Below are 51,179 nucleotides of genomic sequence, written 5' to 3'. Positions count from 1 at the left end.
GGGCGACGAAGCGAAGACGTTCCTCCATAACGGACACCTCTTTCCACGGCATCGACACCTCCCGCAAAAACGAAAAGTGTTACCTATGTGTCCGGAACGTTTTGTCACCTATCTCTCAGGTCGGGCAAAAATCCTGCAATGACTGTCGCACGATTGGATTCCATGCATGCCTGAACGCGCCCGCACCGTGACGGGCGGGCGCGGTCTGGTTGTTACATCTTGCACTCGTCGTGGAAGCTGTCGGCGTAGTCCTTGACGATGGTCCGCTTGGCTGTCGTCCAGAACTTGCCGTCGTCCCGCTTGGCGACCTCAAGCAGATGGAAGTCCTGAACCGGATAGTGGTTGTTGGAGAAGGAGAAGGAGCCGCGCACGGAGGTGAAGTCCGCGGCTTCCAGGGCCTTGCGCATGGCGTCCTTGTCGCTGACGTCACCGCCGGTCTTTTCCAGCGCGCTGGCGATCAGATTGGCCGTGTCGAACGCCTGGGCGGCGTAACCGCCCGGAACGTAGCCGTATTTCTTCTCGAAGGCCGAGACGAAGGCCTGGTTGGCATCGTTCTTCATGTCCGGCGCCCAGTTGCCGGCGGACAGGAAGCCGACGGCGGCGTCCTTCTGACCCGGCAGGGTGGTTTCGTCGGTGGTGAAGACGGACGTGAACTTCATGCTCTTGTTGAGGCCGGTTGCCTCGAACTGCTTGACGAGGCGCACGCCCATGCCGCCGGGCATGAAGGCGAAGAGCGCATCCGCGCCTTCCGTGGAGATCTTCGCAAGCTCGGACGAGAAATCCTGAGTGCCGAGCGGCGTGTAGATCTCGTCCGCAATCTCGCCCTTGAAGGTCTGCTTGTAGCCGGCAACATTGTCGCGACCGGCCTGGTAGTTCGGCACCATCATGACGACCTTCTTGAAGCCTTCCTCGTTGGCGATCATGCCGCTGACTTCGGCGTTCTGGTTGTTCTGGTAGGAGGTGACGAAGAAATAGGGATTGCAGTTCTTTCCGGCGAAGGTCGACGGGCCCGCATTGGGGCTGATCAGGAAGGTGTCGGACTGGATCACCGGCTTGAAGATCGCCTGCAGCATGTTCGAAAACACGGTCCCGACCACGATGTCGACCTTGTCGCGCTCGACCAGTGACTTGGCCTTGAGCAGCGCCACGTCGGGCTTGAGTTCATCGTCTTCCACGATCAGGTTGACGGACTGGCCGCCCAACTTGCCGCCGTTCTGTTCCAGCGCGAGATTGAAACCGTCGACGATCTGCTGGCCGAGGGCTGCCGGCGGGCCGGACAGGGTGACAACCATCCCGATCTTGACGTCCTCCGCCATAGCCGCCGTACAAAGTGCGGTATTCATTGCCAGCACCGCTGCCAGGCTCGCAAAAGTGGTTTTCGACGTTGCTTTCATGATTATTCGTCCTCTTGTACCCCCCTCCGGGGCTGGTTGAATTGCAGTTTCAAATTTATTCGGGACCGGTTTTTGAAGTTTTTGTCTTTCCCGGGTCCCGGGCCGACGCCCGTCCTTTTCGGTCAGGCGTCTTCCTTCGTGGCGAAGCCGGCCATCTTTGCGTAGCCTTTGACGATCGCCTTGCGGTCCTCGTATCCAAGCACATCGTCGACGTTCTCGAAACGGCGCGGACTGAGTTTCTCGACCTCGTCGATCACGCGCTCGGGTCCGCCGATCCGATTGGTGCGCACGACCTCGGCGGTCTTGGGCAGCCGGTCCTGCTCGTAGCGGTAGAGCGCTTCGCGCGGATGTTCCGCTGCTGCCAGTTCGTCGGCAAGGCAGCGCGCATCCAGAATGGCCTGGGCCGCGCCGTTGGAGCCCACCGGATACATCGGATGCGCCGCGTCCCCCAACAACGTGACCCGCCCATGGGTCCAGCGCGGCAGGGGATCCCGGTCGGCCATCGGATATTCGTAGATCGCGCTGCTGGCGCGCACCAGTGCCTCGATGTCCATGCCCGGCACGTGGAACCGTTTGGCATAGGGCAGCACCTTGGACAGCGGCGCCTGTTTCGACCAGCTTTCAGGCGGCGGCGGCGAAACCGAGGCATCGGCCACGCGGACGTTCACAACCCAGTTCATCAGCTGCCGGCCGTCCTTGGCGGGCGCGATCGGGTAAAGCACCAGCTTCGCGCCTAGGCCACCTGCGATGGCCATGGTCTCGCCGTCTTCCCAGACCGGCCATTCCGCAGCACCGCGCCACATGACGACACCGGTCCAGCTCGGTCCGCCCTCGTTCGGATAGAACCGGCGCCGGCCGACGCTGTGAATGCCGTCGGCGCAGACCAGCACTTCGGCGCGCATGGTTGTCGAGCTGAGGCCGTCGATCGTGTTGGTGAAATGACCCGTCACCCCGGCCTCGTCCTGAACGAAGCCGGACAGGCGCTGGCCGGTCAGAACGGCGTCCGGCCCCATGCGCTCGACCACGGCATCGTAGAGCAGCTTTTGCAGCCGGCCGCGATGGATGGAAAACTGCGGGTGGTCGTGGCCGGCGTGCATGCCGCGCGGCTCCCGCCAGACTTCCTGGCCGATGCGTGTGAGGTACCGCAGCTCGCGGGTGCGCAGTCCCACCTCGTCCAGCTTCGGCAGAAGCCCCAGTTCGGCAAGTTCGGCGATGGAATGGGGCAGGGTGTTGATGCCGACCCCGACCTCGCGCACTTCTGATGCCTGTTCCACGACCCGCGCCTTGATGCCGCGCTTGTGCAGCATCAGGGCAGCGGTCAGCCCGCCGATGCCTGCGCCTGCGATCAGGATCGTCATTGCGCGGCCTCTTCTTCCGGCGGCAGGAAGTCGATGGCATGGGCGGCGGAGACGGCGACGATCTCCGCCGGATCCGCGTCGGGACCCATGTTGTGAAGCGCCCAGAACAGATCGTAGAGCTGCGCGGTCGGGGTGACCCAGAACAGCGTCTTGATGGTACTGTCGGACTTGTTGAAGATGCCGTGGGGAATGCCGCGCGGCAGCTTCACCAGATCGCCCGGCTCGCCGACGGTCGGCTTTCCGTCGAGCAGGAAATCGAAGCGGCCTTCCAGGATATAGAGAAACTCGTCCTGATCGGGGTGAATATGCGGCGGCACGAAGGTTCCCGGCGGCAGGGTGGCGTGCCAGGTGAAGCACTCCTCGGTCATCTGCTTGGGCACATAGGTCTGGCCCAGAATGTTCCAGCAAATCTCGTCGAGACCTTCGCGGGACTTGACGATCCCGGGAGCCATGGCGGTCATTTTTGTCCCCTTACTCTGTGTGATGCCTGAAGCTTGGGTTGCCTGCGCCCGGACCGGCGCGACGGTGCCGGCCTCTGGCTGGAACGGGCCGACAAAGGCGGCGGTAATCGGCGATGCCGGATCCTTCAGGCCTTCGATGATGGTGAAATGGTTGTGGTCGCCTTCGACTTCGCAGCGGACCGGTACGTCGAGCCCCGCCCACATGTCTGCCAGAAGACGGTTCTGGCGGATGAATTCGGGCCGTTCGCCGCCTCCGACCCAGCAGGTCAGCGGCGTGGCGGCCGCAGGTTGCGCCAGAACCGCGCTTTCCGCGCGGGCCTCGTCGAGGTCCAGCTTGAGCGTCTGGTTCATCTCGGTGTTCATCAGCGGGCGCAGGTCATGCAGGCCGCTGATCGAGAGGACATGGGTGATGCGTTCGCGAACGCTGTCGGGCAGCGGGCTGTCGGAACAGAGCATGCGCGTTGCCAGATGTCCGCCCGCGGAATGTCCGGACAGGCGGATTGGACCGTCCACCAGCCGGGCGGCGGTCGCGATGGCACGGCCGATCTGGGCGGTGATCTCGTGGATTCGCGCGTCCGGCGTCAGGGTGTAACTGGGCAGGCACACTGCCCACCCTTCAGCCCGGGCGCCTTCGGCGAAATCCGTCCAGTGCCCCTTTTCCAGCCGCATCCAGAAGCCGCCGTGAATGAAGACGGCAAGTCCCTTCGGCGTGTCCTCCGGCCAGACGATGTCGAACTTTTCCCTCGGGTGGCTGCCGTAGGAAATATCCAGGTCGAGCCGGTGTCCGCCCGCCTGCAGCTCCGCCCTGTAGGCCGCGGCCCGCTCGGCCCAGAAACCGGGGAGCTCGGCGGAGTTCTCAACGTGTTTCATGTTCGCGAAGGCGTCGTCCCAGTCGCGCAGCGGTGGCAGTTTCATTTGGACCGTCCTGTTGGATACTCGATACTGTTGGAGGCTGTCGGTCACGTGACCTTTTGAAGGGCGCAGAAGGCGGTTTAAGGCTCCGCGCAGGGTTCGAAGGGCCTTTCCCGGTTCAAGCCGCATCGGGTGGCGGCAGGAAGTTCACTTCGCGCAACGCGGACAGGCGCACCAGTTCTGCCGGATCGGTCACCCCGTCCAGCTCGGTGAACAACTCGTAGAGCTTGCGCGCCGGCGACACGCCGAAGATGCAGACCGCCGTCTTGCCGGAGCGGTTGAAGATGCCGTGGGCGATGCCGCGCGGCATTCTGATCGTGTCGCCGGGCCCGGCCTTGCCGTGCTCGTCGGGAAACTCGATCTCCAGTTCGCCGTCCAGCATGTAGACCCACTCGTCCTGGGTCGGGTGGATATGCGGCGGCACGAAGGTGCCATCGGGAATGGTCGCGTGCCAGACGAAGGCGTCGTCGGTCAGCAGCTTGGGGACATAGGTGTGTCCCACGACGTTCCATGCGAGGCCGTCCATGCCGCCTTCGGCCTTCAACACGCCTTTTTCCATCATCCGGGCTCCTGTCATAGCGGATCGGGAACAAAACTCCCCTTACCTTGCAATGGTTTCTCCGCAACCCGTTATCCAAAAAACGAACTCCTCATTCCGACGTAAATTTTAACCTTGAAGCACATCGGAACTCGTGCGCTAAATTGATCCGTGAAAACCCCTATGTGTTGCGTAAGGGAATAAATGGCCGCACCAGAGGCTTTGCCGACGACTGAATATTTTGCGCAGTACCCGGTGGTTCGTACGCGCGACATGGATGAGGCACGGCACATCGTTGCCCGCAAGCTGTGTGACCACAAGCTGGAGGTGACCGGGCGCCGGTCCAGCCTTTTCGTCCGCCACAATGCGGTGAGCGGGCGCTCCGTTTCCGTCAATTACCTGCATTACGGCGCCGACGTGACGGTGGATCCGGGGCGGCTGGGCTCGTTCTACCTGTTTCAGGTGCCTCTGTCGGGAAGTGCGAATATCCGCCATCGCGGCGAGGAAATGACCGCGACCACGAACATGGGAACCATCCTGAACCCGGATCGCGGCGCGCTCCTGCATTGGGGGCGGGACTGCAGCAAGCTGTTGCTCCAGGTCGACCGGACCCAGTTGGAAACGGTTGCCCGTTCGATCACCGGGGCGCCGCTGCCGGGGCCGATCAGGTTTGAAATGAAGGTCGATCTGACCAACGGGCCGGGACGGCAGCTGAAACGTCTCGTGATGGGCTGCGCCCAGGCGGTCGAAAACGGTGACCTGTTCCGGGGACCGCTGGTGGCGCGGGATCTGCGGGCGGAAGAAGACCTCGCTCATGCGCTGCTGACCCTGCAGCCGAGCAACATCTCGCACATCATCGAGCGCTCGGACCGTCGGGCCAACCCACGCGAAATCCGGATCGCGCTTGAATATATGCACGCCAATCTGGGGGAACCGATCACGCTCGCCGACATTGCCCAGGCGGCGCGCATGAATGTCCGGACGCTTCAAAAGGGCTTCCAGCGCATTTATGGCCAGAGCCCGATGCAGGCCCTGCGCAACGCGCGGCTGGACACGGCCCATTACATGCTGGCGGCGCGCAGCAATCCGCCCAGCGTGAGCGAGGCGGCCTTCCTGTGCGGGTTTTCCCATCTCGGCCGCTTTTCCTACTACTACAGGGAACGCTTCGGGCATTTGCCGAGCGAAAAGCGCTGAAGGTTTCCGTCGAACCGACCTTCGGCATACCGGCATCCATCCCAGCCACTTGGTCGCGTCTTGGCCCCTGGATTTTTACCGGTCGATCGCGGCTTCCGTCGGGATTTCGTCCTACCTACCGGATCATGGTCAACCGGTCCCAGTCGGCATAGTCCGGCGATCCTTCACGGCGGATCTGACCCGCGTAGCCGAACTCGACCATGTGAACCATGGTGCTTTTTTCGTCCGCCAGAATGACCGCATAGGATTCCGGCAGATCGGAACTGCTCAGGTTGGCAACGGCGCCGAAATCCGGCCAGCCGGCATGGTTGGTTCCGCGCGGCGCACTGAAGGGGACGCCGTGCAGGGAGCCCGAAAGCGGCAGGTGGCAATGGCCGTGGAAGATATGGGCGATCTTGCCCGCGTGTCTGGCGATGATGTCGCCGAAAGCCTCGGCGTCCAGCAGCATGATCCGGTCCATGGGGGCAATCCCGATCGGGACCGGGTTGTGATGCATGAACAGCCAGACCTTGCCGTCGCATGCCATCAGCTGGCGGTCGAGCCAAGCCAACCGGGTTTCGCAGTAGAAGCCGGCGTGGCTTTCAGGGCCCCAGGTGTCGAGCGTCAGCCCGGTGCCGACAGGGAGGTCGAAGGCGGATTGGACATAACCGTTTTCATCCGCAAGCTCGGGGAAGACCGACAGGAACACATCCCGCTCGTCGTGATTGCCGATGCACAGGTGAACCGGCATCGGCACCCGTGAAAGCACGTCCTTCAGGCGCTTGTAGTCGTCCGCGTCGCCCCAGTCGGACAGATCGCCGGTGATGATCAGCGCGGCCGCATCCGGATGATGGGTGATGGCATGATCGAGCGCTTTTTTCAGATTTTCGTTCGGTTCGCGGCCCGCGATGGTCTGTCCGGGCGCGGTCAGATGGATGTCGGTGAGTTGCAGGAGCTTCACGCTTTCCCCCTTATCTGTGTCGTTGAGAAAAAAGCGCCGCCCGGAGGTGTCCGGGCGGCGCGGATCCGCAAATCAGTTGCCGGAGGGCAGCAGATCCTGGGTTTCCTCGGCAAGCTGTTCCTGCAACTCTTTCATGTCGTCATATTCGCCGGTCACGATGCCTTCCATGCCGTCATAGATGACCTGCGTGATCGCCAGGCCGTTGTCGCCCGGATAGGCCTGCCAGTCGCGCAGAAGCGGCAACTGGCGGACGGCGGTCTCCTTGTTGGGGTTGTTCTTGTAGAAGTCGGCGAGGATCACCTCGTTGGCGGCCTTGTTCGGCGGCATGTAGCCGGTGGTGCGTGCAACCTCGGCGGCCCCCTGTCCGGAGGTGATGAACTTCAGCCACTTCCAGGCGGCGTCGAGGACTTTCGGATCCTTCGAGGTGGAGACCAGCATGGCCGCGTTGCCGCCGGCTGGCAGGCCCTTCGGTCCGGACGCATCGATCCCCGGGAACTCGTTGGTCTTCATCACGAAATCGCCCTTGGCGCGTTCGACGGCGCCGAGCGCGGAGGTCGACCAGTACATCATGGCGATCTCGCCGGCGGAGAAGGAGGCAAGAGCGGCCTTCCATTCGATGTTCTTCATGTCGCAGCCGCGGAAGATCTTGTGCATGGTCTTCAGGGCGGTCAGGCCTTCCGGGGTGTCGATCTGAATGTCGTTGCCGATCATGGTCGGCTTGTCCTGGGTCCACATGAGGGACTGCAGGAACCAGTTGCCGGTGATATTCCAGCCCCAGAAGACCGGGTTCTTCACACCGGCGTCCTTAAGCTTGCCGCAGGTCTCGACCACCTCGTCCCAGGTCCTGGGCATCTGGTCCGTCGAGGTGATACCGGCCTTGGCCATCAGGTCCATGTTGTAGTAGCCCACCGGCAGGGACACGGAAAACGGCAGACCGTAAACCTGGCCGTCAAACGTGCCGAGCTTCAGCATGGCTTCGTGGTAGCCGTCCCTGGCGAAGTCTTCCTCGCGCACGATGAACGGTTCCAGGGACTTGGCGATACCCTTGTCGACCAGGATCGCCTGACGGTTCAGGCCCTGCATGGTCACGTCCGGCAGTTCGCCGGCAACGGCCTCGCGCAGGATGGTGTTGGACGCGTCTTCGTAGGATTCGTAGGCCGCGCGCATCTTCACTTCGATATTCGGGTACTTTTCGTGGAACAGCGGCAGGATCTTTTCGTAAGTCACGTCGAACAGATGGCTGTAGGGATATGCGAATTCGATCGTGACCGTGTCTTCCGCCTGGGCCGTTCCGGCCGCCAGAAGAAACGCTATTGCAGTCAGGCACTTTTTCATGGAAGTCTCCGTCGTGTTGCCGTGGGAGCGGTCAGGTCGCCAAACGCGCCCGTTCCCTGTTGATCCCCTTTCGGGATTTCGGTAATGGGGCCGCCGTTCCGGCGGCCCTTTTTGCCTCTACTTCATGCCGCTCAGGGTGATGCCTTCGATGAAGCGCCGCTGCGCGATCAGGAAGGCCACGATCAGCGGCGCCACGATGATGGTTGCCGTTGCCATCATCGGCCCGAAGTTGTCGCCGTCCGCGTCGCCCTTGAATTCGCGCAGGCCCAGTGGCGGCGTGAACAGCGAACGGTCGCCGGTGATGACGATCCGCGGCCAGAAATAGTCGTTCCAGTGCGCCACCACGGAAAAGATCGCGAAGGCCAGCAGCGCCGGGACCGCCGTCGGCAGCATCACGTTCCAGATGATCGAGAACTCGCTCATTCCGTCCATGCGGGCCGCATCGATCAGGTCGTCGGGAACCGTCATGAAGAACTGGCGCATGAGAAAGATGCCGAAGACGGATATGGACCAGGGAATGACCAGGGCCGCGTAGGTGTTCGTCAGTCCGAGCTTGGCCAGCATGATGTAGAGCGGCAGGGCGATCGCATGGACCGGGATCAGTAGGCAGAAGAGAACGAGACCGAAGACCGCCTCCCGTCCCCAGAACCGCAGCTTGGCCAGGGCGTAGGCGCAGGGCAGGGCGACCAGCACCTGGATGAAGAAGATCGATGCGGTGACGATCACGCCGTTGAGCAGGTAGCGCAGCAGCGGGGCCTTCTGGAACGCGGTGGTGTAGTTGTAGATCACGGGCGTGACCATGCAGTCGGCCACGTCCTTGCCGAGCTTCACGCAATACTCGTCGCGAAAGGCTTCCTGGGCGCCGAAGAAGCCGCCGGTGTTCTGCATGATCTCCGCGGGGCTCTTCAGGCTGTAGCTGACCATCACGTAGAACGGCAGCAGCACGACGAGCGCGCCCAGGATCAGCACCGCATGCTTGAGGGTCTCGCCAACGGAGAACCGGTAGCCGTCCGCGCGCGCGGTGGACGAAGGTGCGGAGGAGGACAGGGTCATGTCGGTCATGCGTAGTGCACCCTTCTTTCGACCAGCCATCTCTGGATGACGGTCAGCAGCATCACGAAGGCGAGAAAGACGACGGTGATCGCCGCGCCGATGCCCATCAGGTTCTGCTGGATGGCCTTTTCGTAAATGGCGAACATCATCACGTAGACGGATTTCGACGGCCCGCCTCCCTGGGGATAGAAGGCCTCCACCGTGTCGAACACCTGGAACGAGCGGATGAAGGAGATGGTCACCACGAACACAGTCGTCGGTCCGAGCATCGGCCATGTCACCAGCCGGAAGCGGTCCCAGGCGGATCTGGCGCCGTCCATCTCGGCGGCGTGATAGAGCTCTCTCGGCACCGAGGTGAGTCCGGCGAGGTAGAGGACCATGTTGAAGCCGAAGCCCTGCCAGACGCCGATGAAGGCTACCGTCCAGATGGCGTAATGACGGTCGGTCAGCCATGTGGGAAAGCCGTTCGCACAGCCTTCGGCGTACCAGCCCCAGGTCTCCAGAAACGTTCCGCAGCCCTGTTCCAGCGTGCGGTTGACGATGCCGATGGTCGGATGCAGCGCGAACTCCCAGACGATCGCCATGGCGATCAGGGCCGCCATCACGGGCAGAAAGTAGATCGTCTTGTAAAGGTCGGAAAACCGCCTGGTGGAATGGATCAGCAGTGCGGCGCCGAGCCCGAGGCCGACCGACAGGGGCACGACGACGAACACATAGCGGAAGGTGGCGCCGAACATTTTCTCATAGGTCGAGCGGGTCAGGATCTTGCTGTAGTTGTCCAGCCCGACCCAGTGGGCATCGGGATTGCCGAGACTGTATTCGGTGAAGCTGAGCAGCCCCGCGATGCCGATCGGCATGAGCAGGATGACGACCATCAGAAACAGGGCCGGGCCGACGAACCACCAGTGGGCCTGGGTTCGGGCCATCATGCCACCTCCGGCACGGCGGCCGCCGGCGTTTCGGACAGGCGGATCCTTTTGCCGTCCGCTCCGAACACCATCGCCTCGCCGCGCTTGCGAACGAAGCGGACATCGTCGCCAATGGAAACACGGCCGATTTCATGGGGCGCGGTGCGGACCACCATCCGGTGTGCGCCGTCCTGCACTGACAGGTGGAGATAAAGATCGGCGCCGAGATTTTCCCGGTGCACAAGCCGTCCCGTCAGGCTGCCTTTCTCATCGCCGCCGGCAAGCTCCAGATGTTCGGGGCGCAGACCGATGGTCACCTTCTCGGAGGCAGCGCCCACGCCGACCCGGGACAGGACGACGTCGCCGCAGCGCGCCTGTCCGGCACTGTCGATGACACCCGGCAGGAGATTGATCTTCGGTGCACCGACGAATTCCGCCACCCGTATGTCCTGCGGATTGTTGTAGATCTCGTCCGGCGCGCCGAGCTGGAGGATATCCCCGTCCATCATCACCGCCATCCGGTCGGACATGGTCAGGGCTTCCGCCTGATCGTGGGTGACATAGACGAAGGTGGTTTTCAGCGACCGGTGAAGCTCGGCGAGTTCGGAGCGCATGTGGATGCGCAGTGCCGCATCCAGGTTGGACAGCGGCTCGTCCATGAGAAAGGCGACGGGCTTGCGCACCATCGCCCGGCCGAGCGCGGCACGCTGCCGCTGACCGCCGGAAAGCTGGCCGGGTTTGCGCTGAAGCAGGGGTTCTATGCGCAGGACCCGGGCGGTCTCCTCCACCTGCCGGCGCATCTCCCGGTATTTCTCCCGGGCAAGCAGCGGGCCGATCCACGGCAGGCGCCCGGCGGTGGACAGATCCCGCAGCCGCAGCGGCGTCATCATGTTGTCCTCGATGCTCAGGTGCGGGTAAAGCGCGTAGGACTGGAACACCATGGCCAGGTTCCGGTTGGCCGGGCGTACGCCGTTGACCACCCTGTCGCCGATCGACACCGATCCGGCGCTGGGCGCCTCGAGGCCGGCCAGAATCCGGAGCAATGTCGATTTTCCGCAGCCGGAAGGTCCGACAAGCGTCAGAAATTCACCGGCCCTGATCGACAGGTCGATGTTTTTCAGAACCGGCGTCTCGCCGAACGACTTCCGGATCGAATCCAAATGAATTGCAGACATGGCACCGCCTTTTCTGGTCGCTGGAGGCACCCTAGGCAGGCTGATTGAAATGTCTGTGACGTAATATTAGCGTTGCTAATGACGGCTAGAGTCTGCGGCGGAATCCAACATGGAACTGTCATGAACGACCGCCCGAGCCCCTATCAGATCACCGCCTTCACCTATGTCGCCCGCGAGAAAAGCTTCTCGCGCGCCGCGTCGCGGCTGGACGTGACGCAATCCTCGGTCACGCAGCATGTGGCCAAGCTGGAACGGAAAATGGGAACCCAGCTGTTCGTCCGCCGCCGTGACGGGGTGGAGTTGACGCGGGCAGGAGCCGAACTCTTCCGGATCACCGACCGGCTCGCGACACTCGATCAACTGGTCACGGAAAAGGTCAATGACTACAGCTCTTTGACCGACGGCCACATTCGCTTGATCGCGAATGCGCCGCGTCCCGCCATGCCGATCATCGCGCGCTACGGAGAACTGTTCCCGAAGGTTCAGATCGATTTCACGCTTTTTGACTGGACCAGCGCCATGACGCTCCTGTCAGAGCGGCAGGTCGATGTCGCCATCATTACGGAGCCGGAGAGAAGTGATGCGCTCTTTACCCACGAACTGCGCCGGACGGTCTATATGGCTCATGTGCGAAAGGACCATCCATTGGGCGCGCGCAAAAGGATATCCTTGAGCGACTTGCAGCAGGAAACCCTTATTCTTCCGGAAGACGGCTCCCTGACCGAGAAGGTCGCCAAGCGCAAGATCCGCGAACACGGACTGGAGTTCCCGCGTATCATCCGCACCACCACATTTCCGATGGTCAAGGAGGCGATCCTGCATGGTCTCGGCATCGGTCTGCTGCTGAAAAACAGCCTCTATCCTTCCGAGGAACTGGCTGCCATTCCCATCGACGAAATGCCGGAAGAATACAGCGATTGCATCGCCATCCCGGCGGATAAACGGGAACTGAAACTGATCTGCAGCTTCCTGGATGTCGCTGTCGAGACAAAGGCAGACCGGCATTTTTGAACGCCGGAGTGTCTTTGATCCTTGCCCTAGACCACAACCTCCAACGCTTCCTGCTCGCCGACCCCGAACACCCGTTTGTAGCGGGCGATCTCGTCGGCCGGCCCCATGGCCTTGTTCGGGTTGTCGCTGAGTTTCACGGTGGGGTGGCCGTTGGCGGAGATCGCCTTGCAGACCAGGGAGAAGGGGGCAAGGGCATCGCCGGCGGTGAGGCCGCGGAAGTCGTTGGTCAGAAGCGTGCCCCAGCCGAAGGAGGTGCGCACGCGGCCGGCGAACTGCTGGTGCAGTTCGATGATCTTGTCCGTGTCCAGTCCATCGGAGAAGATGACGAGCTTTTTCGTCGGGTCTTCGCCTCTGGATTTCCACCAGTCGATGGCGGTTTCCGCGCCAACGGCCGGATCGCCTGAATCGATGCGGATGCCGGTCCAGCTTGCGAGCCAGTCGGGCGCGCGGTCGAGAAAACCCTTGGAGCCGTAGGTATCGGGCAGGATGATGCGCAGGTTGCCGTCGTGTTCCTCGTGCCAGTCGCGCAGGACGTCATACGGCGCCTCGGCCAGCTCCTCATCCGTCTCCGCCAGGGCGGAATAGATCATCGACAGTTCATGGGCGTTGGTGCCGACGGCCTCCAGATCGCGCTGCATGGCGATGTGACAGTTGGAGGTGCCGGTGAACTTGGCGCCCAGGCCTTCCGTCATCGCCTGGACGCACCAGTCCTGCCAGAGATAGGAGTGGCGGCGGCGGGTGCCGAAGTCGGCGATCCGGAGCCCCTCCAACGGCTGCAGGCGCTCGATCTTTTCCCAGAGCTTGGTCATGGCCCGGGCATAGAGGATCTGCAGCTCGAACTTCTTCATGGAATTGAGCACGGCGCGCGAGCGCAGTTCCATGAGGATCGCCAACGCCGGGATTTCCCACAGCATGACCTCGTGCCATTTGCCCTCGAAAGTAAGCTCGTACTGGCCGTCGTGTTTTTCGAGCGTATAGGGCGGCAGATGCAGGTTCTCGAACCATTCCATGAAGTCGGAGCGGAACATCTGGCGCTTGCCGTAGAACATGTTGCCGCGCATCCACGTGCTTTCGCCGCGTTTGAGAGACAGGGAGCGGACATGGTCGAGCTGTTCGCGCAGCTCCCCCTCATCGATCATCTCCGCCAGGCGGATGTCCTTTGCGCGGTTGATCAGCGAGAAGGTGACGGTCGTGTCCGGCTTGTTGCGGAACACAGACTGGCACATCAGCAGCTTGTAGAAATCCGTGTCGATGAGGGAACGGACGATCGGATCGATCTTCCATTTGTGGTTATAGACACGGGTTGCGATATCGACCATGTGTTTGGTCTCTTTCCAGTAACGGCTTAAGTCAGGTGACGGCGGATCCGCGACCCGTCAGACGAGGGTGACGCCTGCGGCCTTCATGCCGGCAAGTGCAGCTGCGAGCGAACCGTCCATGTCGATGGCACGGCACAAATCGGTGCGCACGGTTACGTTGAAGCCGAGCTTCGCAGCATCGACGGCGGAGTAGTTCACGCAGAAATCGGTTGCAAGGCCGGCGATGGTCAGGTTGCCGACCCCGCGGGTGCGCAGGTAACCGTCCAGTCCGGTGGGCGTGGTCCGGTCGTTTTCGAAAAACGCCGAATAACTGTCGATGGCGGGATTGCAGCCCTTGCGAATGATCAGGTCGCCTTCGGTGCGCAGGCCTTCGTGAAAGGCGGCGCCGACACTGCCCTGAACGCAGTGATCGGGCCAGAGCACCTGGGGTCCGTAAGGCATTTCGATGAACGTGAAGGGGTCTGCCCCATGGGTGCTCGCGAAGGAACCATGCCCCGCCGGATGCCAGTCCTGGGTCAGGACCACGGTGTCGAAATCTTCCATAAGGGCGTTGATGCCCGGCACGACTTCATCGCCGCCTGCGACCGCCAATGCGCCGCCGGGGCAGAAATCGTTTTGAACATCAACAACAATAAGCGCGCTTTCCGACATGGAAACCTCCCAGGCCAGATTGGTAGCGCGGCCCGCCGGGGAGGGCAAGATTGACGATGAGTCCTGGCCTTAGGTTCCGGCCGGAGCCAAGACCTCCGGGAAACCCATTTCCCCAAGCCTCATGTGCCGCAGGACATCCGTACTCCGGCGACGGGTTCAAAGGCGCTTCAATCGATGTCCATCGCGTGGGCCGCCTCATCGACGATGTTGCACAGTTCCCGAGAGGTCTGCGCATGCAGGCCGACCAGCATCCAGGTCTGGGTCCGAACGTTCAGACCCTGCGCGGCAAAGGGGCCGATGACGCCGGCCTTGTCGAAGCGGGCGAGCGCCGCTTCCCGCCGTCCGAGACAGGCGTTGATCCGCTCGCGCCAGTCGGCATAGGCGCCGCCGATCAGATCGAGGTAGTGATTGGCCGTATCGCGCGCCATCGCCTGATACTCGATCCGCGTACGCGAATAGCAGGCCGGGTATCCGGGGCTCATTTCGCTGCCGCACGCATCCAGCGCGCCGATCCGGCGTGCCTCCAGGTCGGTCATGGCAGCCGACACCTGTTCCCTTGCGGACTGCACGATCTGCCAGACTTCCGTTTCGGCATTGAAAGCGCATTCCTGCAGCGAGTAGTCCATCAGTTGTTCGATCGCCTTGCCCTGTTCGTCGGTGACGGCTGCCGGCGTTACCTTGGCGAGCGCCAGTTGAGCATCCGTGAGGGCCCGGGCCGCGGCGTTTTCAATCTTGACGGAAATGCTGTCGCTTTCCCCACATTTCGCCGTTTCGGCGGAATTGGGCAGCGGAGGGATTGAGTTCCAGAGCGTTTGCGGTGTCTCGGCATGAGAACCGGCGGCAAAGGTCATGAAGAGCGCGCACAGCGCGAAAGGTCTAAGCATCGAAAATAGCCTTGATTGTCTGAACGTGTTGCCAGAACGGGTTGTCTGAAGGTCGGAAGAATGTCCGGCCTGCCGGCGAAATATTTTCGGCCGGCAGGTCTGCTTCATTCGCCTATTGAGGCAGGGTCACGCGAAAGAACGGGCCTTGTGCATCTTCGCCATCTTTCGCCGGGGGGAAGGCCGTGGTTCGTGCTGCGGGCATCGCCTGCAGGAAGGTGGCCAGCGTTTCGGCATCTTCGTCCGTAAGGGCGGCATAGGCCGGCCAGGGCATGGCCGGCGACAGCATGCGGCCATCCGGGCGGACGCCGGTCCGGACGGCGTCGACGATCTGTTTTTTGGTCCAGCCCTTCAGACCGGTGTCGTCCGGCGTCAGATTGGCCGGCCAGAAAATGCCCAGGCCCGGGATCTCGAACCCGATGGATCCGCCCGACAGGCCGGCGCCTTCGATCGGAGCGCCGTCAGCGCCGCGCGGCACATGGCAACCGCCGCAATCCATGACGGTGGCAAGATAGGCACCGCGGCTGATTTCCGCTTCGTTTTCTTTTGCGACAGCCATATCCGCTGTGGCCAGGGCAGCAATGCTTGTGAGGGCAAAAAGGGTTGGTTTGAGCATTTCCTGAAGTCTCCAGAACGCGGCCATTCCCGCCGAAGCGGGGCGTGCCGCGATGAACGGCAGTTGGGTATGATGAGAGAGGTGTCGCGTCCGTTGATCGGTTGCCGATTGAAAAGACGGAGGCGCGGTTCTCGGCCGCCGGAGATACAGCGGGCCCGGGCAAATTGCTTGCTAAGTTTTCCTGATCGAAATGCTAAATATTTGCTACAGGGATGCCCGCGCCGCCGGAGCCGGCGAATTCCTCAAGGGTCACAGGGCTTTCGACAACGAGCCGGAATCTGCCGCGGGCAATTTTTTCAATTCTGATGCCGGCCTGCCGTTCCTCGAGCCGCTTGCGCAGCAGGATCAGTCTCGCCTCGAGGTTTTCCGAATGAACCGGCAGCCGCAGGCCCGGATCCAGGCGGAGTTCGCGGTTGGAGAAATCGGTCCGCCCGGTGGAAACGTATTCCCGCAAGAGCTTCCACAAAATGGCACCGGCGACGCCCTTGATGAGATAGTTGTGATCCAGGAAGACGCTCTGGTCGGCCTGATGCAATTGCGCGGCGATAGACGTGCCCGATTGTGTGTCGGCCGGCTGCGCATCCTCGGAAGCGTCGTCTTCGTCCTCCCGCAGCAACTCGATCATGGCGCCGAGATATCCGGCGAGCACCGCCAGCGCGTCCTCGTCGTCGTAACCGAACCGCATCACCTCTTCGGCCTCGGCGAACAGGATGCCGGAAACGGTCTTGCCTATGGCGATCGGCAGGGCAATCTGGCTGCCGGGAGACGCAAGGCCGGGAAAGGCGATCTCGGCCGGGCGCGCGCTCAACAGTCCGGCGCGCTGGGCGGTGTCGGCCAGAGCCGCGCCATAGCGGTAGTCCGACGTCATGTGGCCGATGCGGATCGGTGTGTTTTCCAAGGCGGCGACGCCAATCACGCCTTCCCCGAAAGCCGCTTCGAAACCGACGCCGGACTTTGCATATCCGCGGGAGGCGACGGTGTAGAGCCGGCGCTCTTTCGCATCGACCATCAGGATCATCGAATGGCTGACGCCGAAATGCCGTTCAAGGCATTCCAGGGACAGATCGAGCAACTCGTCCAGGTCGGTGCAGGTGTCCAGTTCGCATATGGACTTGCGAACGGCCGGCAGCAAAGGCGGCTCAAGCGGCGGGGGCTGCAATGCGAGAAAGGGGACTTCCGCTATCGACCGGATCCGGAAGATGTCGGCGCCGAGCAGACGGAACACGCCCTCCATGCCGTGATGGGACGCGATGCCGGCCAGCTTGGCCTTCATCGATTCAAACAGCGGCCCGCTTGTCCGGGTTTCCACGAACTCCAGTTCCAGACGATGCGATGCCATGGTCGCCGGGTCGGAAATCAGGACAGAGGCCGCCTTGGTGAGGAGCAGGTTGCGCCGTGTCTTGTTGAAGAACTGGTAGGACAGCGCCACGTGATCGGCATCCACGTAATGGACCTGCGAAATCATGGAAACGTTCGGCATGCCGTCGCCGTCACACGTTGCCAGGACCGACGCGACGACCCCTTCCAGCGATCGCCGCAGATTTTCGATGCGGATGCCGCTCATGGGGAAAGCGGGCTCCCGGCGCCCGGACCGGGTGTCTGAACAAAGGCCGCTTCGGGTGTGAACTCGATTGCCAGCAGATCGCCCGGATCGTAGGTCGTAAAGCCTTCGGCCACGTGTTTCGGCAGGTTGATCCCGATCAGCTCGTCGCGAAACACCGCGCTTTGCCGGGCAATTTCGGGCGTATCGTCCGGACAGGCCTGCAGGATCGAAGCGCCGTTCGCCTTCACCTGAAAGGAAACGTGATCCCGCGCCCTGCTGAACGTGACGGCGATCGCACGGCCGTCTTCCAGGGCCTTCAGGAGAGGAAGGTTCGCCTGCCGGGTCAGGAAAACCCGGATGGTACCGGCCTCGTCGACCCGCGCGCCGACGCCGATGCCGGCGATCGGTTTTCCCTCTGCGCCGCAACTCGCCAGGATGACGCTGACCCCGCCTTGTGCCAGCGCCACGAGGTCGGCCGTCAGCAGCCCCTGCCGCGGCGGTAAAGCCGGTGATTTACGATCCGCGAGATCCTCCTGCGGAGTCCCGGGGCGTGGAAGGTTGTCCATTGCCGATCCCGATAAAAAGTCAGGCAGCCGATTATTTGATTTACGTCTTTGAAAATGTCTATCCACATTCTGTCTTTGCCGATGTTATCGCGCGGGATTCGCAAGAATTCAGGCCGGCGGGACATCCTGTTGAACAGTTGCTGCCCTTTCGCGCCGCCTTTGTTTGCCGGGAACGATTGCCTATAAACATCTTACTGCAGGGCAGGGGGAACGATGGAAAAAGAGCAGCCGTCCGACGAGATCCCGGTGAAACCGGGTTCGCTCGTCACGCTCGCGTTCCTCGCCATTTTGACCGGCATCGGCGCCGGCGCAGTCGGGGCGGTCTTCCGTCTCGCGCTCCACTACGGAGCGGAGCTGCGGAACTATGCTCTGGAGCAGACCCGGGGATACGAAATCGGCGGACTGGTGCTGGCCATGGTCGTGGCGGCGATGGCCACGGCGCTCGCGGCCACCCTGGTGCGGCGGATCGCACCGGCGGCTTCGGGCAGTGGCATCCCCCACGTGGAGGCCGTGCTCGACGGGGAACTCCGGCCGGCGCCCGTATGGCTGATCCCGATCAAGTTTGTCGGCGGCTGGCTTGCGATTACCGCGGGCCTTGCGCTTGGCCGTGAGGGGCCGAGCGTTCAGATGGGCGCAAGCCTTGCCCATCTTGTGGGGCGTGTCTTCCGGCGGGACAAGGCGGACCAGCGGTCGCTGATTGCCGGCGGCGCGGGCGCGGGGCTGGCCACCGCGTTCAATGCGCCGGCGGCCGGATCGATCTTCGTGCTGGAAGAGCTAGTGGGCCGGTTCGAGCCACGTATGGCGGTGGTCGCGCTAGGGGCCTCGGCGGGTGCGATAGCCGTTTCGCGCCACATCTCCGGAGACGCGCCGGACTTTACCGTCGGCACGTTCGCCGCCGGCGGGCTTGGCGCGTTGCCGCTGTACCTGGCGCTTGGACTGTTCGCGGGGCTGCTGGCGATCCTTTATAATCGCAGCCTCTTGGGGACGCTGGTCGTTGCCGACTGGATCGGCGGACCGGTGGAACTGCGGGCCGCTGTGATCGGAGCGGCAGTCGGTGGGCTTGCCTGGTCCGCGCCGAACCTCGTCGGCGGCGGCGACAACCTTACCCAGATAACGCTGAACGGCCAGTTGCCGCTGACGCTGTTGCCCATGATCTTCCTGATCCGTTTCGTCCTTGGCGCGGTCTCCTATGCGGCTGCCACGCCGGGCGGGCTGTTCGCACCGCTGCTTCTGCTCGGTGCGCTTGCCGGGCTTGCCTTCGGGGTCGGCTGCAACTTCACCTTTCCCGGCATGGAGCTTCAGCTTCAGTCCTTCGCCTTCGTCGGCATGGCCGCCCTTTTCGCCGGTGTGGTGCGTGCGCCGCTGACCGGGATCGTCCTCGTCGTGGAAATGACCGGCAGCTCGGCGCTGCTGCTGCCGCTGCTTTGTGCCTGCTTTGGCGCAATGCTGGTGCCGTCGGTGCTGCGGGACGAGCCGATCTACGAGGCGCTGCGCTTCCGGGCTGCAAGGCGCGTGCGCTAAGGCACACTTCAGGTTTTCAGCTGCGACGTCGTTCATATGGGGGATCGACCCCATGGGATGGGGGCCGTCTGGCAAGCATCATCCTTTCATCGAAACCGCGGTGACACACCGCCCAGAGATGAAGGGAATATCCAATGTTTGCACTCACCGTTTTCAAGAAAGCAGCCAAGGTCTTCACCATGGTCATGGTCGCCGCCACCGTCTCCTACGGCGCCGTCTCGATCGCCCACCCGTCGGTCGCAGAAGCAGGGACCAAGAAGAAGGTTCAGTTCGTCGCCAAGGGCCTCAACAAGTTCGGCCACGCGCTGGAAAAGGCCGGCCGCAGGGCCCAGGCCAAGCGCGGCATCCTGAAGCCGATCGGCGGTATCCTGAAGAACACCGGCAAGGGCGCCAGCAAGGCCGGCAAGGGCGTCAACAAGGGCTTGCGGGCCGTGTCCCGGGGCACCAACAAGGTGCTGGGCAAGTCGAAGGCCGGCAGGGCCGTGCAGAAAGGCTGGCGCAATGCGAAAGGCCGGCAGGATCAGCTGATCAACCGGGCGTTCGCCAACTGTGGCGGCCGGGTCTGCGCGGGAGCCCGCGACGGTGTCCGCCTCTTCGCTCCGTTCTGATCGACCTCTGCCAGGAACCGAAAAAAGCCGGATGTTTCATCCGGCTTTTTTCATGGTTCGGCGGCGGATGGAAGCTGCAAAATGTGATCTAAAGCACTGTGAAAATTTGCCATATGCCGGATTTTATGGATGTTTAAGTGCATTTGAAGCCTAACGGGAAACGTCGGACATTTAATGACAGCCGAAACCGAAAAAGCGTCTGACGATCAGCCGAAGATCTTTCTTTCCTATTCCAGACGAGACAGGGAGCGCGCGCAGATCATCGCGGATGTGCTTCGGCAGCGGGAAATCAGTGTCCTGAAGGACACCGACGATATTCTGCCGACGGAGGAATGGAGGGAGCGGCTGGAGCAGCTCATCGAGGAGGCCGACACCATCGTGTTCCTCCTGAGCCCGCAGTCGGCAATGTCCGAAGTCTGTGCATGGGAGGTCGAATACGCGACTTCGCTGAACAAGCGGATTGCGCCGATCATCATCGAGGATGTCGATCCGAACAATATTCCGCCGCTGATCACGCGGCTCAATTTCATTTTCGCCACCGAGCGCGATCCGTTCGAGGACGCGGTGGATACGCTGATTGCGGCGCTCAACACCGATATCGACTGGATCCGGGAACATACCCGGCTGAATGTCCTGGCACGGCGATGGGATAACGCCGGTCGTCCTTCCCGCCTCCTGCTGCGCGGGGCCGATATTTCCGACGCCGAAGCCTGGCGCGACGGCCGTCCGCCGGAAGCTCCCGAGGTGACCGGGCTTCAGGCCGCGTTCGTAAGCGGCAGCCGCGAGGCCGCGACCCGGCGGCAGCGGATGACGGTTCTCGGGTCGCTGGTCGGGCTGGCAATTGCAATCGGGCTCGCCGGTGCCGCCTACTGGCAGCGCGGGATCGCGCTTGAAAACGAACACCGTGCCACGGTCAATGAAAAGCGGGCCAACGACACCCGCGACGACGCGTGGCGTACGCAAAGCGAAATCCTGACCGACTGGGCGACGAAAGCCGCAGACGAAGGCGACCGGATGACGGCCACGCTCCTGTCGCTTGCGGCATTGCCGGACGAACACGCCGGGCCCGATCGCATTGATGCGGCGAGGCCCCTTCTTCCGGAAGCCGAGCAGCAGCTGTTCCGGGACCACTTTCTGGCGCAGGAGGCGGCGAACCTGGAACTTCCCGGCGAACAGGGCGGCGACAAGCCGGAGATCGCCGAGGCATCCTTCAATCCGGACGGCACCCTTGTTCTGGCGCGGACATCGGACGGCAGCGCCCATCTGTGGAATGCGATGACGGGCCGGACAGTCATGACATTCGACACGCAGGGCGAGGCCGTCACGTCGTTGGCGTTCAGTCCGGACGGAAGCCGTATCGTCACCGCGTTCCAGGGCCATCGCGGCATGGTCTGGGATACGAAGTCCGGGCGGAAACTATCTGAATTGTCCGGCTGTCAGGACAAGGTGAAGGACAGATGGTCGAACATTATCGCCGTCTTCAGTCCGAGCGGAAAGCTGATCGTCACGGCAGGCGCATCCCTGTGTGCCTGGGATGCGGAGACGGGCCGGCTCTCCCAGGCTATTAAGTCCCAGGATGTTGCCTACCGAAATGAAGTCCGCTTCGTGGGGGCTGGCGACCGGCTTGTTTTTTCCAACAAGTTCGATCGCCGCATGATCATCTTGGACGATCTGGAAACGGGGAAGGAGTTCCCCATTTATCGCGGTATCGGCGGTCTCTACCCCCGGATCAGCCCGGACGGATTTCGCGTGGTCATCGGCGATGTGGGCACGTCACTGGACAAGGACGGCAAGCCCTCCACCACATCCCTGTGGGATCTGAGGACCGGAAAACAACTGGCCGTCCTGAGCGCAAACGAGTGTTTCACGGATGTCGCTTTCAGTCCGGACGGAAAGATCCTGGTTGCATCTGCGGACAAAGGCATCCGGATGTGGAACGGTCTTACGGGTGCCCTTCTGCCGAAGGACAATGGACTGATCGGCGATCGGGAATTCCTGGCCCAGAACGATGCCACGATGGGCGAGGTTCAGTTCACGTCCGACGGACGTTTTGTCGTGGGCCACGATTTGAACGACACCATCAAGGTCTGGGACCTTCAGGGCGGCCTCGTTGACAGATTGCGCAAGCCGGAAACACCGGACACCCAATATACAAAATTTGTCCTGGGTCCCGGCCTGGGGCGCATGCTCACCTTCAAGAAAGGACAGGATCCGGCAAAACGGCAGGGTCCGACACTCTGGTCCGTCGGTGCGCCGAAAAACCTGAAACCTCTGAAAGACTACCTCAATCCGGACGGGACCGCGTTTTTCAGTCCGGATGTCCTTGAACGGCTGGCCGGGTATTTTCGAACGCGGGCGGAGCACATTCTCGATGGCGGCGAGTGGCCGTCACGATCAGACGTCTCGAAGACAACGATTGACCATCCGGACCCGGCGGGAGAACTGCGCAAGGAAGGCGTGCGTGCAAGCTGGACAAAGAACCAGGACACGGACGTCCGGATCCAGACAGGAGATGGCAACCGGGAAATTGCCGTCCTGAAGGGACATGAAAATCCGGTCAGGTCCGTGGCGTTCAAGCCGGGGTCGAATGTGGTTGCGACCGTATCGGGAAAGTCCTTACGCGTGTGGCAGGCCGATACTGGAAAACAGATTGCGCTGATCGGTCCGGATGACCTGTCGGGCGCGGACTACCGGGTAAGAACCGTGTTCTTCAGTGGCGACGGGAAACGGCTCCTCGTCGTCAGCGAGGATTTTATCGACGTGTTCGATGGCGAGGATTTCACCAAAATCCTGTCGCTTGTCTCCGAAGACGCCATTCCCAACGCCAACCCGCCGCCGGAGTATTTTGATGTTTCGGAGGGAAAGTTCCTCTCCTATCTTGAAACCTCATGGACCGGGGACAGGTGGTCCTACGGCAAGGACGCCTACCGGCCGAGGTTCTGGCAACTTGCCGAAACCAGGCAGGACCTTGTCGACCTCGAAAAGGCGAATGCCACCCGCTGCCTCAGTCCGCGGCAGATGAAGCAATACTTTCTGGGAGACAGGCCGCCGCGCTGGTGCATCACCGGGCCCGGTCTGGAAACAGAACCGGACCCCGCCAAATGGCGCCCGAAAACACCCTATAACACAAAGGCATGGCGGGACTGGCTGATCTCCCGGAACAAGGGCCAGAATCCGCCGGTTCCTGTCCTCGCGGAAGAAGAGCTCGACTAATCTGAGGGGGGCGTCATTGCGGGCCCGGGGGGCGGCATGCGCAAACCCGCAGAACCCCGCCCAGGTCCGCCCGCAGAGCGCCGGCCTGTCAGTTGGCCGGCAGTTTGATGCAGGGATAGCCGGACTCTTTCGAGTCCGTCATGAAAATCATCCAGTAGTCCTTTCCCGCACCCTGCGCGTGAGCGAATTTCGCGAGGCAGTACTTTTCAATCATTCCAGGAAGGGCATTCGGATCTGCAGTCTCATGAGTCTCGATTATTGCCTCGGCCGCGGCACGCGACTCCTGTATGGTGAAGGAATAGCCGAAATAGGCCTGGTCGCCGAAGACCGCATTGAACTCGGGCTTGTTGCCTTTCATTCTCACGCTGAAGCGGATCGGAGGGCGGAAGTCGTTCATGAATTTCGCGGTAATCCGGTCAAAATCTTTCCTGGATTGCCAGCCGGTCGACTTGGCGAGCACGGGGGAGGCGGACAGTGTCAGGGCGAGGGCAATAATGATTGTCCTGAAACCTGATCGGGCTGTCTGTCTCTCCTTCCGGAGGAATGAGGCAGTCGTGAAAATAGCCGGCGGTTGTTTGTCGTCGGTCGAAAACGGCATTATCGATCACCTTGCTTTAAAAAAATAATTGCCGAGGATAGGCTCGGAAAGGGGCGGGTTCAACCGGCGTGGCGTTGCCGGTGTCCTGCCACATCCCGAACTGCGATCCGCGGAAAAAACGCAGGCCCCTCAACTGGATGGCATTTTCTTGCAGCGATATCCGGACTGTTTGGGATCCACGAGGTAAATGATCCAGTATTCCTTTCCGGCACCCTGCGCCCGGGCGAAATTCGCGAGGCAGAGCTTGTCGATCATTCCGGGACCGGGGTCGCGATGCAGCTCGATTTCGGCTTCGGCCGAGTCGCGCGAGTCGTGGACGGTGAAGGAGTAGGAGAAGAAGGACTTGTTGCTGAACACCGCGTTGAACTCGGGCTTGCTGCCTTTCATCCGCACGCTGAAGCGGGTCGGCGCATAGCCGGTGCTGATCAGTTTTTCGACGCTCTTGCGAAACTCTTTCATCGACTGCCAGCCGGTCGACTTGGCGAATGCCGGGGAGGCCGTCAGCATCAGGGCGATCGCAACACAGATTGTCTTGATCCGCATTCGGGCTGTGAGCCACCCGTTCGAGATCCGTGAGGCAGGCGCGAAAACTGCCTGCGGCTGCTTGTTTTCGGTCGAAAACGGCATGTTCTTTCCCCCCATTTTTCAGTTTTTTGGCAAGGATAGGCTCAGAAAACGGCGGGTTCAACCGACGCACACTTGCGGGCGCCCCTTCCGCACCCGGTGTCTGACGAGACTGTTCCAAACATCCACCGAATGGGGTGTCGCCCCCATGGGACCTGAGCGCATCTTCCGCGATCCTCCTTCCATCGACACAGGAAAGGATCGGATCGATGACAACCAGGACCTTGAAAGCCATTGCCTGCGCCGCCCTGATGGGGGCAGCGTTCATGACCAACGCTTTTGCCGCAGATGCGGCGGACGGCGGTTACAGAAAAATCCGTTCGAATATGGATTTCCGCTGGACGGCCGAAGACCAGACGGTTCGCGTCACCTTTTTTACCGGATGCCGGTCGGGCCACTCAGGTGGAAAGCTGACGGAGTATTTTTCGGTATCCTTCGACAAGGCCGCGCGACGGATCGAGATCAGCGGGAGCTTTCTTTTCAAGCCGCTGAAGAAGACAAGCAAGATCGGTCCCGCCGATTGCATGGGATCCAGAACGCGGACACTCGAGATCAAAAACGTCCCGGAAGGCACTTACGAGGTGACCCGCGACGGCCGGAAGCCGAGGGTCGTGGAGCTTGTCGGTGAGAGCGTCGAATATCGTGTGAGGCTGTTCAGGAACAAGGCCAAGTCCATACGGCTTCAGCCCAATTGACAGCCTGGCAGTAGGGGTAGCCACCAGCGGTCAGGCGGATCCGTTATTTCCCCTTCCGGAAATCGTCGTCCGCCGACCGCATTTCCTGCGGTGTGACGATGCCGTCCTTGTTCTTGTCGACGATGGAAAAGGCATAGCCATAGACCCCGAAGAAGCGGATCTTTTTCGCCGTCGACTGGCCGAAATCCGCCAACGCGCGAATGAAGGTCCTGAATTCGCTTTTCGACAGCACCCTGTCCTTGTTGATATCGGCTTTCAGGAAGGCAGCGACCTCGGAATTGGAAGCTCTCAGGTTCTTCGCAGAGGCTTCGAGAACGGCAAGGCCGGCAAACAGGATCAGGAAAAAATTCAGAACAACAAACCGAGCCAGCATGGTCTTCGCCTCACGTCGTTTTGCGAACTTTAGCTCAAGGATGACGTTGAGGAAACTCGGTTGTCGGCAGGCCCGAACGGTCCCGGGAACGGCCTCGTTCATGCCGCGCGCGGGATGGTCAGGGTGAAGCTGGTTCCCTTTCCCTTTTCGGAGTGGCAGGTGAGGTCCATGCCGTTGTCTTTCGATAGCTCGTAACAGACGGACAGGCCCAGGCCGTGGCCGGTCGAGGTCTCGCCCTTGTTGTAGGCGTGCGAGAAGTCCTCGATCTCGTCGGCGTCCATGCCGGTTCCCGTGTCCAGGACGCAGAGATCGATTGTCTTGCCCCGGTCGCGAACGCCGATAAGGACGCTGCCGGCCCGGGTATATTTCACCGCGTTGGAGACCAGGTTGCTGACGATGCGCATGAGGATGAGCGGCGGCACGGCAATTGTCTTGCTCGACGGAACCCTGCGCAGCCGGAGGCCCTTTGAAATGGCCTCCTCGTTGAACATCTGGTGCACGGTGTCGAGCACGAGGGAGACCTCGTAGACTTCCTGCTCCTCTGCCGGTGTTTCTTCGATCCCGCTTGCTTCCTCCTGACCGTCTTCCGGCTGCTCTGGCGTCGTTTCCCGCAAGTAGTCGTTGGAGAGCGCCTCCATGTAGTCGAAGGCTTCCTTCAGCCTCTGTCTCACCTCCGGCGCGACATGTTCGGCGAGGCTGTCGAAATTCATCCTGAGAGACATGATCGGCTGTTTCAGGTCGTGGGAGGCGGTCGCCAGTTGCCGCTGGCGCAGGCTCGCCAGTTCCCGGGCGCGGGTGTAGTTGCGTTCGGCGACGAGGAGTTCCTGGCTGCGCCTGGCTTCCGCTTCGAGAGCTACCAGTTGGGCCTCCACGGCCTTGGCGTGGTTCCGGCGCAGGTTGATGATATGGGCGGTCAGGCCGGTCATGGTGGACACCATGAGGATGGAGAAGATGCCTTTGACCGCGATGGCCGCCGGAATGAGTTCCGCGCGGCTGCCGATCACAATCGCCGCGATCATCGCAATGATCAGGACCATGCCGAGGGCCGAAATCAGCACCCCCGTCAGATGGATCGGTCCTTCGTGTTTTCGCCAGTCCATGCTGGTGACGAAAACCGCGACGAACATCAGCGCGAGAAGCACGTAGCCGAAGAAGGCGGTGTAGGTGCCCGGCGAATAGAACGAGAGGGCGAACCCGGCGACCGGCAGGATGGCAAGGGCTGCCAGAACCTTTGAAAGCGTCGGTCTCTTGCCGTCGCGGACGAGGGACTGGGCGGAGATCAGGAAGCCGTTGGCGGACAGGGAAAACAGCAGGAAGAAACCCACCGGCGACTGTAGATCCGGATTGTCGGGAAAGAAGAACCGGAACCACAGGCCGTCGATATAGGCGAGGATGCCGAGTCCGACGGCGAACTGAATGGCGTAGAGCAGACCGATCCAGTTCTTCATCGCCAAGTGGAAGCCGAGGAAAAAGATCAGGCAGGAAATTGTGAAGGCGTAAAAGGCCGTCTCGCCGATGCCGGCGGCAAAGGCGGAAGCTTCGAGTTCGACCGGGGTTTCCAGGGCCATGTTGAAGGACTGGAACGGACCGAACTTGAAATTGACCATGAGCGTCACGCGTTCCTGCGGCGCGATGGTGAAAACAGGCGTCCTTAGCCGGGTAACGGAATGCGCCTCGGGAACGAAGGGTTCGAAAATCGAGTAGTCGATCAGGTTCTCGGTCAGGCCGCTGTCCCGGACGACATAGGCATCGACTTCGCTGACCAGCGGCAGGTCGATGGTCAGGACGAACGGATCCGGGTCGCGGCCATCGTCAATGGTCGCATTGTAGATCTCGACCGCGGCCCAGGCTTCCGGCGCGTAGTTCGTCGCCAGCAGGGAGGCTTCCATGTCCGGACCGAATTGGCCGTCCCGGAACCGTTTCAGGATTTCGCCCAGCGATGCCTTGGGATCACTTGTGTAGGTCAGGTGCGGCTTCAGATCGGCGACGCCGTGTCCCGGCTGCAGGTTCACCGTCTCCGCATGCGACATGCCGGACAGGAACAGGCTCACGAAGAGAAACAGGCTCAGGCGCAGAATTCTGGTCATTTCCCCAAAGGCATGTCAGATTTGACGGGACAGCATCGAATGGATCGTGAGCCGTGAACGAACAAAGATACAATGCAATTATTGCCGACGATCATGCAATTGTACGCGCAGGGCTCAAGGATGCACTGGAAAAGCCGGGCCTGATCGAACCGGAAGGAATCAAGGTGCTTGCGGAAGCCGGCGACGGCCTCAGCGCGATTGCCGAAATCAGGAAGCACCGACCCAGCCTCTTGCTGCTCGATGTGTCCATGCCCATGGCCGGCGGGGTCGAGGTACTGGTCGAGGCAAGGCGCTGGTCGAAGGAAACGAAGGTGGTTGTGCTGACCGGCATCTCGGCGGTCGGTCTTGTCTCCGATCTCATCGAAGCCGGTGTCGACGGGCTTTTCTCCAAAGCCTCCGACAACACGGAATTCTATCGGAAACTGCCCGGCATCCTGCGCGGCCAGCGGCATATCTCGGAGTACTTCCTGAAGATCCTGGAGGAAACGCCGCGCCCGCCGGTCCTGACCGACCGGGAGCGGCAGACGCTGAACATGATCCTGGCCGGGCGCTCCAACAAGGAAATCGCCGAGGGGCTCGGAATCAGCATCAAGACGGTCGACAAGCACCGCACCAGCCTGATGCAGAAACTGAACGTTCATTCCGTTCCCCAGCTCATGGCGCGCGCCCTCAAGGAAGGCATGATCGATCCGTCCAAGGAACTCTGATCCTTCTTTCTGATAGGTCGTGACTGATTTACGGAAAACGGCGCACCGGGGGAACGGTGCGCCGTTTTCCGTCGAATGTGCGCTTAGCGGAAGACGATGCGGTAGCTCTGGCCGCGCGAACAGATGGACGTGCCGGAGTCCGCGTACCAGTACTTGGAATGGTCCCACTTGCCGTTGGACTTCAGCTTGCGGAACTGGACCCGGACATAGGTCTTGGCGTTGTTCACGCCTTCCAGGTTGCGGGTCACGCTGAAGGAGCCGCCGTTGCGGATCACCCGGTTCGGGGTGTTCTCAGAACGCCAGCGATTGGAACCGAAATCGCGGTAGTCGAGGTCGAAAAGCTGGATCGGTCCGCCGGTGTTGTTCTGCACCGTGATGTGGACCTTCTTGCAGATGTCGAAGCCGGCGGAAGCCTGGCCCGTCAGGGACAGGGAAGCGGCGCCTGCGACGGCAAGCATGGCGGCGGCGGTTGCGGTTTTTGCAAAGAATTTCATGGGTCTGTTCCTTTCCTGTGTGCTCTCTCGGAGCGGGCGTCATCGGTTTGTCGATGACGGAAAGGTGCCAGACCGGTCGGGCACGCTGTATGGGGCGAACGCCCCAATCGCATCCAGATATCCTTGCAGTAGTGGCATTTGGCTGACCGCAGGTCAGACCTGCTCCGGTCCCTCGGTCGCGATCAGAAGGCAGCGGGCATCCGGACCGGGCTGCATGTTTTTCAACGCGGCAAGCGGCGCCGCTCCGCTGGGCGTGGTGGAAATGCCCTGGGCTGCGTAGAGGCGGGCTGCTTGTTCGGCTTCCGCGTCCGAAACGGTCACGAACATGTCCGCGTCCCGGCGCAGGGCGTCGAAGGCGATCAGGGACGCATCCTTGCAGTCGAGGCGGCCCATGTTCGATGCGGGACCGTCGGCCCGGGTCAGCTTCCCGGCCTCGACGCTTTTCAGGAGGCAGGGGGCTGCCTCCGGTTCGACGACGACGATTTTCGGCTGGACCGCCCAATGGTCGCGAATATGTGCGGCAACGGCACCGGCCAGACCACCGACCCCGGCCTGCAGAAAGACATGGGTCGGCCAGGTGCCGGTTTTTTCGAACTCCTGTCGGCATTCCTCGGCCAGAACCGTATAGCCTTCCATGATCAGTGCCGGGCGTTCGGTGTAGCCCTCCCAGGAGCCGTCGGCCAGGAGCAGCCAGCCGTTTTTCTCCGCCGAGTCGATCGCGTATTGGACGCTGTCCTCGTAGGAGCCGTTGACGCGGATGATGTAGCTTCCGGTGTTTCGTATTCTTTCGGCGAAGCCCTCAGGCACACTGCTGCTGAGCACGATAAACCCGCGGGCGCCGAAGATGCGGGCTCCGGCGGCTACCGACAGTCCGTGATTGCCGGCACTGGCGGTGATGAATGTCATCTCGCCCGCGACCTTGCGCGCCTGTGCGCTCGTCAGATCCGTGGTGCCGCAGGCATCTTCCAGCATCTGGGCGATCGCGAAGACACCGCCAAGGGCCTTGAAGCTGCCGAGGCGCATGCGCTGCGTCTCGTCCTTGACGGTGAGCGCGCCAACTCCGAATTCCTCCGCCAGCGCAGGCAATTGCCGGAGCGGCGTTACCTGGTAGGCGGGGCACTGCCGTAGCATCGCCATCGGACGGTCCGGTTCGGACCGGAACATGCGGAGGGCGGGGGCGGTATCTGTTCGTGCGTTTTCGAGTTTCATAGGTAGCACGATAGGGCAGGTGTTAGATGCCAAGACATCAAATTTCCTAGGTAGATGAAAAAATATCGCAACTTTGATGGCTTTTGCTATCTGTTCAATTCAGTTGAAGACGGCAAACTGGCGAAGCTGTCATTCGCACAAACGGCAAGGCACGTTTATTCATGGGATCTGGAGTTGAACCGGCGCCGTCCGGCAAGAGCGGTCTTGCAGACGACCTGTGCTCCCGGATGCGGGACTGGCGCCAGGACCTTCATCAGCACCCCGAGCTGGGCTTTACCGAAAAGCGCACAGCGCGGCTTGTCGCCGACGAGTTGCGGGCCGCCGGGGTCGAGGTTCACGAAGGCATCGGCGGGACGGGCGTCGTCGGGGTTCTCCGGCGCGGCATCGGTAATCGGGGGATCGGCATTCGGGCGGATATGGATGCCTTGCCGATCACAGAGCAGAATGAATTCGCCTATCGGTCCGTCGAGCCCGGCAAGATGCACGCCTGCGGTCATGACGGCCACACCACGATGCTTCTGGGGGCGGCGGCGCACTTGGCCGCACATGGAAATTTCAACGGGACCGCCGTCTTCATTTTTCAGCCGGACGAGGAAAACGGGCGCGGCGCGCGCGCCATGATCGACGACGGTCTGTTCGACCGCTTCCCCGTGGACGCTGTCTACGGGCTCCACAATCTGCCGGGTCTGGAAGCCGGCCGGATTGCTGTCCGGTCCGGACCGGTCATGGCGTGCGAGGACACGTTCCGGATCGATATCACCGGCAAGGGAACCCATGCGGCCATGCCCCACAAGGGCATCGATCCGATCGTTGCCGGCGCGCAGGTCGTCATGGCCTTGCAGACGATCGTGTCGCGGCAGCTGAATCCGCTCGACGACGCGGTGGTGTCGGTGACCGATTTTGCGACCAACGGCGCCCGCAATGTCATTCCGGGCGAGGTGACGATCACCGGGGATGCACGCTCCTTCACCCCCGAGGTCAGCCGCATGATCGAGGCGACCATGAAGCGCATCGTTGCCGGTCTTTGCGACGCCGGCGGCTGCTTGTCCAAGGTCAGCTACAATCGGGAATTCACCTCCACGATCAACACCGCGCGCGAGGCGGAGATCGTGGCGGGTGTGGCCGCCGATGTCGCCGGTGCCGCGAGCGTCGATGCAGAGTGCGCGCCGCTGATGGCGTCCGACGACTTCGGCGCCATGCTGGAACACAGGCCCGGAGCCTATTTCTTTCTCGGCAATGGAACTAACGGGTCCCATGGCCGCGCGCTGCACAACCCGGCTTACGATTTCAACGATGATATCCTGGCACGGGGAGCCGAAGTCTGGGTGCGGCTGGTGGAAACACAGCTTTCCGCCTGAAGGCTCAGCCCAGGGGGATATTCATCCCGACCTTGGTCCGGTCCATGACCACGGATGTGCGGAACCGCTTCACGTTGGAATCCTCGAAGAACAGCCGGTGGGTCAGCTGTTCGTAGTCCTCCATGTCCTTTGCCAGGACGATGAGGGCGAAATCCGCCTCGCCGGTGATGTAGTAGCACTGCTGCACCTGCGGCTCGCCCTTCGCCTTTCTCCGGAAGGCGTCGATCTGGTCGATCCGCTCGCGCTCCAGCTCCACCATGACGAGGAAGGTCATCGTGTAGCCGACCGCCTTGGGCGAGATCAGCGCCTCCTCGGCGAGGATCACGCCTTCGGCCTTCAGGTTTCGGATGCGCCTTTGGACAGTGGCAACGGAAAGCCCGGTTTCGGCCGCAATGGTCTCGAGACGTTCGCGTGCGTTGTTCTGCAGCAGCCGGAGGATCGTCAGGTCGGAAGCGGACATTTCCATGATGATATTATCCGGTCATTTCTCCGGGCAATTTTGTTTTTGTTTTTCAAATGCCGGAATTCAAACGGGTTTTGAGATCAATTTTCCCTGCTAATCTTAGTGCAAGTACCAAGGGGATGAAAAGCTCAAGCGCCAATGGGACACTCTCCGGCGTCTTTCTGTCCGGGCCGGCGGACCATGGAAAGGATCGGTTGCCGTGGTGCGAATTCCTTATGACGTCGAGAAACGCGACGAGCCGCGTCTGGGGCTGGTCGTCCTGCAGTCGGACGAGACGATCGAGAACGATTTCCGTCGGCTTCTCCCGTCCGAGGCGACCTTGCATGTGTCCCGCGTGCCGAGCGGCGAGGAAGTCACGGCAAGTACCCTGTCGGAAATGGAGCATCATATCGGGCAAAGTGCCGGCCTGCTGCCGCGGCCGGCGCGGTTCGATGCGGTCGGTTACGGCTGCACGTCGGGAACCTCGGTTATCGGGGTGAAGAAGATCGCCGACCTCGTTCATGGCGGAGCCAACACGCGAGCCGTCACGGAACCCGTGTCGGCGCTTATTGCAGCCTGCGGGCACCTGGGCATCAGCCGGCTGGCGTTCCTGTCGCCTTATGTGGCGGAAGTGTCTTCGCGGATGCGCAACGTTCTGGCCGAAAACGGTATCGAAACGCCCGCTTTCGGCTCATTCGAAACTGCCGAGGAGGCGGTTGTCGCGCGGATTACCGGAGCCTCGGCGGCAAAGGCGGCGCAGGACCTCGCCCTGGGCTCCGCCGTGGAAGCCGTCTTCGTTTCCTGCACCAACCTGCGCACGCTGGACGTCATCCCGGACATCGAGGCCCGAACCGGAAAGCCGGTCCTGTCGAGCAATCAGGTGCTGGCCTGGCACATGTGCCGGCTGTGCGGCCTGGAAACCAGGGCGAACGGCGTCGGGACGTTGTTCTCTGCCCGCGGCCGCGCCGTGGCCTAAACGTCCATCGATCAGGCGACTTTTTCCAGGAACCGCTGCAGGACCGCGCGCGTGCCGTCTTTCCAGACCGTTTCCAATTGCCGGGAAAAGGCGGATCTGAACCTTTCGTCCCGGCCGAGATCTCCGAACACCTCCCCGATTTCAAGGAAGACGGCAGGATCGTCACGGGCCGCCAGTGCCGCGGACTGAAGGAGTTCCCGGCGTTCGTCCTCCAGCGGGATATCGTTCGCGACAACCGCGGTTTCGGCGCAATAGCGGCACCAGAAGGCCACTTCCAGCGCCAGGCCCTCGATGGACCGGCCGGAGCGAAGGGCGTCGGCGATGGTCGGCAGGATGAATTTCGGCTGGCGGTTCGACCCGTCCAGGCACAGGCGGGCGACGGTGTCGCCGACGGCCGGATTGGCGAACCGCTCCGCGCAGGTTTGCAGATAGGTCTCAAAAGAGATACCCGGGATCTTCGGCACCACCGGGATGACCTCGCTGCGGATCAGCCGATCCAGCCAGCCGGCGATTTCGGGATCGGCCATGGCCTCGTGGACATAGGTATGGCCGAGCAGTGCCGACGGATAGGCAATGGCCGCATGGCCGCCGTTCAGGATGCGCAGCTTCATCAGTTCGTAAGGCGCCACATCGGCAACGAATTCGACGCCGACTTCCTCCAGGCGCGGCCGCCCGGTCGGGAAGCGGTCTTCCATCACCCATTGGCGGAACGGTTCGCAGGCGACGGGGGCGGCATCCTCGATGCCGAACTTATTCCGGACCAGAGTGCGTTCCCGGTCGGAGGTCGCCGGCGTGATGCAGTCGACCATGCTGTTGGGGAAGGCAACATCCGCCTCGATCCAGCCGGCGAGATCCGGCGCCATGAGCCGGGCAAGGCCGACCAGTGCCTGTCGGGCCACGTAGCCGTTTTCGGGGAGGTTGTCGCACGATAGCACAGTGAAAGGGGCAATACCGTTGTCCTTGCGCAGTCCAAGGGCGGCAATCAGGATGCCGAAGACCGTCTGCGGATCGCCCGGGTTTTCCGCATCATGGGCGATATCCGGATGCGTGCCGTCGAAGCCGCCGGTCTTGGCGTCGACGTAATAACCACCTTCGGTGATGGTCAGCGACACGATCCGGATCTCCGGCCTTATCAGGGTCGCGATCAGGCTGGTCGGGTCGGTTTCCGTGAAGTCGATCATCGCGCCGGTGATGCGGGCATTCAGTCCGCCCGGGTCCAGTTCGACAACGGTCGTGAGCCAGTCCTGGGGCGCCAGACGGTCGCGCATGGCCGCATCATAGGGTTTGATGCCGGCGCCGATCAGGGCCCAGTCATGGTCCAGCCCCTTGTTGAACAGCCGGTCGAGATAGACCGCCTGATGGGCCCGGTGAAAGTTGCCGACACCGATGTGCACGATGCCCGGAGTGAGATCTTCACGAGCATAGGCCGGCTTTTCGACCTTCGCGTCGATTTCCGGCAGGGTGGACAGAGACAAGTTCCTTGCCACGTTCGCCTCTTATGTCTTGGTCCATGCCCCGGCAGCGGTTTGCCGTCGGGACATGGACAGGGAATGCGGGGCCGGAGGGAGGGCCGGACACCCGCTTGTCAACTCATCCAGTTGCCGCCGTCGACGTTGTAGGTCTGGGCGACGATGTAATCGCTTTCCGGGCCGGCCAGGAAAACCGCCATGCCGGTCAGGTCTTCCGCGGTTCCCATGCGCCCAAAGGGCACGGCCTCGCCGACGAGACGTTTCTTCTCGCCGGGTGCTCGGTGTTCGTATTTCGCAAACAGTGCGTCGACGCCGTCCCAATGTTCGCCGTCGACGACGCCGGGCGCGATCGCGTTCACGTTGATGCCGTGTTTGATCAGGTCGAGGCCAGCGGACTGGGTCAGGCTGATGACGGCGGCCTTGGTGGCGCAGTAGACGGCAACCAGGGGCTCGCCGCGGCGTCCGGCCTGGCTCGCCATGTTGATGATCTTGCCGCCCCTGCCGCGCGCGATCATGGTCTTGGCGACCGCCTGCAATGTGAACAGGCAGCCGGCCAGGTTGATCGAAAACAGCCGGTCGTAGCTGTCACGGGTGATCTCGACGATGGGGGCAAGGTCGAACAGGGCGGCATTGTTGATCAGAATGTCGATGCCGCCGAAGTCGCGGACGGTGGCGGCAACCGCGTCGTCGATGGAGGCCTGGCTGGTGACATCCAGCGCACAGGCATGGGCCTTGGGCCCGATATCCGCCGCGGTCTGCTTCGCCCGGCCCAGATCGATATCAGCAATGACGACGGTGGCGCCTTCACGCACGTAAGCTTCCGCGAAAGCCCTGCCGATGCCGCGCGCGGCGCCGGTGATGAGGGCCGTCTTGTCCGCCAGACGCTGCATCAGATCGTCTTTCCGCTCGCATCGAAGCGGTGCAGGTGCTCTGCGTCCGGAGAGATATAGACCGTATCGCCGTGATGGATGCCGGCTTCGCCCTGTGTGCGAACCGTCAGCGGGTCCATGCCGTTGACGTTGACATAAAGGAATGTGTCGGAACCCAGGTGCTCGGCAACAGCGACCTTGCCCTGCCATGCGCCTTCGGTCGTCGACAGGGCCAGGTGCTCGGGGCGGATACCGATGGTGTGGGCGCCGTGCTTGCCTGCTTCCGCGCCGGAGATGAAGTTCATCTTGGGCGAACCGATGAAGCCGGCGACGAACCTGTTCGCCGGCGACCGGTAGAGGTCCAGCGGCGATCCGACCTGTTCGATCCGGCCCGCATGCAACACGACGATCTTGTCGGCCATGGTCATGGCCTCCACCTGGTCGTGGGTCACGTAGATCATGGTGGTCGCAAGCGACTGGTGCAGTTCGGAGATTTCCAGGCGCATGTTGACCCGGAGTGCGGCGTCCAGGTTCGACAGGGGTTCGTCGAACAGGAAGGCGGCCGGTTCGCGCACGATGGCCCGGCCGATGGCGACGCGCTGGCGCTGGCCGCCCGAAAGCTGGCCCGGACGGCGGTCCAGATAGTCGGTCAGGTTCAGGATCTTTGCCGCGGAGGTGACCCGCCGTTCCTGTTCGGCCGCATCCATCTTCGCCATCTTCAGCGGGAAGGCGATGTTCTTGCGCACCGACATGTGCGGATAAAGCGCATAGGACTGGAACACCATGGCGAGACCACGCCTGGCCGGCGGGACCTCGGTGGCGTCGCGGCCGTCGATCTCGATCACGCCCGAGGTGACGTCCTCAAGCCCTGCGATCAGGCGCAGGAGCGTGGACTTGCCGCAGCCGGAGGGGCCGACGAAGACGACGAATTCCCCGTCTTCGATCTCCAGATCCAGCGATGGAATCACCATGGCCTCGCCAAAGGCCTTGGTGACGTTCTTGAGTGAAATCTTTCCCATCGTTCGGCTCCTACTTCACAGCGCCAAAGGTCAGGCCGCGCACCAGCTGTTTCTGGCTGAACCAGCCGAGAACAAGGATCGGAGCGATGGCGAGGGTCGAGGCGGCTGAGAGTTTTGCGTAGAACAGGCCTTCCGGGCTGGAATAGCTGGCGATGAAGGCCGTGAGTGGCGCCGCCTTGGCCGCTGTCAGGTTGAGGGTCCAGAAGGCCTCGTTCCAGGCGAGGATGATGTTGAGCAGAAGGGTCGAGGCAATGCCTGGCACCGCCATGGGGGTGAGCACGTGGACCACTTCCTCCCACAGGCCGGCGCCGTCCATGCGGGCCGCCTCCAGGATCTCGCCCGGGATTTCCTTGAAGTAGGTGAACAGCATCCAGACGATGATCGGCAGGTTGATCAGGGTCAGGACGATCACCAGTCCGAGCCGGGTGTCCAGAAGGCCGCTGTCCCGGAACAGAAGGTAGATCGGGATCAGAACGCCGACCGGCGGCAGCATCTTCGTGGACAGCATCCACATCAGCACGTCCTTCGTCCGCTTGCCGGGCACGAAGGCCATCGACCAGGCGGCGGGGATGGCGATTGCCAGTCCGAGCAGGGTCGAGCCCACGGAGATAATCACCGAGTTCATGAAGTGCAGGAAGTAGTTCGACCTGGAATTTACCTCGGCATAGTTCTCCAGCGTCCAGTCGAAGAACAGGAACTTCGGAGGCGAAGCGATCGCCTCGGCCTCGGTCTTGAAGCTGGTCAGGATTGTCCAGAGAATCGGAAAGAAGATCGCGATGCCGACGGCCCAGGCGACAATCGTCACCAGGGTCTTGCGCCGGTTTGAAACACGCCGTGCCATGCTCAGGCCTCCAGGTTCTTGCCGATCATCCGCATCAGGAAGACAGCAACGATGTTGGCCAGGATGACGGCAACGATGCCGCCGGCGGAACCGCCGCCCACGTCGAACTGAAGGAGCGACTGGGCGTAGACGAGGTAGGTGATGTTGGTGGACGCATAGCCCGGGCCGCCGTTGGTGGTGACCAGGATCTCGGCGAAGACCGACAGCAGGAAAATGGTCTGGATCAGGACCACGACCGTGATGGCGCGGGCCATGTGCGGCAGGACGATATAGATGAACCGGTTGCCGAAATTGGCGCCGTCCATCTCCGATGCTTCCAGTTGCTCCTGGTCGAGTGACTGCAGGGCGGTCAGCAGGATCAGGGTGGCGAACGGGAGCCACTGCCAGGCGACGATCAGGATGATCGATGCGAGCGGGGCATGGGCGAGGAAGTCGAACGGCTCAAGCCCAATCGCCTTGGCCAGATGGGCGAACAGGCCGTTGACCGGGTTCATGAACATGTTCTTCCACACCAGCGCGGAAACCGTCGGCATGACGAAGAACGGGGCAATGACAAGGATCCGGACGATGCCCTGGCCCCAGAACGGCTGATCGAGCAGCAGAGCGAGTGCGGTTCCGCCGACGATGGTGATGACGAGCACGCCGCCGACCAGCAGAAGGGTGTTGGCAAGTGCTGCGAAAAACGCGGGATCGGTCAGGAAGAACCTGTAGTTGGTGAAGCCGATGAACTCTTCCATTCCCGGCATCAGCAGGTTGTAGCTGAGGAACGAGAAATAGATGGTCATGGAGAGCGGAACGATCATCCAGCCAAGCAGTAATAGCACGGCAGGTGAGATCATGAACCGCGCCGCAACGCGGGAATGAGCGGTTGCCATTGGTTCAGCCAATCGAAAAAGATGCGTGAAAAGAACGGGCCGGCTCCGGCTGGAACCGGCCCGAGTTTAGGCATCGCTTATTTGATGTAACCGGCCTTCATCATGGTGCGCTCGGTTATCATCTGTGCGTTCTTCAGCGCCTGGTCCGCGGTCACGGTGCCCGCGAGGGCGGCTGAGAACTGCTGGCCGACGGCCGTGCCGATCCCCTGGAATTCAGGAATGGCGACGAACTGGACGCCGACGTAAGGGACTTCGTCCACGGTCGGGTGCTGCGGGTCGGCCGCATTGATGCTTTCCAGCGTCATCTTGGCGAAAGGCGCAGCCTCCTGGTATTTCGGGTTCTCGTAGAGCGAGGTGCGGGTTCCGGGAGGAACGTTCGCCCAGCCTTCCTTGTCGGCGACCAGTTTAAGGTAGTCCTTGGAGGTCGCCCAGGCGATGAACTTCTTGGCGGCATCCACTTTCTGAGAGCCGGCAGGGATGCCCAGGCTCCAGGCCCACAGCCAGTTGCCGCGCTTGCCGAGCCCCTTGTCCGGCGCCAGGGCGAAGCCGACCTTGTCGGCAACCGTGGAATCCTTCGGGTTGGTCACGAAGGATGCGGCCACCGTGGCGTCGATCCACATGCCGCACTTGCCGGTCTGGAACAGGGACAGGTTCTCGTTGAAGCCGTTGTTGGAGGCGCCTGGAGGACCGTAGTTGTTCATCAGGTCGAGGTAGTCGGTGAGCGTCGCCTTCCAGGCCTCGCTGTCGAACTGGGGCTTCCAGTCCATGTCGAACCAGCGGGCGCCGTAGGAATTGGACATGGCGGTCAGGAACGCCATGTTCTCGCCCCAGCCGGCCTTGCCGCGCAGGCAGATGCCGTAGACCTCGTTGTTCTTGTCGGTCATGGCTGCCGCAGCCTGTTTGATGAAGTCCCAGGTCGGCGCGTCCGGCATTTCCAGGTTGGCCTTCTTCATCAGGTCGGTGCGGTACATGACCATGGAGCTTTCGCCGTAGAACGGGGCCGCATAGAGCTTGCCGTCGACGGTCAGGCCGCCGCGGATCGCCGGCAGCAGGTCATCGATATCGTAGGAAGCGGGCAGGTCATTCAGGTCGACCAGCCAGCCCTGCTTGGCCCAAATCGGAACCTCGTAGGTGCCGATGGTCATGATGTCGTACTGGCCGCCGTTGGTGGCGATATCCGTGGTCACGCGCTGGCGCAGGACGTTTTCCTCAAGCGTCACCCATTCCAGTTCGATGTCCGGGTTCTTCGCGGTGAAATCGTCCGTCAGCTTCTGCATGCGGATCATGTCGCCGTTGTTGACGGTCGCGATGGTGAGTTTTTCGGCGAGCGCGGGCGAAACAGCCAGCGTCAATGCGGTCGCCCCCAAGAGGGCGCGTACGAAAACGGTCATGATTTCCTCCCAAAGCTCATGAGTGAGCATTTGCTAATACAACGGGCAAATTCTCACAAATGTGCGCCGTTACGTCAAGATGGTCCCGACGCAAGCTGGCGGACTTTCGTTGTTGCGGCGCAAAATTCTGTTTTATTTCTGAGGGTTAGTGAACAGGAAAATTGGCTGTCCACCGAAGCGACCGTCTCGGATGCCGGTTTTCCCGCACAAACTGGAAGGTGCCGGGAGCGGTGTCTTTGCAATCTAACCGACGTATCGGGTCGTTTTCACAACCGATTTCGGGCGTGTTCAGCCCGCCAGCAGGCTTTCGGCCGTCGCTTCGTTGGTGATCAGGCCGCTTAGGAGGCGGCCGCGCAGGGCGCCGCCGATGGCCCCGACCTTCCCTTCGCCGGCGGCGATGCCGATCACGGTCCGGGAGGTAGCCGGTTCCAGAGGCGCGCTGGCCACCCGGCTGTTGGTCAGCCCTTCGATGAGCTGGCCGTTGCGGTCATAGACCCAGCTGGTGATTTCGCCGACCGCACCGGCGGCGGTGAGATCGTTCAGCTCGGAAAGATTGATAAAACCGTCGACGTAAAGCGGCGCGGTTTCGTCCATGTTGCCGACGCCGACGAAGGTCACATCGGCCTTAGCGGAGAGTTCCAGGATGTTGTGCACCGGTTCCAGGCCGTGGAGCAGGGTGCGTTCTTCCGTCGAGCGGGCAAAGACCGGGAGCGGCATCGGGTAATGGGTCGCGTTGACCCGGTCCGCCATGCGGATGATGACGTTATAGGCGGAAGCCGAGCCGTCGAAGTTCATGTTGCCGAGCAGGGAGACGATCTTGTGCTGCGGGCAGTCCATCAGCGGCAATTGTTCGACCGAAGCCCGGAGCGTCCGACCGGTGCCGAAGGCGATGATCTTCGGATCGGGGCATTTGAGATGCCGCTCCATTTCCGCCGCCGCCGCCTGGGCCAGACCGACAATGGAATAGGGGTCGGCAGGGTCGCTCGGGACGATCTCGCACATTTCCAGCCCGAAATGCTCCTTCATGCGGGCGGCGAGTTCCATGCAACGGGCGATCGGATGGTCGAGGCGGACCTTGATCAGCCGTTCGCTGACGGCAAGCGAGACGAGACGCTGTGCGGACTGGCGGGAGACGCCCAGCTTGCGGGCGATTTCGTCCTGGGTGTTGCCGGCCACGTAATACAGCCAGCCCGCGCGGGCCGCGTCATCCAGGCGCGTAGCGTCGATGTCCGTCTTGGCTGCCATACTCGGTTCCGTCAGCGATCAGCGTTTTTTCAATTGAGGGGCCATATCAAAAAAAGACGGCCAAGTGTCAAAAAACGGAACCGGGGGTGTCAATGCCTGGCCGAGAATGTCGGTCTGATCCAGGTGGCTGCCGCCGACGAAATGCCAGACCTTCATGCCGGCGGCGCTGGCCGCCTCGATGCCCGGGCCGCTATCCTCGATGACAAGACAGGCCTCGGGCCGGGCGCCGCTGGTGGCGGCCGCGTGGAGGAAAAGATCGGGCGCCGGCTTGCCGCGTTCGACCTGGGAGGCGGTGAAGACCGCGTCGCCGAAATACCGGTCAAGCCCGGTCAGGTGCAGCGAGCGGGACGCCCGCTCCGGGCTGCTGCTGGTGGCGACGCAGGCGCGGACGGCGAGATCGTCGAGAATGTCGAAGATGCCCTCGACCGGCTTCAGATCGGTCTCGAAGGCTGCCAGCAGTTTGCGCCGGTAATCGGCCTCGAACGTCTCCGGCAGGTTCACATTGAAGGTGGTTCGAATGTTTGCAGCGACTTTCGGAAAGCTCCGCCCCAGGAAGTTCGCCTTGAAATAGGGAAAGTCGGTTTCCACACCGAATTCCTCGAGTGCTGCCATCAGGGTCCTGGCGCTGATGATCTCACTGTCGATCAGAACGCCGTCGCAGTCGAAGATCACGAGGTCTATATCGCCGGTTTCCACGGGAGCGGCAGCATCCATTATCGGTGAGAAATCGGGCATGGGTCTCGACAATCAGGGTTGCGAAGCGGGGCAGGGCCGTTCCCGGCGGCGGGAAATCTACAGAGGTTCCGTGTCACCGCCAAGACAGCTTGATTGCTTTGAGGTCTGATCTCAAGTTGCGGCTGACGCCTTTGCCGCAAGGGCCTGCCGGTCAAGCCGGTCCCTGACATGAGCGGCGATGCCGTCGATCCGCGCCATGGCCGCCGTCTCTGCCCGGTCGACCGCATCCGGCCCCCGGCGCAGGCTGTCCAGGCAGATCGTGCTCAGATCTCTCAGGCCGATGGTGGCGAGGACATAGCGCAGGTAAGGGGTCAGGAAATCGGTCTGGGCCGGCGGTGCCTCACCGACGGGGCCGCCGCTTGCCATGACGAGCACGACCGGGCGATCCGCCAGCAATCCGACCTTGCCGGCCGGCGTTCCGCGAAATGTCCGGTTCGGGCGCACCACCAGGTCGATCCATGCCTTGAAGGTGGCGGGCACGGTGAAATTGTGCATGGGGCTGTCGATGACCAGCGCGTCGGCGGCTTCCAGCTCCGCGATCAGGGATTCGGAGATTTCCAGATCCCGTCTGTGTCGCTTCGTGCGTTGATCATCCGGACAAAGGCTGGCTTCGGCAAAGCGTCCATCCGGCCAGGGCGGCGGCGTCTGTGCCAGATCCCGCCGTGTCACTTCCAACCCGGTTTCCGCGCACAGGCGGTCGACCAACATCTGGCCGATTTTCCGGCTGTGGGAGAGCGCTTCGCGGGGACTGGCGCTGATGTGGAGCAGGGTCATCGGGCCGTTCCCGCTTCGGTTGTGAGGGAGACATGGAAACGCAGGGCACGGGCGAGCAATCCCTCGCGGTAGTAGAACCGGTGCCCGAGCGCATTGGTAAGCGGCGTGTCGAGGATCAGTTTTTCCAGACCGAGCGCGCGGCCTTCCTCCTTCAGGCGATCCATCAGAATATGGCCGAAGCCGCTGCCCCGCGCGGCCTCGTCAGTGACGAGATCGTCGACGTAGAGATGGACGCCGTGGACCAGGTTTTCCTGGACGCGGAAGCCTGCGAGTGCGACGGGAGTCTGGTTCTGCCACAGGGCGATCAACCGGTAGCCAGCCGCGGTTTGTCTGCGCCAGCGGTCGACGAATTCTCCTTCAGTGGCAAGATGGGGCCGAAGCTGTCGCATCAGTTCAAAGCAGCGGATCACGTCTGATTCCTCGTCCGCATAGCGCAGGTCGAGCGTTTCGGCGGCCGCCATCAGACGGCGACCTTTGCGGGAACCAGCGGCGTGAAACGGAACGGGCCCGCGATCCGGTTCCACGTGTTGATGGTGCCGATGGCGATGGTCAGGAGTTCGGCTTCCTCTTCTGAGAAGTGTTCGCGCAGAGCCGACCATGCGGCATCGGAAACGCCGGTGCCGTCCAGCCGTGTCAGGGCTTCAGCCCAGGCCAGCGCGGCGGCTTCCCGTTCGGAAAAGACGCCGGCGTCGTGCCACGTCGCCAGGAGATCGAGCTTCGCCCGGTCGATGCCGAGCTTGCGGGCGATGTTCAGGTGCAATTGAAGACAGAAGGCGCAGCCGTTGATCTGGGAAACCCGCAGCTTGACCAGTTCCGCCAGCGCCTTGTCGAGGCCGCCCTCGGTGGCGCTGTTTCCAAGGGCGACCAGCGCCGCATAGGCGGCAGGTTGCCGGTTCTTGAAGGTCTCATAGCCGATACGCGCATCACCTGAAGACATGACTGGTCCTTTCCGTCTAACCGGTTTAATATCAGAGTTCGAACAATATATAAGAGCTCTGATATTATGCGCAAGGACAAATCGGACGGGCAGACCGGCGTGCCGGAGGCGGGGGAAGGCAAACGCGGCGAAGAGGGCTATCTCGGCTATCTGCTGCGCCAGGCCGCCAATGCCTCCCATAACCGGGTGGCCCATGTGCTTGCCGATCTCGACATGACGCCGCCTCAGTTTTCCGTCCTGACCATGATTGCCGCCTATCCGGGCATTTCCAACGCGGATATCGCCCGCCTGGCGCTGCTGACGCCACAGACGGTCAGCGTGATCATCGCCAATCTGGAAAAGGGCGGATCGATCTCGCGCCGGCCCCACGCGGTCCACGGCCGGATCAAGCAACTCGACCTGACCGAGCACGGCCGGAAACTGCTGAGTGAAGCGCGAGAGCGGGTGCACACGGTCGAGCAGGAATTGCTTGGGTGTGTGCCGGAAAAGGACGTTCCCGCTGTCCGGCGCTGGCTGGCAGCTGTTGCGAAAACGATGGCGGAATCCTGACCGCTCCGGAGGGAGCCGAGGGCAGAACTCGCTGCCGAACTACGCCGCCAGATCGTGCGCGCCGGTGAAATCGCGGATGAAGGTGCGCAGGGTTTCCGTGCGCCGGTAGCCCTTGCGCAGGATCAGGCTGAAGGTGCAGGTGTAGGTGATTTCCTCCGGCAGGATGGCGATGAGTTCGCCGGCCTCGACCCACCTTTGGGCAAGATGTTCCGGCAGGAAACCGAGATAGTGTCCTGAGCGGATCAGCATCAGTTGCGGTTCGATCTGGTGAACCGTCGCCTCGACCGGACCCAGCAAAAGCCGGCGTTCATCGGCGGCGCGCCAGTAGCCCCGGCGGATGAAGCGGTGTTTGCGCAGTTGCTCGGTCGTGATCGGGTTACTGTCTTCGACCAGCGGATGGCTGCTCGCGGCATAGAGATAATGCTGTTCGTCATAAAGCGGGATCGCTTCCAGGCCCGAGATCAGGTGCGGGAAGCTGCCGATGCCGCAATGGTAGACGCCGTCATAGACCTTCTGCTGCAGTTCCTGCGGCCGGTCCTGCATCAGGGTCAGGGAGACGGAGCCTTCCCGCTTGCCGAAGGCGGCGATCGCCTCGGAGATCCGGGAGTTTGGATCCGTCACCATGCTGTCGACCAGTCCGATCCGCAATTCGCCTGTCAGGGTGCCGCGCAGCGCGCCGATTTCCGCGTCGAAATCGCCGATCGCCTTGAACAGGCGCCGGGCGGAATCCAGCACGAGCTGTCCCTTTTCCGTCAGGCGGAAGCCGGTTCGGCCGCGCTGGCATAGCTTGACGCCGAGCCGTTCCTCCAGGGCGGTCATGTGATTGGAGATGGTCGAGGCGCTGATGTTGAGTTCGGCTTCGGCGGCCGAGAAGGCGCCGTGACGGGCGACCGCCTCGAACACCTGGAGAAGACGAAGGTCACTGCCCGAGAATCTCATGACTTCACTTTGAGTATTACAAAACTGGAGTTTGATAATTGCTCATTTTATCCATGTTTGCCACCGGCTAGGCTGCATATTCGATTGGCGTGATTAATTTGCAGTCAGATTGAGGGTGGGATGACATTCAATCAGCCGCTTGGCGGCAACGACATGCCGCGTTTCGCCGGCCCGTCAACCATGATGCGGCTGCCGGCGCGGGAAACGGCGGAAGGCCTGGATGCCTGTTTCATCGGGGTGCCGCTCGATATCGGCACCTCCAACCGCTCCGGCACCCGCCAGGGACCGCGTCATATCCGCATGGAATCGTGCATGCTGCGGCCCTACAACATGGGCACCGGGGCCGCACCCTTCGACAGCCTGCAGGTCGCCGACGTCGGCGATGTGGCGCTCAACACCTTCGACCTGAAGAAGTCGGTCGAGATCATCGAACAGGCCTTCAGCGACATTGTCGTGCATGACTGCAAGCCGCTGGCGCTCGGCGGCGATCACACGATGACCTATCCGATCCTGCGCGCCATGGCGAAGAAGCACGGGCCGGTGGCGCTCATTCACGTCGATGCCCATGCGGATATCAACGACGACATGTTCGGCGAGAAGATCGCCCACGGCACGCCGTTCCGCCGCGCGCTTGAGGACGGCTGCCTCCAGGCCGACAAGGTGTTCCAGATCGGCCTGCGCGGCACCGGCTATTCGCCGGAGGACTTCAACTGGTCGCGCAAGCAGGGCTTCACCGTCGTTCCGGCGGAAGACTGCTGGCACAAGTCGCTGGTGCCGCTGATGGCGGAAGTCCGGGAAAAGATCGGCGATCATCCGGTCTATCTCTCCTACGACATCGACAGCCTGGATCCGGCGTTTGCGCCCGGAACCGGAACCGTGGAGATCGGCGGCCTGACTATCTGGCAGGCGCTGGAAATCATCCGCGGTTGCCGGGGGCTCAACGTGGTCGGCGGCGATCTGGTGGAAGTGTCGCCGCCCTACGATCCGTCCGGTAACACTGCGCTGGTCGGCGCGAATCTTCTCTACGAAATGCTCTGCATTCTGCCCGGCGTCCGCTATTCCGCGGATGACTAGGGACCTGTCCTTTTGGGGCCAACAACAAACAAAGATCACCTTTCAGCCAGAGATGGAGCAGTCATGACAAAACAGGTCAGAAAAACGAAACTGAAGAACGCCGTCCTCGGCGTGCTTCTGTCCTCCGTGGTGCTGGCGCCGCTGTCGGCGCAGGCGACGGAAGAACTCAATGCGCTCGTTTGGTGCGATCACACCGACCCGGCGCTGATCGAGCCGTTCGAGAAGAAGTTCGACGTCAAGGTCAACCTCAAGGAATACGAAGGCACCGGCGCGGCCCTTGCCATCGTCGAACAGTCGCAGCCGGGCGACTGGGACGTGTTCGTGATCGACGGGGTCGACGTGCCGCGCGCGATCGATGCCGATCTGCTGGCGCCGCTGCCGGCGGACGCCCTGCCCATGGACGATATCTTCCCGGCCCTGCGCATGGAAGCCAACCACGTGCGCGACGGCAAGACCTACGCCGTTTCGGAGAAGTTCGGCTACAACACGATCTCCTTCAACAAGGCGAAGGTCGATCCGGTCGACATGGAGGACATGACCGTCCTGTGGTCATCGGACAAGTACAAGGGCAAGATTGCCGTTTACGACTACTATCTCCCGGTCATGGGCATGGTCGCGGTCGGCCTCGGCAAGAAGACGGCGGACCTCTCCGGCGCCGATCTTCCCGAAATCAAGGACACGCTGTTCAAGATCAAGGACAACGCCAAGCTCGTCGGCGAAGTGGTCGCCAGCCAGACCGCGCTCGCGACCGGCGAAGTGGATATCCTGGTCGGCGGCGGCGAATGGGTGACCGCGGGCCTGAGCGCCGACAATCCGGACCTGGACTGGATCCTGCCGAAGCAGGGCGGCATGCGCTGGTCCCAGTCGATCGGTGTCTTCAAGGACAGCAAGCGCAAGGAACTGGCGACCGAGTTCGTCAAGTACATCCTGTCGCCGGAAGGCCAGGCAAAGCTGGCGACCTCGTCCTGCTACTGGGCGATGCCGGCAAATTCCAAGGCCGAGGCCCAGCTGACCGACCAGCAGAAGACCGCACTGCGCTGGTCCGACCAGGAAAGCTACATCGCCAATTCGCAGCTTTATCCGGCGCCCGACGCCAAGCTGGACGCGGAAATGCAGGACGTCTGGACGGAATTCCTGCAACACTGATCCTTCACCGGATCGAAACTTGAACGGAGACGCGATTATGGCGGCGACATGGAAGCGCAAGCGGATCGACCTGGGGCCCTGGGCCTTCGTCGCTCCCGCCCTTCTTTGGACTGCCGCCTTTTTCGTGGCTCCGTTCATCGTCATGGCGGTGGTCAGCCTCTGGGAGCGGGTCGGAACCGACCTCATCGCCAGCTGGACCTTTGCCAATTACCTGAAATTCTTCGAGCGCGGGCACTTCCTGCAGGCGATGGTGAATTCGCTGGAGGTCACCGCTATCGTGACCGTGACCTCCATCGTGCTCGCCTATCCGTTTGCCTGGATCATCGCCGAAAAGGTACCGGCCCGGTGGCAGCGGCTGGCGCTGGTGCTCGCCATCCTGCCGTTCTGGACCTCCTACGTGGTGCGCTCCTATTCCTGGCTCCTGGTGCTTGCCAACAACGGCATCATCAACCAGGCGCTGCTCGGCATCGGACTTGTCGACGAACCGCTCGATCTCGCCAACAGCCGCACGGCGACGGTGATCGGCTTTGTCCATTTCTTTGTCATGCTGTTGACGCTGACGATCTACGCCAACCTGGTGCAGCTTTCGCCGAATTACCGCAAGGCCGCCGCGGATCTGGGCGCGGGGCCGCTCAGGACCTTCTGGCATGTGGTGCTGCCGCTGACGCTGCCGGGCATCATGGTCGGCGCCTTCCTGACGTTCGTCCTGTGCATCGGCGACTACATCACGCCCCAGGTGCTCGGCGGCAACAACGAGCTGCTGATGCCGCAGGTGATCATGCTGCAGATCGGCCGGCGGGCGGACTTCCCGACCGCCTCGGCGCTGGCAATCTTGCTGATGATAGTGGTGACCATCGCCTATCTCGGCTTCGCCCGCTGGATCCGTCTGGAAAGGGCCTGAGCATGATACGCAAACCCTGGCGCCAGCTGCCCTCCGTTCTCTACGCGCTGGCGATCTACGGCTTCATTTTCCTGCCGGTCGTCGTGCTGGTCTTGTTTTCCTTCCAGGACGGCCGGTTTCCGATCCCGCCGCTGAAGGGGTTGAGCCTGCGCTGGTACGAGGCGGTGTGGAATGACGGGCGGCTGATGGAAGCGCTGGCGAATTCCATTGCGGTCGCCGTCGGTTCGTCGCTCACCGCCGTTCTGCTCGGCTTCCTGTCGGCCTATGGCCTGGCGCGGTTCAAACTGCCGGCGAAGGGGTTGCAGCGGGCGCTTCTCACCGCGCCGCTCACGGTCAGCTACCTGATCATCGGCATGGGCCTGCTGATCACCTTCAACGCAGTCGGCATCCCGAAGTCGCTCGTTGCCGCCGGTATCGGCCATGTGGTGATCAACATGCCGCTCTGCTTTGCCATCATCTACAGCCAGATGGGCGATCATCAGGCCAATATCGAGCGCGCCGCCCGGGACCTGGGCGCCAGGGAGTGGCAGGTGATCACGCTGGTGACGGCGCCGATGCTCTGGCCCGCACTCTTTGCCAGTTTCTTCCTGTCGATGACGTTTTCCTGGGACGAGTTCATCATCTCGTTCCTGCTGACGCGCTTCGACGTCACCCTGCCGGTGGAAATCTGGAGCCTGCTGCGCTCGGGCCTCAATCCGAAGACCAACGCGGTCGGTAGCGTCGTCTTCGGTATTTCCGTCGTTCTCGTCATTGTTCTCGAACTGGTCGTTTTCCGGAAAGGGAGGCGTTCTTGACCGATCTTGCCGTCGACGTGCGCAACGTCACGCATCGCTACGACAGCTTCACCGCGCTCGACGGCGTGTCGCTGACGGTTCCGGCCGGCGCCTATACCGTGTTCCTCGGCCCCTCCGGCTCGGGCAAGACGACGCTGCTTTCCGTCATCGGCGGCTTTCTGGTGCCGCAATCCGGTGAGGTGCTGATCAACAGTCAGGACATGACGGATGTCGCGCCCGCAAAACGTCCGACGACGACCGTGTTCCAGGACTATGCCCTGTTTCCGCACATGACCATCGGCGCGAATGTGGGCTTCGGCCTGCGCATGCGCGGCATTGGCTCGAAGGAGCGCAGCAATCGCGCGCACCGGATGCTGGAACTGGTCGGGCTCGGCGGGGCTGAGGACAAGAAACCCCATGAGCTTTCCGGCGGCCAGCGCCAGCGCGTCGCGCTCGCCCGGGCGTTGGCCGTCGAACCCTCCGTTCTTCTGCTCGACGAACCGCTCGGAGCGCTGGACCTGAAGCTGCGCCGGCAGATGCAGGCCGAACTGAAGGCGATCCAGCGGGAAGTGGGAACCTCCTTCATCCACGTGACCCATGACCAGGAAGAGGCCATGGCCATCGGCGACACCGTCGTTGTGATGAGCCAAGGCCGGATCGAGGACATGGGCACGCCGGAACGGGTCTACCTGCAACCGGCGACACTGTTTACCGCGGGCTTCATGGGGCAGAGTTCTTTCCTGAAAGGCAAGGTGCTGGAGAAAAAGGGCAGCGTGATCGACGTCGATACCCCGTGCGGTCAGCTCAGGCTTTCCGCCCCGGAGAAGCGGTTCGAGGCGGGCGAGGCGGTCGTGCTGTCGATCCGGCCGGAACATTTCGTGGTGGACCGCGCAGGCGATGATATCCTGCCGCTCGGGTCCGCGACCGTGGAGGACCTGACCTTTGCCGGTGCCCATCATCTGGCGGTTTTGAAGCATGCCGCCAATGACGATTTCCGGCCCGTCGCCCAGATGCCGCAGAGTGGAGGAGCGCTGGTGGGATCGACCGTCACGCTCGGAGTGCGGCGGGGCGATGTGGTGGTCCTGAAAGATCAAGGGTGAGGGCGGACATGGAACGCGCCACGGCGGATATCTGGTACGAGACCCGCAAGGTCGGCGACGACGTCACCTATATCTGCGAGCCCTTCATCCAGGAGTTCTACCGCTGCAACATCTGGCACGTGCGCGGGCGGGACAAGGACATGCTGGTCGACAGCGGCATGGGCGTGGTCAGCCTGCGCGAACAGGTGCCGATCGTGACCGAGAGGCCGCTCGAGGCGGTTGCAAGCCACACCCATTTCGACCACATCGGCTGCCATCACGAGGTCGAGCACCGTACTGTGCACGCGCACGAGGCGGAACTTCTGGCGGAACCGACCCGGGAGAATACGCTGGCCGATCCTTACGTGACCGACGAGATCTTCACCCGGCTGCCGCCGCTGCCCTACAGCTCCACCGAATACGCGGTGAAGAAGGCGCCGGCCACGCGTATCGTCGAGGACGGCGATGTCGTCGATCTCGGCGACCGGCATTTCACGGTGATCCATACGCCCGGTCATTCACCGGGTGGCATCGCGCTCTATGAAAAGGCGACCGGGATTCTGTTTTCCGGAGACATCATCTATGACGGGCCGCTGATCGAGGACACCTATCACTCGGACATAGGCGATTATATCGCCAGCATGACCCGGCTCCTCGATCTGCCGGTGCGGCTGGTGCACGGCGGCCATTTCCCGAGCTTTTCCGGTGAGCGTTACCAGAATCTCATTCGCGACTGGCTGACAGCCCACGACGTTTGAAAGCGGATTAGCTCGCCGGCCCTGCCTACTTATCGGCAAAAGACCTGATTAAGGAGAGAGGGCGACTGAAGAGGTGCTGTTTTCTCCTACTGGTCTCGCCGATTACTGGAAAAACCAATCCCCATTTCACCGGTTATTGGGCAAGCGGCGAGGTGCGACATTCTCATCAATATTGTGAAGAAAATAGGTGCTAATAGGCGCTTGGAATTATCTTCATTCTAAATATTCAGGTTGTTGTGATATATAGATAATAACTTGCGATTTAGATGGTGTTGTATCTCTGCTTATGTCATTGCAGTCAATATTACAGAATGTGATGCACTTCGATACCTTCCAGCCTAAGGAGTGGATGGGCGGGTATCAAGAACATTTTAGAATTCTTAATGAAGCAGTATGTTGTCATACTGGGTTAAAAACCCGTTTGAGAGTTCCGAATACATCTGATGCGCTTGATTTAATTCGATTTTCCGTTTTCATGAATGATTTAACGCAGCTTTCTTATGCCTCTACTGAGGTCATGGCCATGTCTATGTTGGCTTCAGAAGAAGGCTTCGATAAATTTATGAAGGAAAATGAAATATCATTTTATGCTGATAATGTCGAAGATCTACCAATTCAGAACGGAGTGCTGAAGGCCGTCCCAGTATTTATAATTCCGGATGATGATGAGACAAAAATGTTATTTGAAACGATTGAGCCACTAGTCCAAAGCGGTCGCCTTATTCCGGAGCCGAGTAGAGGGTTAATTGCAATGACCAAGGATGCTCCGGAGGGTAAGCCTAGGCATTGGGAGATTATTAACGTTGATGAAAATAGTCCTTTTGATCGATGGTCGTTAAATCGAACGCAAGTGACTAATAATTCGTTTCCAATGATGGCGGGTGATGCAGTCTCTTCGCGAGAAAAAAATATTTTTGAAACGTATGGCCCGCCCCGTCTGCAAGGGGTAATTTGAAGATTGCTCTGTTCAGTCTGCGTCAACGTATCCGGTCTCGGGGTCGAGCCCCGGCCAAGATGGAGATCCGCGCAGTCTGGTCCTCATAAT

The 51,179-nt window shown here is 61.8% G+C and carries 51 protein-coding genes and 1 pseudogene; 17 read left to right on the top strand and 35 right to left on the bottom strand.

The annotated features are described in order from the left end of the window. Nucleotides 1–212 precede the first annotated feature (212 nt). The 5 genes and pseudogenes from HK439_RS23715 to HK439_RS23695 all read right to left on the bottom strand — a co-directional run bounded on the left by HK439_RS23715 (nucleotide 213) and on the right by HK439_RS23695 (nucleotide 4,684). Entirely contained in the window at nucleotides 213–1,394 is a 1,182-nt protein-coding gene (locus tag HK439_RS23715; protein WP_190293970.1) for an ABC transporter substrate-binding protein, read from the bottom strand. A 122-nt stretch (nucleotides 1,395–1,516) separates the two neighbouring features. Further along, entirely contained in the window at nucleotides 1,517–2,752 is a 1,236-nt protein-coding gene (locus HK439_RS23710; protein WP_190293969.1) for a flavin-dependent oxidoreductase, read from the bottom strand. Then, nucleotides 2,749–3,213: a cupin domain-containing protein gene (locus tag HK439_RS23705; RefSeq protein ID WP_209012036.1), complete on the bottom strand. Its 465-nt coding sequence runs from the start codon at nucleotides 3,211–3,213 to the stop codon at nucleotides 2,749–2,751. Before HK439_RS23705 ends, HK439_RS23710 begins: the two co-directional genes overlap by 4 nt. 87 nt (nucleotides 3,214–3,300) lie before the next feature. After that, a pseudogene (locus HK439_RS23700) lies at nucleotides 3,301–4,113 on the bottom strand (alpha/beta hydrolase); the annotation flags it as partial. Between the two features lie 130 nt (nucleotides 4,114–4,243). Further along, a complete protein-coding gene (locus HK439_RS23695) occupies nucleotides 4,244–4,684 on the bottom strand; it encodes a cupin domain-containing protein (RefSeq protein ID WP_190293968.1) in 441 nt (146 codons plus the stop codon). A gap of 234 nt (nucleotides 4,685–4,918) precedes the next feature. Here HK439_RS23695 and HK439_RS23690 point away from each other — a divergent pair, with 234 nt between their 5' ends. Continuing rightward, nucleotides 4,919–5,857: an AraC family transcriptional regulator gene (locus tag HK439_RS23690; protein ID WP_209012030.1), complete on the top strand. Its 939-nt coding sequence runs from the start codon at nucleotides 4,919–4,921 to the stop codon at nucleotides 5,855–5,857. Between the two features lie 115 nt (nucleotides 5,858–5,972). On the opposite strand, the gene HK439_RS23685 is transcribed toward HK439_RS23690, so the two are convergent. The 5 genes from HK439_RS23685 to HK439_RS23665 all read right to left on the bottom strand — a co-directional run bounded on the left by HK439_RS23685 (nucleotide 5,973) and on the right by HK439_RS23665 (nucleotide 11,268). Further along, on the bottom strand, nucleotides 5,973–6,797 hold the full coding sequence (locus tag HK439_RS23685; protein ID WP_190293966.1) for a phosphodiesterase: 825 nt from the start codon (nucleotides 6,795–6,797) through the stop codon (nucleotides 5,973–5,975). A 72-nt stretch (nucleotides 6,798–6,869) separates the two neighbouring features. Continuing rightward, the gene (locus tag HK439_RS23680) at nucleotides 6,870–8,132 is read right to left on the bottom strand and encodes an ABC transporter substrate-binding protein (RefSeq protein ID WP_190293965.1); all 1,263 of its coding nucleotides are present in this window, start codon (nucleotides 8,130–8,132) and stop codon (nucleotides 6,870–6,872) included. Between the two features lie 117 nt (nucleotides 8,133–8,249). Then, the gene (locus tag HK439_RS23675) at nucleotides 8,250–9,194 is read right to left on the bottom strand and encodes a carbohydrate ABC transporter permease (protein ID WP_235988081.1); all 945 of its coding nucleotides are present in this window, start codon (nucleotides 9,192–9,194) and stop codon (nucleotides 8,250–8,252) included. Next, nucleotides 9,191–10,111 carry a carbohydrate ABC transporter permease gene (locus HK439_RS23670; RefSeq protein WP_190293964.1) on the bottom strand — a complete coding sequence of 307 codons (921 nt, stop codon included), beginning with the start codon at nucleotides 10,109–10,111 and terminating at the stop codon, nucleotides 9,191–9,193. Before HK439_RS23670 ends, HK439_RS23675 begins: the two co-directional genes overlap by 4 nt. After that, a complete protein-coding gene (locus HK439_RS23665; protein WP_190293963.1) occupies nucleotides 10,111–11,268 on the bottom strand; it encodes an ABC transporter ATP-binding protein in 1,158 nt (385 codons plus the stop codon). Before HK439_RS23665 ends, HK439_RS23670 begins: the two co-directional genes overlap by 1 nt. Before the next feature lie 120 nt (nucleotides 11,269–11,388). Between HK439_RS23665 and HK439_RS23660 the strand changes: the two genes are divergently transcribed. Further along, on the top strand, nucleotides 11,389–12,279 hold the full coding sequence (locus HK439_RS23660; RefSeq protein ID WP_190293962.1) for a LysR family transcriptional regulator: 891 nt from the start codon (nucleotides 11,389–11,391) through the stop codon (nucleotides 12,277–12,279). A 26-nt stretch (nucleotides 12,280–12,305) separates the two neighbouring features. Here the strand turns inward: HK439_RS23660 and pncB are convergent, their stop codons facing one another. The 6 genes from pncB to HK439_RS23630 form a co-directional block, all read right to left on the bottom strand. After that, nucleotides 12,306–13,598, bottom strand: a complete 1,293-nt coding sequence (gene pncB, locus HK439_RS23655; protein ID WP_190293961.1) for a nicotinate phosphoribosyltransferase — start codon at nucleotides 13,596–13,598, stop codon at nucleotides 12,306–12,308. Nucleotides 13,599–13,655: 57 nt separating this feature from the next. Then, nucleotides 13,656–14,249 carry a bifunctional nicotinamidase/pyrazinamidase gene (gene pncA / locus HK439_RS23650; protein WP_190293960.1) on the bottom strand — a complete coding sequence of 198 codons (594 nt, stop codon included), beginning with the start codon at nucleotides 14,247–14,249 and terminating at the stop codon, nucleotides 13,656–13,658. Nucleotides 14,250–14,416: 167 nt separating this feature from the next. Continuing rightward, the gene (locus tag HK439_RS23645; RefSeq protein WP_190293959.1) at nucleotides 14,417–15,133 is read right to left on the bottom strand and encodes a hypothetical protein; all 717 of its coding nucleotides are present in this window, start codon (nucleotides 15,131–15,133) and stop codon (nucleotides 14,417–14,419) included. A gap of 112 nt (nucleotides 15,134–15,245) precedes the next feature. Beyond that, nucleotides 15,246–15,746 carry a c-type cytochrome gene (locus HK439_RS23640; RefSeq protein ID WP_190293958.1) on the bottom strand — a complete coding sequence of 167 codons (501 nt, stop codon included), beginning with the start codon at nucleotides 15,744–15,746 and terminating at the stop codon, nucleotides 15,246–15,248. 193 nt (nucleotides 15,747–15,939) lie between these two features. Then, nucleotides 15,940–17,310, bottom strand: a complete 1,371-nt coding sequence (locus HK439_RS23635) for a GAF domain-containing protein (protein ID WP_190293957.1) — start codon at nucleotides 17,308–17,310, stop codon at nucleotides 15,940–15,942. Further along, nucleotides 17,307–17,855 carry a hypothetical protein gene (locus tag HK439_RS23630; protein ID WP_190293956.1) on the bottom strand — a complete coding sequence of 183 codons (549 nt, stop codon included), beginning with the start codon at nucleotides 17,853–17,855 and terminating at the stop codon, nucleotides 17,307–17,309. The genes HK439_RS23635 and HK439_RS23630 overlap by 4 nt, the downstream gene beginning before the upstream one ends. A 213-nt stretch (nucleotides 17,856–18,068) precedes the next feature. Here HK439_RS23630 and clcA point away from each other — a divergent pair, with 213 nt between their 5' ends. From clcA to HK439_RS23615, 3 genes are all read left to right on the top strand, one after another. Then, nucleotides 18,069–19,376: a H(+)/Cl(-) exchange transporter ClcA gene (clcA, locus tag HK439_RS23625; protein ID WP_190293955.1), complete on the top strand. Its 1,308-nt coding sequence runs from the start codon at nucleotides 18,069–18,071 to the stop codon at nucleotides 19,374–19,376. 134 nt (nucleotides 19,377–19,510) lie between these two features. Next, a complete protein-coding gene (locus HK439_RS23620) occupies nucleotides 19,511–19,984 on the top strand; it encodes a hypothetical protein (protein ID WP_190293954.1) in 474 nt (157 codons plus the stop codon). Between the two features lie 174 nt (nucleotides 19,985–20,158). Beyond that, entirely contained in the window at nucleotides 20,159–23,197 is a 3,039-nt protein-coding gene (locus tag HK439_RS23615; RefSeq protein ID WP_190293953.1) for a TIR domain-containing protein, read from the top strand. Nucleotides 23,198–23,285: 88 nt separating this feature from the next. On the opposite strand, the gene HK439_RS23610 is transcribed toward HK439_RS23615, so the two are convergent. Next, nucleotides 23,286–23,795, bottom strand: coding sequence for a hypothetical protein (locus HK439_RS23610; protein WP_190293952.1), 510 nt, complete (start codon nucleotides 23,793–23,795; stop codon nucleotides 23,286–23,288). A 129-nt stretch (nucleotides 23,796–23,924) separates the two neighbouring features. After that, nucleotides 23,925–24,422, bottom strand: a complete 498-nt coding sequence (locus tag HK439_RS23605) for a hypothetical protein (RefSeq protein ID WP_190293951.1) — start codon at nucleotides 24,420–24,422, stop codon at nucleotides 23,925–23,927. A 206-nt stretch (nucleotides 24,423–24,628) separates the two neighbouring features. Here HK439_RS23605 and HK439_RS23600 point away from each other — a divergent pair, with 206 nt between their 5' ends. After that, the gene (locus HK439_RS23600) at nucleotides 24,629–25,114 is read left to right on the top strand and encodes a hypothetical protein (protein WP_190293950.1); all 486 of its coding nucleotides are present in this window, start codon (nucleotides 24,629–24,631) and stop codon (nucleotides 25,112–25,114) included. Between the two features lie 43 nt (nucleotides 25,115–25,157). On the opposite strand, the gene HK439_RS23595 is transcribed toward HK439_RS23600, so the two are convergent. Together HK439_RS23595 and HK439_RS23590 are read right to left on the bottom strand one after the other, a co-directional pair. Further along, nucleotides 25,158–25,487, bottom strand: a complete 330-nt coding sequence (locus HK439_RS23595; RefSeq protein WP_190293949.1) for a hypothetical protein — start codon at nucleotides 25,485–25,487, stop codon at nucleotides 25,158–25,160. A 98-nt stretch (nucleotides 25,488–25,585) separates the two neighbouring features. Next, entirely contained in the window at nucleotides 25,586–27,574 is a 1,989-nt protein-coding gene (locus HK439_RS23590; RefSeq protein ID WP_190293948.1) for a sensor histidine kinase, read from the bottom strand. A 53-nt stretch (nucleotides 27,575–27,627) separates the two neighbouring features. Here HK439_RS23590 and HK439_RS27295 point away from each other — a divergent pair, with 53 nt between their 5' ends. After that, the gene (locus tag HK439_RS27295; protein ID WP_190293947.1) at nucleotides 27,628–28,281 is read left to right on the top strand and encodes a LuxR C-terminal-related transcriptional regulator; all 654 of its coding nucleotides are present in this window, start codon (nucleotides 27,628–27,630) and stop codon (nucleotides 28,279–28,281) included. An 83-nt stretch (nucleotides 28,282–28,364) separates the two neighbouring features. On the opposite strand, the gene HK439_RS23580 is transcribed toward HK439_RS27295, so the two are convergent. Further along, nucleotides 28,365–28,775: a hypothetical protein gene (locus tag HK439_RS23580; protein ID WP_190293946.1), complete on the bottom strand. Its 411-nt coding sequence runs from the start codon at nucleotides 28,773–28,775 to the stop codon at nucleotides 28,365–28,367. A gap of 153 nt (nucleotides 28,776–28,928) precedes the next feature. After that, nucleotides 28,929–29,939, bottom strand: a complete 1,011-nt coding sequence (locus tag HK439_RS23575; protein ID WP_268956961.1) for a diaminopropionate ammonia-lyase — start codon at nucleotides 29,937–29,939, stop codon at nucleotides 28,929–28,931. A gap of 206 nt (nucleotides 29,940–30,145) precedes the next feature. On the opposite strand from HK439_RS23575, the gene HK439_RS23570 reads away from it, so the two are divergent. Then, nucleotides 30,146–31,342 (top strand): M20 aminoacylase family protein, encoded by a 1,197-nt coding sequence (locus HK439_RS23570; protein ID WP_235988079.1) that lies wholly within the window; start codon nucleotides 30,146–30,148, stop codon nucleotides 31,340–31,342. Nucleotides 31,343–31,346: 4 nt separating this feature from the next. Here HK439_RS23570 and HK439_RS23565 read toward each other — a convergent pair whose 3' ends face one another. Continuing rightward, nucleotides 31,347–31,808 (bottom strand): Lrp/AsnC family transcriptional regulator, encoded by a 462-nt coding sequence (locus tag HK439_RS23565; protein ID WP_190293944.1) that lies wholly within the window; start codon nucleotides 31,806–31,808, stop codon nucleotides 31,347–31,349. Between the two features lie 196 nt (nucleotides 31,809–32,004). On the opposite strand from HK439_RS23565, the gene HK439_RS23560 reads away from it, so the two are divergent. Further along, on the top strand, nucleotides 32,005–32,760 hold the full coding sequence (locus tag HK439_RS23560; protein WP_328804230.1) for an Asp/Glu racemase: 756 nt from the start codon (nucleotides 32,005–32,007) through the stop codon (nucleotides 32,758–32,760). A gap of 11 nt (nucleotides 32,761–32,771) precedes the next feature. Here HK439_RS23560 and HK439_RS23555 read toward each other — a convergent pair whose 3' ends face one another. The 11 genes from HK439_RS23555 to HK439_RS23505 all read right to left on the bottom strand — a co-directional run bounded on the left by HK439_RS23555 (nucleotide 32,772) and on the right by HK439_RS23505 (nucleotide 42,915). After that, complete coding sequence (locus HK439_RS23555) at nucleotides 32,772–34,247, bottom strand: mannitol dehydrogenase family protein (protein ID WP_190293943.1); 1,476 nt, start codon at nucleotides 34,245–34,247, stop codon at nucleotides 32,772–32,774. A gap of 98 nt (nucleotides 34,248–34,345) precedes the next feature. Continuing rightward, on the bottom strand, nucleotides 34,346–35,119 hold the full coding sequence (locus HK439_RS23550; protein ID WP_190293942.1) for an L-iditol 2-dehydrogenase: 774 nt from the start codon (nucleotides 35,117–35,119) through the stop codon (nucleotides 34,346–34,348). Further along, nucleotides 35,119–36,117, bottom strand: coding sequence for an ABC transporter ATP-binding protein (locus tag HK439_RS23545; RefSeq protein ID WP_190293941.1), 999 nt, complete (start codon nucleotides 36,115–36,117; stop codon nucleotides 35,119–35,121). Before HK439_RS23545 ends, HK439_RS23550 begins: the two co-directional genes overlap by 1 nt. 10 nt (nucleotides 36,118–36,127) lie before the next feature. Next, the gene (locus HK439_RS23540; RefSeq protein WP_190293940.1) at nucleotides 36,128–36,958 is read right to left on the bottom strand and encodes a carbohydrate ABC transporter permease; all 831 of its coding nucleotides are present in this window, start codon (nucleotides 36,956–36,958) and stop codon (nucleotides 36,128–36,130) included. Nucleotides 36,959–36,960: 2 nt separating this feature from the next. Then, nucleotides 36,961–37,833, bottom strand: a complete 873-nt coding sequence (locus HK439_RS23535) for a carbohydrate ABC transporter permease (protein ID WP_190293939.1) — start codon at nucleotides 37,831–37,833, stop codon at nucleotides 36,961–36,963. Between the two features lie 77 nt (nucleotides 37,834–37,910). After that, nucleotides 37,911–39,224 carry an ABC transporter substrate-binding protein gene (locus tag HK439_RS23530; protein WP_190293938.1) on the bottom strand — a complete coding sequence of 438 codons (1,314 nt, stop codon included), beginning with the start codon at nucleotides 39,222–39,224 and terminating at the stop codon, nucleotides 37,911–37,913. Between the two features lie 288 nt (nucleotides 39,225–39,512). Continuing rightward, a complete protein-coding gene (locus tag HK439_RS23525; RefSeq protein ID WP_190293937.1) occupies nucleotides 39,513–40,469 on the bottom strand; it encodes a sugar-binding transcriptional regulator in 957 nt (318 codons plus the stop codon). Between the two features lie 18 nt (nucleotides 40,470–40,487). Beyond that, the gene (locus HK439_RS23520; RefSeq protein ID WP_209012029.1) at nucleotides 40,488–41,165 is read right to left on the bottom strand and encodes an HAD family hydrolase; all 678 of its coding nucleotides are present in this window, start codon (nucleotides 41,163–41,165) and stop codon (nucleotides 40,488–40,490) included. Between the two features lie 150 nt (nucleotides 41,166–41,315). Beyond that, complete coding sequence (locus HK439_RS23515) at nucleotides 41,316–41,978, bottom strand: FMN-dependent NADH-azoreductase (RefSeq protein WP_190293936.1); 663 nt, start codon at nucleotides 41,976–41,978, stop codon at nucleotides 41,316–41,318. Then, on the bottom strand, nucleotides 41,975–42,439 hold the full coding sequence (locus HK439_RS23510) for a GNAT family N-acetyltransferase (RefSeq protein WP_190293935.1): 465 nt from the start codon (nucleotides 42,437–42,439) through the stop codon (nucleotides 41,975–41,977). The genes HK439_RS23515 and HK439_RS23510 overlap by 4 nt, the downstream gene beginning before the upstream one ends. Continuing rightward, nucleotides 42,439–42,915: a carboxymuconolactone decarboxylase family protein gene (locus tag HK439_RS23505; RefSeq protein WP_190293934.1), complete on the bottom strand. Its 477-nt coding sequence runs from the start codon at nucleotides 42,913–42,915 to the stop codon at nucleotides 42,439–42,441. The genes HK439_RS23510 and HK439_RS23505 overlap by 1 nt, the downstream gene beginning before the upstream one ends. Before the next feature lie 66 nt (nucleotides 42,916–42,981). Here HK439_RS23505 and HK439_RS23500 point away from each other — a divergent pair, with 66 nt between their 5' ends. Next, nucleotides 42,982–43,464, top strand: coding sequence for a MarR family winged helix-turn-helix transcriptional regulator (locus HK439_RS23500; protein ID WP_190293933.1), 483 nt, complete (start codon nucleotides 42,982–42,984; stop codon nucleotides 43,462–43,464). A gap of 39 nt (nucleotides 43,465–43,503) precedes the next feature. On the opposite strand, the gene HK439_RS23495 is transcribed toward HK439_RS23500, so the two are convergent. Further along, the gene (locus HK439_RS23495) at nucleotides 43,504–44,403 is read right to left on the bottom strand and encodes a LysR family transcriptional regulator (protein ID WP_190293932.1); all 900 of its coding nucleotides are present in this window, start codon (nucleotides 44,401–44,403) and stop codon (nucleotides 43,504–43,506) included. Between the two features lie 120 nt (nucleotides 44,404–44,523). On the opposite strand from HK439_RS23495, the gene speB reads away from it, so the two are divergent. The 7 genes from speB to HK439_RS23460 all read left to right on the top strand — a co-directional run bounded on the left by speB (nucleotide 44,524) and on the right by HK439_RS23460 (nucleotide 51,089). After that, complete coding sequence (gene speB, locus HK439_RS23490) at nucleotides 44,524–45,477, top strand: agmatinase (RefSeq protein ID WP_190293931.1); 954 nt, start codon at nucleotides 44,524–44,526, stop codon at nucleotides 45,475–45,477. 63 nt (nucleotides 45,478–45,540) lie between these two features. Then, nucleotides 45,541–46,623, top strand: coding sequence for an ABC transporter substrate-binding protein (locus HK439_RS23485; RefSeq protein ID WP_190293930.1), 1,083 nt, complete (start codon nucleotides 45,541–45,543; stop codon nucleotides 46,621–46,623). A 37-nt stretch (nucleotides 46,624–46,660) separates the two neighbouring features. Next, entirely contained in the window at nucleotides 46,661–47,524 is an 864-nt protein-coding gene (locus HK439_RS23480) for an ABC transporter permease (protein ID WP_190293929.1), read from the top strand. Nucleotides 47,525–47,526: 2 nt separating this feature from the next. Continuing rightward, complete coding sequence (locus HK439_RS23475) at nucleotides 47,527–48,318, top strand: ABC transporter permease (RefSeq protein WP_190293928.1); 792 nt, start codon at nucleotides 47,527–47,529, stop codon at nucleotides 48,316–48,318. After that, a complete protein-coding gene (locus tag HK439_RS23470; protein ID WP_190293927.1) occupies nucleotides 48,315–49,397 on the top strand; it encodes an ABC transporter ATP-binding protein in 1,083 nt (360 codons plus the stop codon). The genes HK439_RS23475 and HK439_RS23470 overlap by 4 nt, the downstream gene beginning before the upstream one ends. 8 nt (nucleotides 49,398–49,405) lie before the next feature. After that, complete coding sequence (locus tag HK439_RS23465) at nucleotides 49,406–50,134, top strand: MBL fold metallo-hydrolase (RefSeq protein WP_190293926.1); 729 nt, start codon at nucleotides 49,406–49,408, stop codon at nucleotides 50,132–50,134. Nucleotides 50,135–50,450: 316 nt separating this feature from the next. Then, complete coding sequence (locus HK439_RS23460) at nucleotides 50,451–51,089, top strand: hypothetical protein (RefSeq protein ID WP_190293925.1); 639 nt, start codon at nucleotides 50,451–50,453, stop codon at nucleotides 51,087–51,089. Nucleotides 51,090–51,179: the final 90 nt, after the last annotated feature.

It is taken from the genome of Roseibium aggregatum (genome assembly GCF_014692675.1).
GTDB lineage: Bacteria > Pseudomonadota > Alphaproteobacteria > Rhizobiales > Stappiaceae > Roseibium > Roseibium aggregatum_C.
This window is presented reverse-complemented; position numbering and strand designations above follow the sequence as displayed.

Coding starts and splice junctions, on each gene's coding strand:
- HK439_RS23715 (WP_190293970.1), bottom strand. CDS start 1,394: ATGAAAGCAACGTCGAAAACCACTTTTGCGAGCCTGGCAGCGGTGCTG.
- HK439_RS23710 (WP_190293969.1), bottom strand. CDS start 2,752: ATGACGATCCTGATCGCAGGCGCAGGCATCGGCGGGCTGACCGCTGCC.
- HK439_RS23705 (WP_209012036.1), bottom strand. CDS start 3,213: ATGACCGCCATGGCTCCCGGGATCGTCAAGTCCCGCGAAGGTCTCGAC.
- HK439_RS23695 (WP_190293968.1), bottom strand. CDS start 4,684: ATGGAAAAAGGCGTGTTGAAGGCCGAAGGCGGCATGGACGGCCTCGCA.
- HK439_RS23680 (WP_190293965.1), bottom strand. CDS start 8,132: ATGAAAAAGTGCCTGACTGCAATAGCGTTTCTTCTGGCGGCCGGAACG.
- HK439_RS23675 (WP_235988081.1), bottom strand. CDS start 9,194: ATGACCGACATGACCCTGTCCTCCTCCGCACCTTCGTCCACCGCGCGC.
- HK439_RS23670 (WP_190293964.1), bottom strand. CDS start 10,111: ATGGCCCGAACCCAGGCCCACTGGTGGTTCGTCGGCCCGGCCCTGTTT.
- HK439_RS23665 (WP_190293963.1), bottom strand. CDS start 11,268: ATGTCTGCAATTCATTTGGATTCGATCCGGAAGTCGTTCGGCGAGACG.
- HK439_RS23660 (WP_190293962.1), top strand. CDS start 11,389: ATGAACGACCGCCCGAGCCCCTATCAGATCACCGCCTTCACCTATGTC.
- pncB (WP_190293961.1), bottom strand. CDS start 13,598: ATGGTCGATATCGCAACCCGTGTCTATAACCACAAATGGAAGATCGAT.
- pncA (WP_190293960.1), bottom strand. CDS start 14,249: ATGTCGGAAAGCGCGCTTATTGTTGTTGATGTTCAAAACGATTTCTGC.
- HK439_RS23645 (WP_190293959.1), bottom strand. CDS start 15,133: ATGCTTAGACCTTTCGCGCTGTGCGCGCTCTTCATGACCTTTGCCGCC.
- HK439_RS23640 (WP_190293958.1), bottom strand. CDS start 15,746: ATGCTCAAACCAACCCTTTTTGCCCTCACAAGCATTGCTGCCCTGGCC.
- HK439_RS23635 (WP_190293957.1), bottom strand. CDS start 17,310: ATGAGCGGCATCCGCATCGAAAATCTGCGGCGATCGCTGGAAGGGGTC.
- HK439_RS23630 (WP_190293956.1), bottom strand. CDS start 17,855: ATGGACAACCTTCCACGCCCCGGGACTCCGCAGGAGGATCTCGCGGAT.
- clcA (WP_190293955.1), top strand. CDS start 18,069: ATGGAAAAAGAGCAGCCGTCCGACGAGATCCCGGTGAAACCGGGTTCG.
- HK439_RS23620 (WP_190293954.1), top strand. CDS start 19,511: ATGTTTGCACTCACCGTTTTCAAGAAAGCAGCCAAGGTCTTCACCATG.
- HK439_RS23615 (WP_190293953.1), top strand. CDS start 20,159: ATGACAGCCGAAACCGAAAAAGCGTCTGACGATCAGCCGAAGATCTTT.
- HK439_RS23610 (WP_190293952.1), bottom strand. CDS start 23,795: ATGCCGTTTTCGACCGACGACAAACAACCGCCGGCTATTTTCACGACT.
- HK439_RS23605 (WP_190293951.1), bottom strand. CDS start 24,422: ATGCCGTTTTCGACCGAAAACAAGCAGCCGCAGGCAGTTTTCGCGCCT.
- HK439_RS23600 (WP_190293950.1), top strand. CDS start 24,629: ATGACAACCAGGACCTTGAAAGCCATTGCCTGCGCCGCCCTGATGGGG.
- HK439_RS23595 (WP_190293949.1), bottom strand. CDS start 25,487: ATGCTGGCTCGGTTTGTTGTTCTGAATTTTTTCCTGATCCTGTTTGCC.
- HK439_RS23590 (WP_190293948.1), bottom strand. CDS start 27,574: ATGACCAGAATTCTGCGCCTGAGCCTGTTTCTCTTCGTGAGCCTGTTC.
- HK439_RS23580 (WP_190293946.1), bottom strand. CDS start 28,775: ATGAAATTCTTTGCAAAAACCGCAACCGCCGCCGCCATGCTTGCCGTC.
- HK439_RS23575 (WP_268956961.1), bottom strand. CDS start 29,939: ATGTTCCGGTCCGAACCGGACCGTCCGATGGCGATGCTACGGCAGTGC.
- HK439_RS23570 (WP_235988079.1), top strand. CDS start 30,146: ATGGGATCTGGAGTTGAACCGGCGCCGTCCGGCAAGAGCGGTCTTGCA.
- HK439_RS23565 (WP_190293944.1), bottom strand. CDS start 31,808: ATGGAAATGTCCGCTTCCGACCTGACGATCCTCCGGCTGCTGCAGAAC.
- HK439_RS23550 (WP_190293942.1), bottom strand. CDS start 35,119: ATGCAGCGTCTGGCGGACAAGACGGCCCTCATCACCGGCGCCGCGCGC.
- HK439_RS23545 (WP_190293941.1), bottom strand. CDS start 36,117: ATGGGAAAGATTTCACTCAAGAACGTCACCAAGGCCTTTGGCGAGGCC.
- HK439_RS23540 (WP_190293940.1), bottom strand. CDS start 36,958: ATGGCACGGCGTGTTTCAAACCGGCGCAAGACCCTGGTGACGATTGTC.
- HK439_RS23535 (WP_190293939.1), bottom strand. CDS start 37,833: ATGGCAACCGCTCATTCCCGCGTTGCGGCGCGGTTCATGATCTCACCT.
- HK439_RS23530 (WP_190293938.1), bottom strand. CDS start 39,224: ATGACCGTTTTCGTACGCGCCCTCTTGGGGGCGACCGCATTGACGCTG.
- HK439_RS23525 (WP_190293937.1), bottom strand. CDS start 40,469: ATGGCAGCCAAGACGGACATCGACGCTACGCGCCTGGATGACGCGGCC.
- HK439_RS23515 (WP_190293936.1), bottom strand. CDS start 41,978: ATGACCCTGCTCCACATCAGCGCCAGTCCCCGCGAAGCGCTCTCCCAC.
- HK439_RS23510 (WP_190293935.1), bottom strand. CDS start 42,439: ATGGCGGCCGCCGAAACGCTCGACCTGCGCTATGCGGACGAGGAATCA.
- HK439_RS23505 (WP_190293934.1), bottom strand. CDS start 42,915: ATGTCTTCAGGTGATGCGCGTATCGGCTATGAGACCTTCAAGAACCGG.
- HK439_RS23500 (WP_190293933.1), top strand. CDS start 42,982: ATGCGCAAGGACAAATCGGACGGGCAGACCGGCGTGCCGGAGGCGGGG.
- HK439_RS23495 (WP_190293932.1), bottom strand. CDS start 44,403: ATGAGATTCTCGGGCAGTGACCTTCGTCTTCTCCAGGTGTTCGAGGCG.
- speB (WP_190293931.1), top strand. CDS start 44,524: ATGACATTCAATCAGCCGCTTGGCGGCAACGACATGCCGCGTTTCGCC.
- HK439_RS23485 (WP_190293930.1), top strand. CDS start 45,541: ATGACAAAACAGGTCAGAAAAACGAAACTGAAGAACGCCGTCCTCGGC.
- HK439_RS23480 (WP_190293929.1), top strand. CDS start 46,661: ATGGCGGCGACATGGAAGCGCAAGCGGATCGACCTGGGGCCCTGGGCC.
- HK439_RS23475 (WP_190293928.1), top strand. CDS start 47,527: ATGATACGCAAACCCTGGCGCCAGCTGCCCTCCGTTCTCTACGCGCTG.
- HK439_RS23465 (WP_190293926.1), top strand. CDS start 49,406: ATGGAACGCGCCACGGCGGATATCTGGTACGAGACCCGCAAGGTCGGC.
- HK439_RS23460 (WP_190293925.1), top strand. CDS start 50,451: ATGCACTTCGATACCTTCCAGCCTAAGGAGTGGATGGGCGGGTATCAA.